The following is a 57,671-nucleotide window of genomic DNA, read 5'->3' as shown; positions in this document are numbered from 1 at the left end:
TTTACCCAATGAATTCGGTCAATATGATGAGTCGCCAGAAGAAATGGCCGAGCAGATAGAAGACTTCCTTTCTAGTAATTTTTTGAACATTGTAGGGGGCTGTTGTGGTACCACGCCAGATCATATTAGGGCCATTGCTGAAGTGGCCGCCAAGTATAAGCCGCGTAGCATTGAAGCTGAAAAGTCAATGGTCGATAGTTAATAGTGAAATGATAAAATCGACTCAAGCTTTAAGAAACTCCCTAAAAATAATCTAGCAAACCATCGACTATTGACTTACAACAATATGAATAAATATAATTCAACACTTGAGCTTTCAGGCCTCGAACCTTTAATTGTTACCCCCGAATCTAATTTCGTGAATGTAGGAGAGCGAACCAATGTGACGGGTTCTAAGCGCTTTGCACGATTAATTTTGGAAGAAAAGTTTGATGAAGCCTTAGAGGTAGCTCGTGACCAAGTGGATGGAGGCGCTCAGATTCTCGATGTCAACATGGACGAAGGAATGCTTGATGGAAAAGAGGCGATGGTCAAGTTTTTGAATCTGATTGCCTCAGAACCCGATATTTCTAGAATTCCCATCATGATTGACTCTTCAAAATGGGAAATCATTGAAGCAGGGTTGAAATGTGTTCAGGGGAAATGTGTAGTGAATTCAATTTCCTTAAAAGAAGGAGAAGAGCAATTTATTGTTCATGCTAAGAAAGTAAAACGTTATGGTGCGGCAGTAATCGTTATGGCTTTTGATGAAGAAGGTCAAGCCGATACCTACGAAAGAAGGATTGAAATCTGTAAACGCTCGTATGATATTTTGGTCGATGTAGTCAAATTCCCTAAAAACGATATCATTTTCGACCCCAATATTTTCCCTGTGGCTACAGGTATTGAAGAACACAATAATAATGCGGTCGATTTTTTCAGGGCTACCAAATGGATCAGAACTAATCTGCCAGGAGCTCATGTGAGTGGCGGTGTAAGTAACGTATCTTTCTCATTCCGAGGGAATAACCCTGTTCGCGAAGCCATGCATTCGGCCTTTCTATATCATGCCATTCAAAACGGAATGGACATGGGAATTGTTAACCCGACCATGCTTGAGATTTATGACGACATTCCAAAAGACTTGTTAGAAAGGGTAGAGGATGTGCTCCTAAACCGAAGACCAGACTCTACTGAGCGTTTGCTGGATTTTGCCGAAACGGTAAAAGGCGAAGGAAAGAAACAAGTAAAAGACGATGCTTGGCGGAAGGAGTCGGTAGAAAAGCGACTTGAGCACGCTTTAGTAAAAGGAATTATCGAGTTTATAGATGAAGACACAGAAGAAGCTCGACAAAAATATATAAGTCCATTGAAGGTCATTGAAGGCCCTTTAATGGATGGAATGAATGTAGTGGGTGACCTTTTTGGCTCGGGTAAAATGTTTTTGCCACAAGTAGTAAAGAGTGCTCGCGTAATGAAAAAGGCGGTGGCTTATCTTTTGCCTTATTTGGAAGAGGAGAAGCGGATTGCCAAAGAAACATCTCCCACTTTGGGGGAGACCGAGAGGGGGCAGGCTCAAGAACGAGAAACTGGTCGAAAAATCCTTTTAGCCACAGTAAAGGGAGATGTTCATGATATTGGGAAGAACATTGTTGGGGTGGTTTTGGCCTGTAATAATTACGACATCATCGATATGGGGGTAATGGTGCCTGCCGATAAAATTCTTGATAAAGCCATTGAGGAAAATGTGGATGTAATTGGTTTAAGTGGTTTGATTACTCCTTCACTTGACGAAATGGTGCACGTAGCCAAAGAAATGGAAAGAAGGAAGATGAAGTTACCGCTTATGGTGGGTGGTGCAACCACTTCCCGAATTCATACCGCAGTAAAGATTGACCCAGTTTATTCCGGACCAGTTGTACATGTTTTGGATGCTTCTAAAAGTGTGCCTGTAGCTGGAGAATTGATAAGCGGAGATCGCAAGGCGGATTACAAAACACAGGTGAAAAGCGAATATGCAAAGCTTCGCGAAGATCACGCAAACCGTAAAGAAATCAAGCATTACATTCCTTATAGCAGAGCTTTGGGGAATAGACTAAAAGTAAATTGGGAAGAAAAAAAATACGTAAAGCCGAGCTTCATAGGTAATAAAGTATTCAAAAACTTCGATCTGAATATTATTAGAGAGTACATCGACTGGACCCCATTTTTCCAGACTTGGATGCTGAAAGGGAAATATCCTAGAATTTTCGAAAACGAAACGATTGGCAAGGAAGCCAAAAAGCTTTTTGACGATGCCAATAAAATGCTCGATGAAGTAATTCAGAAAAACCTGCTTCAAGCCAATGGCGTGGTAGGACTCTATCCCGCCAACAGTGTTGGCGATGACATTGAAGTGTACACAGATGAGACTCGAAATGAAGTGAAAACTGTGTTTCATTGCTTGAGGCAGCAAGGCAAAAAAGGCACTGGCATTCCTAACTTGTCTTTAGCCGACTTTGTCGCCCCAAAGGATTCAGGGAAAATTGACTATGTAGGTGGTTTTGCCGTAACGGGCGGTTTGGGTATTGAGCCTTTAATTGAAAAATACGAGAAAGATCATGACGATTACAATTCTATCATGATTAAGGCCATTGCCGATCGCTTGGCAGAAGCTTTTGCAGAAGCCATGCACGCCAAAGTGCGTAAAGAGCTTTGGGCTTATGCGAAAAACGAAACCTTGGACAATGAATCCTTAATTAAAGAAAGCTATCAGGGAATTAGACCAGCACCGGGCTATCCAGCTTGCCCAGATCACACTGAAAAACCAATTCTTTTTGATTTACTCAATGCTCAAGAAGAAACGGGAATTACTCTCACAGAGTCGATGGCGATGTACCCAGCCTCTTCTGTAAGTGGCCTTTATTTTATGCACGAAGAAGCTAAGTACTTCGGTTTAGGCAAAATTGAAAAAGACCAAGTGCAAGATTACGCCAAACGTAAAGGAATGACTTTAGAAGAAACTGAGAAGTGGTTAAGCCCTAATTTAGCATACGATATTTAAATCTGATTCCCTGATTTTCTGATAACTGATCACTGAAACATGAAAGTAACCCAACATATAAAAAGAGCCAAAGGCAAAACACTCTTCAGCTTTGAAATTCTTCCCCCAAGAAAAGGCGAAAACGTAAATGGTATTTTCGATGCGATTGACCCTTTAATGGAATTTAACCCTCCGTTTATTGATGTCACCTATCATCGCGAAGAGTACATTTATAAGCAACACGACAACGGTTTGCTCGAAAAAGTAACTACCCGTAAACGGCCAGGAACGGTGGGGATTTGTGCGGCCATTATGAATAAATACGGAGTAGATGCTGTGCCTCATATTATTTGTGGTGGTTTTAATAAGGAAGAAACGGAGAATGCACTGATCGACCTTGATTTCTTGGGAATTGATAATGTGTTGGTATTGCGTGGAGATGCTATTAAATCGGAGGGAAGGTTCGTTCCAGATCCAGATGGGCATTCGTATGCTACAGAATTGATGCAACAGGTTTTGGATTTAAATCAGGGTAAATATTTACACGAAGAAGTGGAAATGGCCAAAACCAACTTTTCTATAGGAGTGGCGGGTTATCCAGAAAAACACTTTGAGGCTCCTAGTCTAAAAAGTGACATGAAATACCTAAAACAAAAAGTAGATATGGGTGCAGAGTACATCGTTACCCAAATGTTTTTCGATAATCAAAAGTACTTCGACTTTGTTGAAAAGTGCCGAAAGGCGGATATCCATGTGCCTATTATTCCAGGGCTGAAACCATTAACAACGCTTAATCATAGCACCATTCTACCTAGTATTTTCCATGTGGATTTACCAGATGACTTGGTTGATGAATTAGATAAATGTAAAGACAATAAAGCTGCGAGAGAAGTGGGTATTGAATGGTGTATTCAGCAGTCGAAAGAATTGATGGAGGCAAAAGTGCCATGCTTGCATTATTACACTATGAGCAAATCAAGTGTAATTAAGCAAATTGCTGAAAAGCTGTTTTAGAAGTTTTACGGTTGTTCAATTTGTAAACATTCATAAACCTGACCAATGCCTTCTTGAGTATCGGAAAGCACTACAAGCGTGTCTTCTGCAAGAATTTCAGTAGCTCCATTGGGTGTAATGAATTTATTGTCTCGATTTATCATTGCGATCAGCGCGGTTTTAGGGAAGTTGAGTTCCACAATTTTTTTGTTTACCGCTACACCGTTTTCGGGCATTTTTATTTCAACCATTATCGCCTTGGCAGTTTCTGAAAGCAATTCATCTAAAGGTGATTTTGGTTTAGAATCTTCTGGCAACGCCACATTAAGCCATTTTGCTATTACAGACAGGGTTGTTCCTTGAATTAGTACCGAAGACAGCGAAATAAAGAACACAATATTGAAGATCATACTGGCTTTTTCGATTCCAGCAATTAAGGGGTAGGTAGCAAAAACAATCGGTACTGCCCCTCTAAGCCCAACCCATGAAATATAGAACCGCCTTCTCATTTTCATTTTAAAAGGCGTTAGGCTTAAAAAAACACTGATTGGCCGGGCTACAAATATTTGAAAAAGTGAAATGAGTAAACCAATGCCTAAAATTGGAAGTATTTCTGAAGGATAAACCAATAAGCCTAGGGTAAGGAAAAGCACAATTTGCATGAGCCATGCCAAACCATCAAACATTTTAAGAATGGTTTTTTTATGGATTAAGTCTTGGTTGCCAAGGTAAACAGCACATAAATAAACGGCCAAGAAACCATTTCCGCCTAACGCATCGGTACCAGAAAAGGTGATAAACATAAGTGAAATCACCAAAACAGGATATAATCCTTCAAACCCAAGCTTGATTCTGTTGATAACATATTTGCTGGCCATTCCGAAAAGCAACCCAGCCACTCCGCCAATAATCATCTGTTTCAGGAACAATGGAATAATAGAGAGCAAACTCTGATCTGGATTCATCACTAGGGCTAAGAAAGCGATGGTCAATACATAAGCCATTGGGTCATTACTTCCACTTTCTAGCTCTAGGGTAGGCCTAAGGTTATTTCTAAGTGCTAAATTTTTTCCTCTTAAAATAGAAAAAACAGCTGCCGCATCGGTAGATGATATAATTGCACCAAGCAGAAGACCTTCATAAATAGTAAAGTCGGTAATGGCCCAAACGAAGGTGCCCATAGTTACTGCTGTGAGTAAAACTCCAAGGGTAGAAAGTGAGATGCCTTGCCATAAAACCGGTTTAATAGACTGCCAATTGGTGTCGAGCCCGCCAGAAAAGAGGATGAAGTTAAGCGAAACCACACCGATAAATTGAGCCGCTGAAGGATTATCGAAATAAATGCCTCCAATGCCATCTGAGCCCGCTAACATTCCAATCGCCAAGAATAATACTAAAGTGGGAACTCCAAAACGGTAGGAGGTTTTACCCGCTATAATACTCACAAAGAGCAGTAGCGAACCAATTAGCATTATGTTCTCTATAGTTAAGCTCAACTAATTTTGTTTGAAGGAAATAATAGTATCGAAGCTGCAAAGATAACTTTTGGACATTCTTTTCAGCTATTACTATCAAATTCATTTTTAAACATGAAGGTCTGGTAGGTATAAATTTACCAGACCCCCAATGATAAAACATTAAGTTATGCTTGAAGCACTTCGTTAATTTGCTTTTCCCATTTAGCAAGCAAAGGCAACTCGGTGGTTACTGAGCTGCTTTCATCTGCATTGTAAAACTCTATGCTTTGAACTTTACTTTGAGCATTCGAAGGACTTAAACTCAAGTGTAAGCGCTCAATTACTGTAACTGGTCCATCGTTTGTTTTCACTGTTCTGCCTACTTTATTCACCGTACATTTCTTGAATGGCTTTAGGTCTATCAATTGTATTTCGGGCGTTTCACCTTTCTTTTTAAAATGTATTAGTTGTTTTGTTTGAACATCTAAACCCAAACAATACACATAATTCCATACCTCACTGTGGGTGAGTTTTAAGCCCTTCTCTTGTGTTAACTGAAGAAATTCAGCGTATAATTTCTTTTCCTTTTTCTTCTGCATTCCTTGTAAATAAACAATAGGGAGCACAAATGCTGCCATGGCAGCTATACCAAATAGTGTTGTAGATAATTCCATTTTCTTTTAGATTAAATAATATTGGTGGCCACAGAACCCTATAATGAATTCTGAAACCAAAAAAAATACATGGCCAACGAGTGTTAGCTTAGAGATAAATGGGGAATACTTACGAGAAGGTATGGAATGGGAAAATGATGTCTTTCACCGAAAGACTGAGTTCAATCTGCCTAGACCGCTCTAATTCTTTGCGCCAAACGGCTTGTTTTGTGTTATCAGAACCTGATTTTTTAACGACTGCCCAGTGTGGGAGATAGTTTGTCTCAGACTCCTGAAAACTAGTTGATGTTTCTGTGACCAACTCATTAAAGACTGGTAAATGAAACAAACTTGAATAAGAGGGAGCAAATGCATCTGTAACCTGATTGGCTTGAGCGTGCTCAATTTGGCTTTTAAGTAAAGCCTGATGTAGCAAACTGTCCACACTTATTCCGTACACCAATAAGGTGAGCGATATTAGTAGGGATTTAAACAGGCTTTTCATTCGTGCAATATTAGAATATCAACTGCTATTTTTAATCGGCAAACGTGAATATTTTTTTTAATTATAGATTACTCAAAGGCAGTGAATTTGATATTTGGGCTGCCGATGAACGGATTATTTGCAACCATAAATATAAAAATGAGGTTGAAGTCAATTATTAAGCTCATTTTTAGGCTCAGAAATTAACTTTTCCCTATTATTAGGTCATGAATGTATACAACCTTATCATAGCGCTGTCATGTGTGATCATTTTTTCGCACCTATTTAATATACTTTCTAAGCGTACAAATATTCCAAGTGTTATCCTTCTAATCCTTTTGGGTATAGGAATAAAGTTTGGGCTCGATGCCTACGGAATCAATCAAGACAAGCTGATTTTTAGCACTCTAGAGCTACTAGGGGTGGTTGGTCTTATTATGATTGTTTTAGAAGCAGCGCTAGACCTTGAATTGACAAAGGAAAAATGGCCTACCATATGGAAATCCTTTCTTGTGGCTTTAATTTCGTTAGGTGGCTGTGCATTTCTTATTTCTGTCATCATTAATCACTTCTATCAAGAAACCCCACTTATTTCTTTAGTATATGCCATTCCGCTTTCTGTTGTCAGTAGTGCTATTGTTATTCCGAGCGTTACAGGGCTTATGAAAGACAAAAAGGAGTTTATGATTTATGAGAGTACCTTTTCTGATATTCTAGGAATCATGTTTTTCTATTTTTTAACAGGAAATGCCGAAACGGAACAAGCAGGAGAAGTAGTTTATGGGATTATAGGTAATATCATAATTACTATTGTTATTTCATTTGTTTTCAGTTATGGTTTGGTGTTGTTGTTTCAGAGGATCGAAGGTGAAGTAAAACTCTTTTTATTGATTGCCATGTTGATTTTGATTTATGCAATTGGCAAGCAAATGCACCTTTCATCTTTGGTAATCATCTTAACATTTGGCTTGGTAATTAATAACAGCAAACTCTTTTTTGTTGGTAAGCTACAAAAGTGGGTCAAACATGATGTAATAGATAAAATTCTGGATGAGCTCCACCTAGTCACCCGAGAAACAGCATTTGTAGTGCGAACATTCTTTTTTGTGGTGTTCGGAACCACGATTAACCTTTCAGCGCTAGTCAATTTAGAGGTATTGGGAATAAGCTTAATGATTGTAGCTTCATTTTTTGTGGTTCGATTTATTGTACTCAAGGCTTTCTTTTGGAAGAAATCAATTCTACCAGAATTGATGATTACTCCAAGAGGCTTAATTACAGTACTATTGTTCTTCTCCATTCCAGTTGAGCTTCAATCTGAATTGTTTAATGGAGACATTATTTTGATCACCATTCTATCTACCAGCATTATTATGACTTGGGGTTTGGTAAGCTTTAGTAAAAACACTGATAAATTGCCAGAAGGCATTAAAGGAGCTCGAAAAATTTCATATTTCATTGAGCGAATGGAACCGGATTTAAGACCAGTTGTGCCTATAAAAACTCAAGCCAGTTCATCCATTGTTCCAAAAAAAGTAGAGCCGAAAGTTGAACCTAAAGTGGAAGAAAAACCCGAAACAAAAGACCAATCACTAGATAATAGTGAAGAATTTGAAGGGGAGTAAATAAGCGATTTGATTCTTAATAAGGGTCAACATCAGTGATAAATTCTACTTGTGTGAAGTCCTTTTTACGAAGGGCTTCTAAGTAAGCGGCCTTTATCTTTTCTTTCACTGAGTTGATATTGTATTTGCGTTCAATTTTGAGGTAAATTTCCATTAAGTACTTGTCTCGTATTTTATTAATCGTGGGTTCATGTGGCCCTAAAACACGGTATGTACCTAGTTCTTCTATCAGAATATTCCCTAAAAATTCAGCGGCTTTTTTAGAGAGTTCTTTATCCTTACTTCTTACCAGTATTTTTACCATTCTAGAAAAAGGAGGGTAGTTGAACTTCTCTCTTTCTCTCATTTCTAGGTCGAAGAATGTGCTATAGTTTTGTTGCGAAATCAGCTTTAAAATGGGCTGCTCAGGGTTTCCTGTTTGAATAATTACTTTACCTGCAATGTCTTTTCTACCTGCTCTTCCGCTTACCTGGGTAGTCAATTGGTAGGTGCGTTCCATGGATCTGAAATCCGGAAAATGAATCATTCGGTCAATGTCGAAAACACTTACTAAACTTACACGATCAAAATCGAGGCCTTTGCTTACCATTTGCGTACCTACCAGAATGTCTATTTTCCCATCCTCAAAATCTTTAATAATGTTATGGTAGGCGTATTTCACACGAGTGGTTTCTAAATCCATGCGCTGGATTTTAGCATCTGGGAAAATCAGTTTTAAATCTTCCTCAATCTTCTCGGTTCCAAAACCTACCGTTCTAATGCGCTGGCTGCCGCAAGCAGGGCAGCTTACAGGAACAGGCTCTTTATGTCCGCAATAATGACAGTTGAGCTGGTTTTTATACTGGTGATAGGTAAGGCTTACTGCACACCTTGGGCATTCGGGAGTATAACCGCAGTCATCGCAGGTAATAAAGTTTGAATAGCCTCTGCGGTTCTGAAACACAATGGCTTGCTCTTTCTTCTCCAGTATTTCACCTAGGGCTTGAATTAGTACAGAAGAGAAATTGCCTGTGGCGGTTTTACGTTTCTTTTCTGTTCGAATATCTGCAAAAACCATTTGAGGTAATTGCGCATCTCCATAACGGTTACTGATGGTTACCAATCCATATTTACCTATTTTGGCATTGTAGAAGGACTCAACGGAAGGCGTTGCAGAACCTAAAATGGTTTTACCTCCGTGTTTATGGGCGAGGAAAAGGGCAACATCGCGGGCATGATAACGAGGAGCGGGCTCATACTGCTTGTAAGAGTTTTCATGCTCTTCGTCTACAACGATTAAACCTAAACCGGTAAAGGGTAAGAAAATGGCACTTCTTACACCTACAATGAAATCGAAACGGCCATCCAATAAACCCATCCAAACTTCTACACGCTCATTGTCAGAGAATTTGGAATGGTAAACCCCCATTCTGTCACCAAAAACCACTTTTAGTCGGTTTACAATTTGAGCGGTTAATGCAATTTCTGGAAGTAGATAAAGTACCTGCAAGCCATTGTCCAAGGCCTCCTGTATGAGTGAAATGTAAATTTCCGTTTTTCCGCTACCCGTGATCCCATGGAGTAAGGCAGTTGATTTCTCTTCAAAAATATCGAGAATTTCCTGCTTGGCTTTTTCTTGAATCTCGGAAAGGGGAGAAGCTTCAAAAACTTCCGTGTTCTCTTCAAAACGAGAAACAATTTCTTCGAACTCCTCAAATATTTTGTTCTTGATGAGTGTGTTTAGTGAGGAAACTGAGAGTCCAGCTTCGTTAATAGTACTTTTAGGAATGCCAACTTCATTTCTTTCCGGCTTGTGATAGACAGGCACCATTTGAAGGTACTTGAGCAGAATATCGCTTTGCTTTGGCCTTTTCTCAAGTTCAGCAAAAAGTGATTGAAGCGTTTTTTCATCTGTAGCATAACTTGCCGCCAGGCGTATTTTCTTGACAATTTTTGGTTTATACTTCTCCCTTACTTCCTCATAAATAATGATGACATCTTTCTGAATGAGGGATTTAATAAACTTCAGTGCGCTTTTTTGATCAATTACTTCAGCCGCTTCTTTGTAGGTAAGTGAGTCTTTGTTTTCTAGTGCCTTCAAGATCAGCAATTCTCGATCATCGAAAGGGTATTCACTATCGTTCCAATCGTTGTGTGGGTGTAATTGAATGCGCGATTCACTGCTTAGCTTAAGGCCAGAAGGTAAAGCGGCATTAATTACTTCACCAAAGGTGCACATGTAATAATCCGACATCCATTTCATTACCTCCATTTGCATGCGGGTAATGATGGGCTCGGTATCCAATACTTCTAAAATGGGCTTGGCAGCATAAATTTCAGGTCGATTCCCGTGCACCTTTTCTACAATGCCTGTAACGATTCTCTTTTTCCCGAACTGAACAATAACCCTCGTCCGCTCCTTTATATTTCCACGGTACTCCGCAGGAATGCTATAAGTGTAAAGCATGGGCACGGGTACTGGTAAAGCCACATCGGCAAACAGCACCTGCTCATTTGCATCGTCAATATTGAGTTGTTCTATCGTCAAATCGTTAGGGAAATACTTTGGTTTGGAACCTTTGGCAAGGTTAGAAATATTCCTCGTCTGCCAAAACTATTTTCTATCCTGAATAAGATTTATTGCATCACTTGCTGAATTTACCGGCAGCTGACAGGCTTTATTGAAGCAAACATAAAATGTGGTTTGATCATTAAGCCTGCCTCGGTTGGCCAATAGTTCTAGTTTACTTGTGCCTTCGTTTTCCGCTCCAACCAACACCTTATTCGGCATAAATTGATCAAAGAAACTAAAGGCCTGTGTTTGAATATCATCACCCACCATAACGATTTCGGCAGTAGGTGTTACCATTTGGGTAGCCAAACAAGCCCAATTGGTCAAATATTGAGGTTCTACCATCACCATTTTCTTGGCCCGACCGAGCATTTCGATTGCCATGTTAGTGTAGATTTGGTTGCTGGTGATGGTACCCAAAGCATATAGATTTTGAGCCATCAGTGAATTTGACCCCGGAATAACGTTGTCGAAAATCTCTTTTTTTCTGGCAATCAGCTTTTCAGATTCATCATTGGTGAAGAAGAAAAAGCGCTCTTTTTCATCGTAAAAATGTGCAATGGTATATTCTGTCAATTGCACGGCTTCGTTCAGCCACTTTTCATTATAGGTGACTTGATAAAGTGCGCTAAAGGCTGAAATTACCGCAGCGTAATCTTCTAAATAGGCATTAATGCTGGCTTTCCCTGCTTTATAATTTCGAAATAGCCCTTTTCCGTTTTTCATTTTGGCACAAATAAACTCCGCATTTTTAATTGCCATTTGAAGAAACTCTGGTGCTTGAAAGCTGGCGTAGGCATCTACCAAACCTTTGAGCATAAGTCCATTCCAGCCAGAAAGTATTTTATCGTCTAGGTCAGGGCGCACTTTGGTTTCTCTTTGCTTGTGTAGTTTTAGGTTAGCAGCTTTAACCAAGTCTTGTAGTTCTTCTAAAGAAAGATCATGAGCCTTTGCAAACTCTGAGTCGGAGTGGGTTCTATGCGGAATGTTTTTTTGAGGCTCCCAGTTTCCTTTTTCAGTGAGGTTATAATAGGCGATCATCAGTTCGGCATCGGGGCCTAGTACCTCACGAAACTCTGCCGCTTGCCAACAGTAGAATTTACCTTCTTCCCCTTCACTATCTGCATCTAAGGCTGAATAGAATCCGCCTTCTTCGGTGGTCATTTCTCTTTGTAGCCATTCAATAGTTTGAAAAACGATTTCTTTGTAAAGCGGGTCTTTTGTGGCTTGAAAGGCTTCTGAATAGAGGCTTACGAGCTGCCCATTGTCGTAAAGCATTTTTTCAAAATGAGGGGCAAACCAATCGGCATCGGTAGAGTATCGGGTAAAACCACCCCCAATTTGATCGTAAAGACCACCGAAAGCCATTTTATTGAGTGTGAGCTTTACATGTGCCAAAGCGGCTTCGTTTTGATTCGCTTCAAATTCGCGAAGCAAAAAGGAATAAATAACAGGCATTGGAAATTTGGGTGCTTTGTTCATGCCTCCTTTTTCCTTGTCAAAATTCTGACTCAAGATATTGAACATTTGGCTCAAATCTGCTTTACTGAAATCCGCCCCGATGGAGTTCAAACCGTACTTTTGAATATCGCTCACACTGAGCGAGTTCATAAATCCTTCAGCCGATTTTTCTAATTCGGCACGTTGCTCTTTAAATACTTTGGCGATTTGAAGCAATAGATTTCCCCAACCTTGTGCTGGAAAGTAAGTGCCTCCATAAAATGGGCGCTGATCGGGTAGGAGAATGGCATTCAATGGCCATCCACCTTGCAAACCCATGGCATGCACGGCATCCATATACACTTGATCCACATCTGGGCGCTCTTCTCTGTCCACTTTGATGCACACGAAATGCGTGTTCATTATTTCAGCAATCTTCTCGTTCTCAAAGCTTTCTCGTTCCATTACATGACACCAATGGCAAGCTGAATAGCCAATACTCACAATAATCGGCTTGTCTTCTTTCATGGCCTTTTCTAAAGCTTCTTCGCCCCAAGGAAACCAGTCTACAGGATTATAGGCATGCTGTAAAAGGTAAGGGGAGGAAGAATGGATCAGTCGATTGGCTTGATGAGGCATAAGTATTCGGTTTTTGATGTTGGAAGAACGAACCTTGAGCCGTTCTGCTTACGAAGATCGCATAGAATTTAGAGCCTAAAAAGTTTTCAGGACTTCTATTCGAAATGAATTTGGATGAAGTAAAATGAAATGGTTAGATTCTTCTGCAAATTTCCTTTAGCAAAACGACCTTCTTTTTTCAAAATTCCTCGTTCCGAACACTAAACACTAAACACTAAACACTAAACACTAAACACTAAATCCCCTTTGCCATTAGTTCCTTCAGCTTTTTCTCAATTACTTCTCGATTTTTGGCAGAAAGCATCCATTTAGGTAATCTACTTTCCAAGCTTCGGTTACTCCAGCCATGCTCATTGGGCTGACGTTCTCTCGTTTTGTTCGAAATGAAATTGAGTAAGTAGTCGAGGTGTTCTAGATTGTAGCCAAAAAGTACTTCTCCTTTAACTTCGGTTGTATACCATAATGGGTACTTGAAGTAACAATCAACCGGATGTCCCATGAGAATTCCTCCCGAATTGAATAAGCTGCTTCCTGTTTGAAAAACATTTCCTTTACCCATCCAATTTTTTGTAGAACCACAACTTACACAAGTAAACCTTGTCTCTGCTCGGTTTTCTGGATTTGAAGTTACAACTGCTTTGGCTTTGCAACTGGGGCATTCTACATCAATTCGATTGATGAACTGCTCTATATAGGTGAATTCTGGTTTCATTTTTTAAAGAACATATTACCGCCATTACTATATACAGGGAAATTGGGAGGAACCACCATAATGTTATTATAGCGCATGTGGCGGAATTCTTCGTAAGGGTTATCAAGCTGGCTCATGATTTCATTGGCTAAATGGGGCAGAGAAAAGAAAACAAACTCCCCAATGCCAAGAATAACCCAATCGTCAATTTCATGACGCATTCTTTGGCAGGGCAAAGTATCCGATTTAGACATCTCAGCAAACTCTTTATGTGTCTCTTCTGTCCATTCGTAATATGTCAGCAGTTCACTAGAAGTCTTTTTTAAATAGGGTGCGATAATGGTTTCCCAATGCCTTAATTTCCTGATGTTGGGAATTTCCTCTTTCAAGAATAAAGCAACAGCATGCGCCAAACTCTCAATCACCAAAGCAGGGTGCTCACCACTTCCGCCACCAATAACCAACTGATTGGTAGTACAAATAAAATCTCCGTCAATATCTTCTAAAGGATGATAAACAGAGATTATCCCTAAGTACCCTACTAGTTCGTGTTTGAAAGAATCAATATGGCCCATGCTAAAAGTTTGACTTGAAAGTGCTTAAAACTTCCCAGATAACAAAAAGGATTACTACCTTCTAAATACTAATTTCTAAGCCCTTGTTAAAAAATGTTATTCAGCATCTACAGCAGGGTAGTTTAAAGCTTAACCCTTATCTTCGAAGCTAAATATTTTCTATTTCATACGTTGAAAGAAAAGGAAACGCGATAATAGCTTTGAAAACGACTTTGTATACCATTCTTCTTGTTCTTTTTTGCAATCAGGTAATGCTGTTGGGGCAATCCCAAAGCCATATTAAAATGGATAGTATTAACTCCAGTTTTGATGAACAAAACCCTGTGCTTACTCCCGATGGAAAACGTATGTATTTTGTTCGCTCTGGTCATCCTCGCAACGAGGGTGGTGTGATTGATCGAGGTGATATTTGGTATTCAGACAAAACAGAAACTGGTTGGTCTGTAGCCAAACATGGTGGTAGCACTATTAATCACACGGGTTTGAATGGCATTGTCGGTTTTTCAGCCGATGGTGAAAGGATTTACTTATTGAATTATAAAGACGCTTTAGGGAATTTACAGAAAGGAATTGCCATGGCAGAATGGGTGAAAGACCATTGGTCGGTGCCACAACCAGTAGATATTCGCTACTTCGAAAATTTTTCAGGGTATATCAGCGGCTCTATTTCACCAGATGAAAAAGTAATGATTCTGTCCTATAAAAGTTACGATACTTATGGGAACGAAGACCTCTATGTTACCTTTAAAGAAAGTAATGGCAGTTGGACTCCACCAGAAAACATGGGTGTGGACTTGAACACTTTGGGGGAAGAATGGGCACCTTATTTGGCACCCGATTTAAAAACCTTGTACTTCTCCTCAAATGGTTTTGGAGGACAAGGTGGCCGCGATATTTTTGTAAGTCAACGCAAAGACGGTACCTGGAAAGACTGGACAGATCCTGTAAATCTTGGTTCTGAAGTAAATACAGCTGGAATGGAGTTAGGCTATAACATTCCTAAATTGGGTGAATTGGCTTATTTTTCTTCTACCCAAAACAGCGAGGGTTTTGGCGATATTTTCGGTTTCCCATTAAATAAAACAGAAAAGGTGTTGCAGGAAATTGTATCCAAAACAGAAGCGCCAATTTCTCAAGTAACCACTCCAAAGACACCAGATAAACCAGTAGTAGTGATGACCATGCAGGTGTTGGATATCCGCAACGACAAACCCGTAAGCGGTTTGGTGAAACTAAACTTTGGAGAAAAGGAAGTTGAAGTGAATACTGCCGATTTAGATTCCCCAGACAAGAAATTTTTAGTGACCATTGAGGAAGGCCTTGAAGTGAATGTAGAGATTGAAGCCGATGGTTTTCTCAAGTACAAAGAAACCTTTGTGGCTTCTGCTAAGCCATTACAAGGTGATATTGAGGCCAAAGCTGTTGAAGGTTTTAGGCTTACACCAAGAGAGGTAGGTACTAAAATTCAAATTCCGAATGTGCTTTTTAATGAAGGTACTTCCTCTTTTGCCGATGCAAAAACTACCGCAACTCAACTAGAAATTTTGATTGAGTTGATGAAAAACAACCCAGACTTGGAAATTCGTTTGGAAGGCCATACCGATAATAGGGGTAATCCTAAGTTGCTCAAAGAGCTTTCATTAGATCGCGTAAATGCAGTTAAGGATTATCTGGTAGAAAAAGGAATCTCCGGAAAACGCATAGAAACCGTAGGTTTTGGGGGCGAAAAGCCCGTAGGCCAAAACTCAACCGATTCTGGCCGAGAAAAAAACCGCAGGGTTGAGTTTATCATTATTAAGTAAAAACGTCATTGCGAGGAATGAAACCTGTGAGAACAGGGTTTCATGACGCGGCAATCCGTCAGAGTAACCCTCATTTTTATAAAATCACAAAAGCCTAAAACGCGGAAAAAGATCTATATGGTTGTCAAAACCTTATAGGTCTGGAAACAGCATACCGCTCCGATTAAGCCCTTTTTAGACCGTCATCCTGAGCCTGTCTCAGAATCCGCCTGCTACTTTTAATTGAGAGCAGAAGCATGTAAATCCATCCCTCGATTAACTTCAGTGCAAAGGCTTAAACCGTTGAAACGGTTTGTGGTGGTTGCGTGTATATAGCCCACGGTTTAAACCGTGGGCTATATGTGTAAATGTTTCTGGGGAATGGTTTTAACCATTTCTGCGGACAGAGTCCTTGATTAATAAATCGTCACAGGTTCGGAGAACCTGCGACAATGTTCAGAATAATAGAGATGAAATATTTTCTATCCAATTTTACGAAAGGATCGACTGATCCTTTAACTTTATTGGTAAGCATTTTTTTCCAAAAAGGAAAGAAGACGAAGAAAGGGTAAATGGAAAGAGCTAGTGGAATTGATTTTCATGACACTATTTTGGCTATTCATTGAATCGGTACCAATAAAAAGCAACAATTCCCTTTGATATAGAACGTGCAATGATGGGGCAGATACCAACAAGTGCTATTTTAGGAAAGATATATGGGAGTATTAGAAAATTTAACAGAGGATCTGAAGAGGTATCAAACGGAGCTTGCAAAGCTGCTTAATGCGATTCCAAAAGAGAAAATCACAGAACTCATTGAGAACATACCCTCAGATCTATCAATGGGTAGCATGATCTTGTGTTCTTGCCAAGATGGTTTTTTGGTTTTCATTAAAAATCAATTCAATCATAAATATAGCATTGAATATCAAGATGAAATGCAAAAAATGATGACTGAAGTTTTCGATGAACGCAGTAAGGAGATATTTACATTTTATGATCCGTTGACATTGTTTGTTTCATTTGGCCATAAAGTGCAATTCGGTACTCAACCAAAGGATCAGTTCAAAGATAATGTATTCGTTCTTCTAGTTGAAGATATACCTGGAAGCCGTCTTTATCCAGAATACAGTAAAATACTTCTTATTGGGTCCTGTTTTTATGAAAATGGCGATTTCAATCCACTCGAAATGGCTGAAAGGGACTTTCAAAATGCTTTATCAAAGAAAAATTTAAAGTCTAAAAATCGTGCACTGGATGTCCTCTCAAAGTTCGAAGTGCTTATTGATAATGCTCAGAATGAAGAGGATATTCAGAAATTCTTAAATGACCATCCTTATATAATTCAACCTAACTATGAATCAGTTTTAATCAAACCTAAGATATCGAACAAATACGTGGCTGACTATGCATTTTCTATTAGAAAGCATGGAACACTAGATTGGACTTTCGTTGAAATTGAGGCCTCCTCAAAAAAAATATTTACAGCAAAGAGTCTTTTTAGGACAGAATTTACTCAGGCGAAGGGGCAGCTTCTGGAATGGGATGACTACATAGCGCAAAACATAAAATTCCTTAAAGATGATTACCCTAGTCTACACAAACCAAATTACACTCTTGTCTTTGGTAGAAACTCAGAGATTGATGACTATCGAAGAGGAATCCTAAGGTCTGAATTTGGAAATTCGAGCAATAGGAATTTCTCAACGTATGATGACCTTATTGAGAATTTTAAGGCTCTAATAGAAAGGTTAAACTTCTAATTAAAAAATTCTCCTTGAACCTAAGAACAGATGACGAGTTTTTCACTCACCTTCAAGTCATTCCTAGGTCTCGTTCGCTAAAAACTCTGAGAAGGTAATATCTAAAAGCACGGAAACCATTGAAATGGTTGATGGAGGTTGTGTATTGTATAGCCCACGGTTTAAACCGTGGGCTATACGCATAAATGTTTTTGGGGAATGGTTTTAACCATTTTTATAGGAAAGTCAACTTCAAAATCTCCCAATCTCTTGGTTGAATATTAAGAGAATAACGATCTTGCCATTGAATGAATGAACAATGCGCGAAACCACACAAACCTACTTCCCGAGCTTAGAAAACATTAAGGCAGCCCAAACTATCCTCAAAGGAATTGTTACGCATACTCCCTTAATGCCCAACTTTACCTATTCAGATAAATTTGGGGCGAAGATCACTTTCAAACGTGAAGACCTTCAGGTGGTGCGTTCTTACAAAATCCGTGGGGCTTATAATAAAATTAGCGGGCTTTCTATTGAAGAAAAGGGCAGTGGTGTGGTGTGCGCCAGCGCTGGAAATCATGCCCAAGGCGTAGCGCATTCCTGTTATTTATTGAAGGTGAAAGCTACCATCTTTATGCCAGCGCCTACACCAAGGCAAAAGGTGGAGCAAGTCCGCTTTTTCGGAAAGGAGTTCGTAGAAATTGTGCTTGTTGGCGATACCTTTGACGATGCCCAAAAAGAGGCCATTTCATTCTGTAATAAGCACTCAAGCATTTTTATTCCTCCTTTTGATGATCAAAAAGTCATTGAAGGACAAGGAACTGTCGGCTTAGAGATTCTGGAAGATTGTGGCAATCCTATTGACTATCTTTTCTTACCTATTGGTGGAGGCGGTTTGGCCTCTGGTGTTGCTTCTGTGTTTAAAACCCTAAGTCCGCAAACGAAGATTATCGGGGTAGAACCTGCCGGTGCGCCAGCCATGAAGAATTCCATTGCTTTAGGCAAAAACACCAAGCTCGACAGTATCGATAAGTTTGTCGATGGTGCAGCAGTACAGCAAGTAGGCGATTTGACTTTCGAGATTTGCCGGAAGCGTTTAGATGCAGTAGTTACGGTTCCTGAAGGACTGATTTGTAGCACGATGCTCGAACTTTATAACCGCGATGCCATTGTGGTGGAGCCAGCGGGTGCATTGTCTGTGGCCGCTTTGGGCCAATTTGCTGAAGAAATTAAAGGCAAAAATACAGTATGTGTTCTCTCTGGTTCGAATAACGATATTTCTCGTACCGAAGAAATCCGTGAGCGCTCTTTGCTCTACGAGGGTTTGAAGCACTATTTCATTGTACGTTTTCCGCAAAGAGCAGGAGCATTGAAGGAGTTTTTGGTGGAAGTGCTTGGCCCAACTGACGATATCGTTCATTTTGAATACACCAAGAAGACCGCACGCGAAAAAGGACCTGCCTTAATTGGGATTGAGCATCAGCAAAAAGCCGATTTTGACGGGCTAATGCAACGAATGAAAGAGAAGGACTTGAATTTTGAGTACCTGAATGAAAAGCCTGATTTATTCGGTTTTATCGTTTAGTGAACTCATTTCTCTAACACAGCAACAGCATAATTTCGGTTGATTAGTTCATTGGCTGTGCCTATTACATTTTCAGTTTTGTTATGAATACTGATAAGCTTAAAGCTCGATTTACTTACTAAATCTGAAAGGTCTTGATTGTTGTAGAGCTGGAATTTCTCTTTAACAAAGGGAAGATCTTTCATGAAATCCTTTTGCGCAAAAGCGATTACAAACGTACCATTGGGTTTCATTACCCTATGAATTTCTGCTAAGAACTGAAGTGGTTTTTTCCAGAAGTAAATGGTGTTCGCTGTCATAACCTTATCGAAGGAATTTTCTGGAAAAGGAATACTGATGCCATCATAGCGTGTAAATTCAACACTTTGTTGCTTTAGATGTTCCTTGTTCTTAAGCTCAGCTTCGGTTTTCATGGTTTCCGAAATTTCAAGGCCATAGAACTGAATGTTTTCGGCTTGTTCTAAAATTATGGGTAGGTGATGGCAGTTTCCATGTCCAATTTCAAGAACCTTGTTACCACTGGCAATAGCCAAAGCATTGATAGATGAAGTGATCATCCCCAGATTCGTGGAATACATATTTTGCCCTATATCTATTCCAAATTGCCCGTTTGGACAACTTAATTGATTTTCTATTTCGATGAGCTGTTCTGGGCTAAGATTTTCCAATGTGTGCAATGTTACCGTAAATGTGCTATAATCGTTACGGAGTACGGAATGGATGGTTTTGTTTTAATTATTCATTAATTATAGAGGCATTTACCTTATCATTGAAATAGAATGACGAATTTTTCAGCCATAGTCTTAGCTGCAGGGCTTTCTTCGAGAATGGAAGGGGGTCCTAAACTTCTAATGTCTATTGAAGGAGAAACCATTTTTGAACGAAGTTTAAAGTCCATTATAGAAGCAGATTTTTCAGAAATCATTGTGGTTTTAGGAAAGGAAGCAGATAGGATAGAAATTTTGATTCCAAAAGATGATAGGCTTAGAATCGTAAAGAATACCATTTTTGAGCAAGGAATGACTTCTTCCATCCAAACTGGAATTGCTGAAGCAGCAGGCGATGTATATGTCATTTGTCTAGCCGATATGCCCTTTTTAACCGCGGCAGATCATAATCAGTTGATGCATCGTTTTAGGGAAGAGAATGGGAAGAATATCCTTGTTCCCCTGTGCCATGGTCAGAAGGGGAACCCCGTATTTTTTGCCAGTGACTATCAACGGGAAATTTTAGCGCATACCGATCCAAACGGTTGCAGCCAGCTCGTAAAACGAAATACAGAAAAGGTAGACTTCTTTGAAACCAACAACCTTCGTTTTACCTTAGATATTGATACCCAAACCGATTTAGATAAGTTTACGAATGCTGAATAAAGAAGAGCTCATACGCTATAACAGGCAAATAATTCTGCCCGACTTCGGTATTGAAGGACAAGAGAAACTTAAGTCCTCCAGTGTCTTGGTGATTGGTGCAGGTGGTTTGGGCATTCCTAACCTTAGCTATTTGGCTGCAGCAGGAGTGGGGCGAATTGGATTGGTGGAATTTGATGAAATTAGTCTTTCCAACTTGCAGCGTCAGGTGATGTACAAGACTAACCAAGCAGGCGAATCGAAAGGCAAATCTGCTGTTAAGATGATTCAAGAATTGAACCCCAACGTGTCAGTTGATTATTTCGAAACGCGATTGGATGCCGAAAATGCACTAGAGGTCATTGGAGATTTTGACTTGGTGGTAGACGGTAGCGACAACCTGCCTACACGATATTTGGTCAACGATGCCTGTGTGCTGTTAGGTAAACCCTTGGTGTATGCCGCAGTTTTTCGGTACGAAGGTCAAGTGAGTGTATTCAATGCCCAAAGAAAAGACGGTAGCCGTGGGCCAAATTACCGAGACCTTTTCCCTACACCGCCACCGCCCGAGATGGTGCCCAGCTGTAATGAAGGGGGTGTATTTGGAGCGCTCACTGGCATAATAGGTGCCATGCAGGCCAATGAAGCCATTAAGCTTCTAGCAGGGCTTGGAATTCGATTAGATGGAAGGTTATTTCTTTTTGATAGCCAGTATTTTACTGCACGGTTTTTAAATATTAAGTCTAATTCAGAAAACCCTGTTTCAGGTGACCATCCTACAATTACTGAATTGATAGACTATGAAGCCTTTTGCGGCCTGAGTGAAGTTGAAAATGAAGCCGATGATATCACAGTTCAGGAGTTACATCAGATGATTAAATCGGGAAATGCTCCTTTTATTCTGGATGTGCGTGAACCTTATGAATATGCTATTTCCAACTTGAATGGGCTTAATATTCCACTTTCCAACCTCGAAAATGAGATTGGGCAGTTGTCTCAAAATGAAATAACAGTCATTCACTGCAAAAGCGGTCAACGCAGCCTAAAAGCCCTTGAATTTCTTAAAAAAGAGGGTTTTTCAAAAATCAAAAACTTGAAAGGCGGAATATTGGCTTGGCAAAAAGAGATTGATCATAGCATTGAAATCTATTGATTCATGGACTACGAATTGATTTTCTTCTTTTTCGCAATTGCCTTTCTGTATTCCTCTGTAGGCTTTGGTGGTGGCTCGAGTTACTTGGCCATTCTATCGCTTTATAGCTTTGAGTATCGATTGCTACGCACTATTGCGCTGGTTTGTAATCTTATCGTGGTAAGTGGCGGCACCTACCTCTTCGCGAAGCAAGGTCATATTAAGTGGAAGAAGACTTTACCGCTGGTTTTGGTAAGTGTTCCCTTAGCATTTCTTGGGGCTAGAATTCCCTTTAAAGAAAATGTCTTCTTCATTATATTGGGTTCAACCTTGGCCGTTGCTGGCATCATCATGCTGTTGGAAGATTACTTGAGGAAGGCGAGTATAGAGAAAGCATCAAAAGAAAAGAAGGACATGCCAATCGTGAATGGAGCCATTGGTGGTGGCATTGGTTTGTTGGCAGGTTCCGTTGGGATTGGAGGCGGAATTTTTCTTTCGCCTTTACTGCACATTATTCATTGGGACAAGGCTAAAACCATTGCCGGTACTGCTAGCTTTTTCATTCTGATTAATTCCGCATCGGGTTTGGCGGGGCAACTTAGCCAGGACAATTTGGCGTTCGACTTTGAAATGATTTTGTACTTGGGGCTTAGTGTTTTGTTAGGAGGTCAATTGGGCTCCAGGCTTTCTGTTTTTAAGCTTTCGCAGAAAAAGGTGAAAATGCTCACTGCATTATTGGTATTATTTGCTGGCGGCCGCTTATTATTGAAGTACCTTGGTTAAAAAGAGATAAGATGAAAATTGAAGTGATTGCTTTTGGCATAGCAAAGGATATTCTGAATAGTAATCAAGTGACGTTAGAAATGGAGGAACAGAGTTCTGTGGCCGATGTGCGCCAAGCTTTGGTCGATCTCTATCCGGCATTCCAAGGGCTTGCTTCTCTGCAATTGGCCGTAAATGCCGATTATGTGAGCGATGATTATTTGATTAAAGAAAATGACGAGGTGGTGCTAATTCCACCTGTAAGTGGCGGATGAAAACATTGATTCATATTACTTCTGAAAAACTCGATCCTCAAGCTTGCTTAGAGACTATTTCTTATCCTGAATGTGGGGGGATTGTCAGTTTTGTAGGTACGGTGCGCAATCAAACCAAAGGTAAACCAGTGCTTAAATTAGAATTTGAAGCCTATGAGAAAATGGCTTTGAAGGAAATGCAGAAGATTGCCGATCAAGCCAAAATTAAGTTTCAGGTAGAAGAGGTTCTCATTCATCACCGCACAGGATTGGTGAAAGTTGGAGAGGAAGCCGTGGTGATTGTAGTGGCAGCTCCGCATCGAAAAGCCGCTTTTCAGGCCTGTGAGTATTGTATTGATACCCTAAAAGAAATGGTACCCATCTGGAAAAAGGAGTTTTTTGAAGATGGCGAAGTGTGGGTTTCTGCACATCCCTAATTTCAACTTAGAGAGTTCTAATTAATTTTCTCTTTTAAGAACCTACGCAAATCTTTATTTGCCCCATACAAAACTAAAATATCGTCTTTCTCTAAAACTAAGCTGGCTGAAGCTACCCCTTGTACTCTTTGTTCTATTTTGCTTTTGCCTAGCACACTCTTCACCTTTGTTGGTTTAATGGTTGTAAGCACCAGTAAATCGAAATTTTCTCTAAAACGCACTTCTTGAATTGTTTGACCGATGTGTTCTTCAGGCACATTGGCTTCAATAATACTATAGTCTTCGCCTAATTCGTATGAGTCTACCACATTATTCATACAGAGCTTTTTGGCCCAACGTTCTGCGGTTTCTTGTTCTGGGTGAACAATTTCATCTACACCTAAGGCTTTGAGTACCTTCTCGTGCAATGGATTAATGGCACGGCTAATCAATCGTTTTACTTCTAAATTCTTAAACAAGGCAGTAACCATCACGTTTGAGCCTTGGTCTTCACCAATCGCAATAATTACAATATCTGTGTCTTTAAGCGGTAACCCCGATACCGTAAATTCATCGGTAGCATCCATACAAATGGTATGGGAAATCTTCTCTTTGAACGAATCAACCTTAGACATGGAAGTATCAATCCCAATGACTTCATTTCCTTGAGCGGTTAGCTTTTCAGCCAACGAAGCCCCAAAATTTCCTAATCCAACTATGATGTATTTCATGGTTTCAGATTTTAATTGATTGTAATTTCTTCGGTAGGATACCTGTAACTCTTGTGTTTCACTTTATCTAAAATGGCGATCATAATGGATAACATGCTTACTCTACCTACAAACATGATAATAATGAGCATGATTTTGCTCATACTACTTAAATCGCCAGTAATGCCCAAGCTTAAGCCTACGGTACTGTAAGCTGAAAAACACTCAAAAGCAATTTGCATTAAGCTTTTGTCATTATCGAATATGGAAATAACCATTACGCCAACACCAATCACCAAAAGGGAAAGTGATATAATCGCATAAGATCTTCTGACTGATATATCAGCTATTTCTCTTCTAAACACTTCAATTTTTGTTTTTCCTCTGGCAATACTTAGAATGTTAAGGGTGGCAATGGCAAAAGTGCTAGTTTTAATTCCCCCACCGGTTGAAGAAGGTGACGCTCCAATCCACATTAAAAGTAATGTTATTACTAAAGTTGGGAAGCTCAAGGCTGCCATATCTACAGTGTTAAAACCAGCAGTTCTTGGTGTGGCAGCCCCAAATAGGGCCGTAACTATTTTTCCGAAGAACCCATGCTCGGCCATTGTGTTGTTATACTCTAGAATAAAGAATATTACAAAACCAAAGGCAGTCAATGAAATGGTGGTGATTAGGTTGATTCTGCTGTTTAGGTTGAGTACCCATGGCTTATAATTCTTTAGCCGACTTGAAAAGGTAAACACCTGTGATAAACGATATTTCAAATAATTTAGAATGTTGACTACAATAGGAAAGCCTAAACCGCCAAATACAAAAGTGAAAATCAGTACAATCTGTAGAAAGTAATTGAATTTAAAGCCGACATCATATATACCATTGCTGAGGGTGGAAAAGCCCGCGTTACAGAATGCCGAAATGGAATGAAATACAGCAAAAAATATTTGATCGTATTGAGACTCAAAAGTGCTGGCATCTAAACTAAAGTATATCATTGTGGCTGACATCATTTCAATACCAAAGGTGATTATGAGCACATACTTTAAGGTAGAGAATACTTCGCTAAGCTTTTTTGAATTACTCATGTCGCCCAATGCCAATTGGTTTTCATAAGTAGCACCGTCTTTAAAGAAATAGCTGAAGTAGCTGGCAAAAGTCAAAATCCCCAAGCCGCCAATCTGAATTAGGCATATGATTATAATTTGCCCGAATTCTGTAAAATAACTTCCTGTATCTACTACAATTAACCCTGTAACACAAACCGCACTGGTAGAAGTAAAGAAGGCGTCAATAAACGAAATTCCGTCATAGGTAGCTCGTGGAAGCATTAGAAGCACCGTGCCCAGTAGAATGATGACTAAAAAACTGATGATAAAAAGTTGAGCGGGGTTCAGTATTGTACGTTTGTAAATAAGCCTCAGCTCTGAAAATTCCCTAATAAAGGTCAAGATTACGGCAGACTTTATTAGGTTGTCGTTGAATAGTATCGGATGAAGTTTGTGGTTTGCTCCATTTATTAAATGAAGGTAAAGAACAGTTATAGTGATGAGAACACTAAGGATATCAAAAACGAGTACTTTAGTTTTTTTTGGTTTTTTCTTCCCTATATACCGAAAAAAGGTAGATGTGAGCCCAATTCCCAGAACAACAAAATAATAACCATTGATGATGCTTTGAGAAAGGTCTGATTGAGTGTAGCCAAAGTCGGCAATAAAAACCACTATTCCTGAAAGGCTAATCCAGAAAGCGAGGTGGTCAAGCCGCTTTAAATTGAAATTCATTATAAAAACATTTTCTGCAAACCAGCCCAAAGGGCTTTTTTCAAAGCTACAGTGTTTTCTATTTTTCCAAGGTCATCTGCCTTTAAAAACAACTTCTTACGGTCTTCTTTGACTTCGTAAACAGGGCTGTTATTATAACTGTCTAGTTTTTCAGAATTAAAAACTAAGACATGACGGTGGTTAAACTCATTCAGTACTGCTGCAATCTGCTCTGCGGAAGCTTCTTTTACATTCACCAAAAGCACATCGTCTAAACTTCGTTTTACCGAAGCCATAACTTTAAGAAGAAAGGCCTTTTTCTCAACTTCCAATTGAGGTTGATCAGCTTCGAAAAAGATAATACAATGCTTGAGGTTGTTACCTTCAGTAGGGAGGGGCTTAATATAAACCGGTTTATCGTCTTCCAAAACTGGCTGTTTTGGAGGGGAAGGGCTAACCGGTTCGGTACTAGTTTCCGTTACGCTTTCAACCAATAGCTCTTGGGTTGAGGTTGCCACAAGGTCATCCTTGATGAGATAAATTTCTTCAGTAATAAAATGAGAAAGAAATGAGTTATCCTCAGCCATAGCACCAATTGGTTGTTTTGCTAAATCTAACAATTGTAATGTAAAATACAGACTACGATTCGAAGAAAAGACTCTTTAATTCCGTAGCCTCATCTGGTTTCATTCTTTTTGCTAAAACCAATCGTAACTGTCTTCTTCTCAAAGCTCCATCGTACTGTTCTTGTTCTTCAGGAGTTTCAGGTACTAGTTCTGGAACATCAATAGGTCTTCCGCTTTGGTCTACCGCCACAAAGGTGAAATAGGCACTATTACTTTTGAATTTTCGACCAGAAGGAATGTTTTCAGCCCATACTTCGCAATACACTTCCATAGAAGAGTTGAATGAACGCGTTACATTGGCGGTAAGCGTTACTACATCGCCTAAAGCAATAGGTTTGCCGAATGAAATGTTATCGGCAGAAGCAGTTACCACTATACGGTTTGAATGTTTTTGTGCTGCAATAGCGGTATTAATGTCCATCCAATGCATCAGTTTACCTCCCATAAGGTTGTTAAGCGTGTTGGTGTCGTTAGGGAGAACTAGCTCCGTCATCGTTACACGTGAGTCTTTAGTGGTTTTTTTCTTTACTGGCATAACTGTCTTTTGTGTTGCAAAGCTAATGCGGTTCGTTGAAAGAACGGAAGGGAATTTGAATTTTATAAAATAATAAAATTACATATTTATGTATGTAAAAATATGTAAATTAATATATGTTGATAATTACATATCTATTTTTTCCAACCATCATCGCCCAGTAGGGGTACAAACTTGAAATCGTGGAAAACTTCTTTTCGAAGCTTATTACCTTCAAGCCTGGTAAGTCTGAGCATTTGTTGGGTTTTGGTATTACCTACAGGAATTACCAAACAACCGTTTACTTTGAGTTGATCTATAAGTGCATCGGGAACAGTAGGAGCGCCAGCAGTAACGATTATTTTATCGTAAGGAGCAAACCTTGGCAAACCTAATGATCCATCTCCAAAGAAGAAATTTGCCTTGTAGCCCATTTCGGGTAGGGCAAATCGGGTACGTTCGTAAAGTTCTTTTTGATATTCTATAGTATATACTTCGGCACCCAGCTCTAAAAGTACTATCGACTGATAACCCGAGCCTGTTCCTATTTCTAAAATCTTATCTCCTGGTTTTACATTGAGTAATTCTGTTTGAAAGGCTACGGTGTAAGGTTGAGAAATAGTTTGGCCAGCGCCAATGGGAAAAGCTTTATCCTGATAAGCATGTTCTACCAAGGCATTCTCAAAGAAAAAATGGCGCGGAATTTTACCAATAGCGTCTAAAACGCGTTCGTCTTTAATGCCTTTAGAGCGAACCACTTTTACAAGTTGTCTTCGCATTCCCTTATGTCTGTAACTATCTTCCATATTGAAGAAACTGCTTTGCAGTTTGAGATGCTGTATTGAATTGATCTGCGTAAAATGAGAGAAAGCGCTAAAAAAATCAATTTCTTAACGCTTTCTTTTTGAATGATTTAGCTCAATTTACCCTATTCGGTAATTGAAATCAAGTAATAATTTTTTCTCCCTTTCTGAACCAAAAAGTACTTATCCTGAAGAAGTCGAATAGCAGGTTTTGCATTCATGTCTTCAATTTTAACCTTGTTAATGCTCACACCGCCATTTTGCAGCATTCTGCGGGCTTCACCTTTAGATTTGAAGATTACCTCTTGGGTAACCACAGAAAGTAGATCAATTGAATTTTCAGCTTGATCTAATTCCGTTTTTGAAATTTGTACTTGAGGAACGCCTTCAAATACTGAAAGTAAAGTGTCTTCATCTAAAGACTCTAGATCTTCAGTGGTAGACTTTCCGAAAAGAATGTTTGACGCTTTAATAGCGGTTTTTAAGTCTTCTTCAGAGTGTACTCTCACGGTAATATCCTCTGCTAAAGCTTTTTGTAAGATTCTCAAATGAGGTGCCTCATTGTGTTCAGCTTCTAAAGCTTCAATTTTTTCTTTCGGAAGAAGGGTGAACACACGAATGAAGTTTGATGCATCTTCATCTGATGTATTTAACCAAAACTGGTAGAACTTGTAAGGAGAAGTTTTCTTTGGGTCTAACCAAACGTTTCCGCCTTCTGATTTGCCAAATTTAGATCCGTCTGCTTTTCTAATCAGCGGAGCTGTCATGGCAAAAGCCTCGCCTTGTATTTTTCTTCTGATTAATTCCGTACCCGTAACAATGTTTCCCCACTGATCGGAACCACCCATTTGCAATTTGCAATCGTAGTTTTGATTCAAGTGAAGGAAATCATAGCCCTGAACGAGCTGGTAAGTAAATTCAGTAAATGACATGCCACTTTCCAGCCTGTTTTTCACAGAATCTTTGGCCATCATGTAATTCACAGTGATGTGCTTGCCCACTTCTCTGATAAAATCAAGGAAGCTGAAATTTTTGAACCAATCGTAATTATTTACGATTTGCGCTGAGTTTTCACCACAATCAAAATCTAAGAATTTACGAAGTTGCTTTTTCTGAGATTCTAGGTTATGGTTTAAAAGTTCTTCCGAAAGCATTGGTCTTTCAGACGATTTCCCCGATGGATCGCCCACCATACCAGTAGCGCCACCCACTAAAGCAATAGGCTTGTGACCGGCCTTTTGAAGGTGAACCAAAAGCATTACAGGTACCAAGTTGCCAATGTGTAGGGAATCGGCAGTAGGATCGAAGCCAACATAACCTGTGGTTTGCTCTTTATCTAGTTGTTCTTCTGTTCCAGGCATGATATCGTGGATCATGCCTCTCCATTGTAGTTCTTTGATGAGTTCGCTCATAGGTATATTTTGAATTCGGAGCGCAAATATAGAGTTTGAAAGGCGAGGGTGAAAGGCAAGAAACAAAAAAAGCCTTAGATTTCTCTAAGGCTTTTTGCGGAACGGACGGGACTCGAACCCGCGACCTCCTGCGTGACAGGCAGGCATTCTAACCAGCTGAACTACCGCTCCAATATCTTTGTTTTGTAATCCCTTTCGTTTAAGGTGATGCAAAAGTAGTATACTGTTCTTGATTTACAAACATCAGGAGCTAAAAAAACGAACTAATTTTTCGAAAAATCTTCAACTGTTTGGCCGTGAGTGAAATAAATATTTATGTAATGCGAATTTATTTTTGAGTAAGAATTAATCTGTCTTACTAGTACCTCATAAATCAGACATATTTACTTGCCAGCAGTGTTTTTGAACTAGGTAAAATACGTATAAAATTTTTTTCAGTATTTCACGGAGTGTATTTAACCTCAAAACTAGCTCCTTTGTGTTGGAAGGTAATTGAAGAGGCTCAGTTATTTTCCATTCCCTCAACCTAAAAGAATAGAACCCATGTAACGTATTTGCATGGGTTTATTTTTGTGTTTATCTGAAACGACATTTATGATTTGTCTCACTGTTCACTAACTTGGTAGAACAAACTTAATGTGGAATCATGGATACAGTTATACAAGAGCACGAAACGGATAATAAAGGTAGCTTTTATGTAGAAAGGGAAGGAGAACGTTTGGCAGAAATGACTTTCTCAAAAGCGGGTTCCGACAAAATAATTATTGACCACACAGAAGTAAGTGATGCGCTTAGAGGTACGGGCATGGGGGCAAAGCTGGTTGAATGTGCTGTGGAATATGCACGTAAGAATAAAGTCAAAATAATACCACTTTGTCCTTTTGCAAAGGCTACATTAAAGCGTCATCAAGAATGGAATGATGTGCTTTGATTGTACTTAAGCACTCAGTTTTGCTATCGATGGTGCAGCTTTAAGTTGATTGAACTCTTCAATCACTTTATTTACCGAAGATATATCTAACTCGCTTTCAAAGTTTTTGTGACATGTTTCTATCAAGGCTTTGAAATAACGGATGATGCTATGGTAATGACTTTTGTTTTTGTCTGCTTTAAAAATATTCATTAGCCCCTGAAGCAAAGCAAGCATCACTAAAGTATCTGCTTTACCATAAATTCTGACTTGAGTAATGTGGTCGTCATAGAGCTGTTCAAAAACAATTTGTTTAAAATATACCCTATTTACATTCTTGCTATCTTTAACAATATACTTTTCCTTCATCTGTATTTTTTTGATGTATAATAGCGTGAGCAGATGTATTGATTTGATGGCGGTTCCAGGGTCGTTGATTCCAGGGCTAAGGGCTTTCACGGCTATCTCTGAAATTTGCTTGAAACCAAAAACGTAATGGTCGCTTACCCATTCTTGAGGGTATAAAATGAAGCAATTTTCGATTTCCTCTTTTAGTTCATCGTCTATTTCCTTGTCGATGCATAGTAATGGGGAGTTTTCGACAAAGAAAAAACCCACCGGCTGGAGCATTTGAATTTTGATTTGATGGTGTTCGCAAAGTTTAACCAGTTCGTTCACCTTAACTTTTTTAAAATAACCCGCTTTTGAAGTATTTAAAGAATACCATTGTTCTGTATTCTGTTCTTGCTGTACTTCAGAATTCTCTAAAGTCAATCTTTCCATTTCATTTTTTGTTCTGGAGAAAATACTGTTTAGAATGTTGTCTACCTGAATACTTTGGCTAATGGTGTGGATGAAGTACATAAAAAAGGCCAAGCAGGTGATGCCGAAAATCATTGATAAGAGTATGCCGAAATCAGGGGTGTTTATGGTTTCATCGGACTGTACGTTTACAATGAGAATGAGGCTGTAGATAATGCTACCTAAATAAAAGCCAAGAACCACTTGGTTAGATTTATCTGTAATTAAACCAGGAATAACCCGCGGAGATAGGGTAGAGGAAGCCCTATTAAGTACGATCATTACCATAGAAAAACTGAACACCATTAGTGAAATAATGCTACCTACTAAGGTGCCTAGTACTAATCTGGCATCTTCTTTACTCTTTACAAGAACAAATGATAGATCCTTTTTTAAGTCCATCATAAATGGATCATACTCAATAAGCATGATAATGATTGAGAATAGGAGAAAGCCCACAGCTATTAGTGTAGGGTAAAAAGCAATACTTCCTATAATTGACCTGTAGGTTTTATAGAGTAAGTTTTTGGTTAGTTTCATTTGTTATGGATCATAGAGAGTGCTAATAACTCGTTTTTTCTTAGTTCTTTTTGATACTTAACCTTTGGTGGTTTCTTCTGTTCATATTGTGCTAGTTCTCCTTGAGTTAAAATTTTTAAAACTTTAGGGTGAATATAATATTCACGACATGTGGCAATGGTATTGCCAAGTACTTTGGCTACCTTTTTTACTATTGTGGTCTCAAGGTTAAGTCTTGTATTTTCTTCAACTGCTTTCAAGGCAGCCGGATAAGAATCAATGGCGACTACTGTGCCACCCCATGTTCTGAAATCCTTTGCTGTAAAATGGCTTTCTGTAATGTTATAAAGGTATTCATTGACATCGCTCGAGTCTAGCTTCTGGCTTTTCCCATGTTCATCAATGTATCTAAACACTTCATATCCGGGTAACTCAGAACTCTTGCGAATTAGATTGGCTAGTTTTTGATTTTTGATAGTGATGTTTCGGTATTTACCACTCTTAGCTTTATAGCTTAATTTCAGTTTCGACCCTTCATCTTCAAGGTGCTTTCTTCTTAGGGTGGTTAGTCCATATGTTTCGTTTTCTTTTCTATATACTTGATTGCCAATTCTAATGTAGTGTTGATCTAACAGCGATACCAAAACCGCCAAAATTTTCTTTTTTGGCCAACCCTTTAGTTGAATATCCTGCATGGCTTGTCTTCGGATTACAGGTAATATTTGACCAAATTTGAAAAGCTTAGCGTATTTCTGTTTTTGTCTAAAATCAATCCAAAGCGGATGATAAATGTATTGCTTTCGAAGTTTTTGATCATAGCCAGTGGCTTGTAAATGGCCAAATTCGTGCTCACAAATCCATACTTCTGTCCACATAGGAGGAATTACTAGGCTTTCGAATCTCTTCAATAAAGATTTCTTCTTTACCAACTTGCCATTTTTTGTTTTGTAAATGAACGTGTCACCTTTCGGTATGCGCTTAAAGCCATTACATTCATCAGATATGTATTGAATATTGTGAGGGCAGTTTTCCAAAGGACTCATAAGTTGATGGCTTTGTGTAAGTATTGACAAACACTTTTCAATTGCACCTATTCAACTTTTAAACCAAAATCATAAATACACTCAATCTTTTGATTCTGTAACGGAATGCTGTTTTTGAATATTTAGAGGAGCTTAGTAAACTCAATAGTGTGTATTTTTTTCACACTTGCTTGGGGAAGGTAGTATTGAATTGGACATAAAAAAAGCAGCGAGTTGGTGCTGCTTTCTTATTGGCTGACTCTATTGTTACCATGACGAAGTTTTTAAATCTCTTGTAGCTTGTAGTATGTCTCTTCTACTTACTTGCCCTTTTAACCTTCCGTTTACATCTACTACAGGAAACCTTCTGTAGTGAGTTCTCAGAAACTTTTGAGCGCAATCAAGTACGTCCATATCTACAGAAATTGTGGCAACATTGTTACTCATGTACTCCGCTACGGTTATTTTTCCATGATGAAGGTTGTGATATGCTTCATCTACCATAATTCTCATACAATCAATTTCTGAAAGTATTCCAATAATTTTCCCTTTCTCATTAATAACAGGAGCGCCTGATATCTGTTTTTCTAAGAAAACATCCATAGCATCTGCAATACTTTGATCTGGGGTGAACGAAATAACCTCATGGGTCATGTAATCTGTAACCGGGCGATACTGCTGAACGCCTTTAGGTACTTCTGGTGCTTTTACTCCTTGAAAATTCATATAGTTTCGATTTGTAGATTTTGAATATCCGTCAATTTAAGGTATAATATACTGTAAATCAATTGAATATCAAAACTATAAATAACTATATGTTGTTTAAGGCCGTCATATGTTCTGAGTCGATAACCTTGTTTTTTGACCTTAGTAGCACAAAAAAAGGAGCTTATCGTCAGATAAGCTCCTTTTAAATACTGAGTCAAAACTCAATTATCTTTTATCGATTGGCGCGTAAGCTCTTTCCTTATAACCAGTATATACTTGTCTTGGTCTTCCGATTGGCTCTTTGTTTTCACGCATTTCTTTCCACTGTGCAATCCAACCGGGAAGTCTACCCATGGCAAACATTACGGTAAACATATCGGTAGGAATACCCAAAGCACGATAAATAATACCTGAATAGAAATCCACATTCGGATAAAGCTTTCTCTCCACAAAGTAAGAGTCGTTCAAAGCTTCTTCTTCTAGGCCTTTGGCAATTTCTAAAATAGGATCGTTTACGCCTAATTTGGCCAAAACATCATCAGCTGCTTTTTTAATAATTCTGGCCCTTGGGTCGAAGTTCTTGTACACTCTGTGACCGAAGCCCATTAAACGGAATGGATCGTTTTTGTCTTTGGCTTTTGCCATCCACTTTTTGGTATCACCGCCATCTTTTTTGATGTTCTCAAGCATTTCGATTACCGCTTGGTTAGCACCACCATGTAACGGTCCCCAAAGTGCATTGATTCCACCTGAAATTGAAGCGTATAAGCTTGCGTGCGATGAACCTACCATTCTTACTGTTGAAGTAGAACAGTTTTGCTCATGGTCGGCATGTAAGATCAATAATTTATCTAATGCATTGGCTACAACCGGATCAACCTCATAAGCTTCGGCTGGGGTAGCGAACATCATTTTAAGGAAGTTGCTACAATAGTCTAGGCTATTGTCTGGGTAGTTAACTGGATGACCAATTTGGTTTTTGAAAGACCACGCTGCAAATGTTGGCATTTTAGCAAGCAAACGAATAATGCTCATATCTACTTCTGGAGCGGCTCTGTTAGGGTCTAACGAAGCAGGGTAGAAGGCTGTTTGAGCACAAACCAAAGAAGAAAGTACACCCATTGGATGCGCAGTTGAAGGAAATCCTTCAAGAATCTTCTTGATATCTTCGTGTACCAATGTATGATTGGTGATGGTCTTAGTAAACTCTTGGTATTGAGCAGGAGTAGGAAGTTCTCCGTAAATTAAAAGGTATGAAACTTCAAGGAAGGTAGACTTTTCGGCTAGCTCTTCAATTGAATAACCTCTATAACGTAAGATTCCTTTCTCACCATCCAAGAAGGTGATGGCACTTTGGGTTGAACCTGTGTTTTTAAATCCTGGGTCGATAGTGATTACGCCACTGTCTCCTCTAAGAGAAGAAATATCGATGGCTTTTTCATTTTCGGTGCCCTCAATTAATGGTAGTTCTAATGTTTTACCGTCAACTTTAATCTCAGCAGTACTTGACATTCTATAAAGTGGTTTACTAGTTTGGGGTGCTTTATTAGGCGAGCGAATTTAATGTATAAAACACTTAAATGAAACTCTTGTTCACGACTTTGGGAATTTTTAATTACTTCCGCCTAAAATAAGTGGTAAGCCGTCCTTTCCCTGGCCTATAACCACTACTTTCGTGTTAGGAGATTCGGCTAATTTCAAGGTTGCTTCAATACCTCGCATCTTTAATAGGCTTGGTGTTAAGCTATTGTTAATAATTTTATTCGCGGCCGATTCACCTTCTGCGGCTATTCTTTTTCTTTCCGCTTCACTCTTTTCTTTGTCTAAACGAAACTGATAAGCCAAAGCTTCTTGTTCTTGTTGTAATTTGCTTTCAATGGCTTGCTTAATTTTATCGGGTAAATTGATTGAACGAATCAAAAGCGCTCTCATTTCTATATTATTCGACTCACTGCCCAATACTTCGGCTGTTTCTGTTCTAATTGCAGCTTCTACTTCTGGTCTTTTAGTAGAATAGATTTCTTCTGCTGTGTACCTACCCATTACCTGACGAACAGTAGACCTTACTTCTGGGGTAACCAAAGTTGACACATAGCTTTTTCTAAAGCTTTCATAAATATACCCCACACGGTCAAACTTTGGGTAAAAACGAACGGATACATCCACTTTAATGCTCAAACCGTTTTTGTCTAACACATCCATGGTTTCCTCTACTTGGGTTTCTGCTACATCGAAAACGATTAGTTCGTTCCAAGGTGCTTTAACATGGAATCCTTGTGTAATAACATTGTCTTTATCTAAACCTCCTGAGAATTTTTTGAAGAGAACAGCCCTTTCGTTGGCTTGAATAGTGTAAAAAACGCTGCTTGATATTGCAAATAGAATGATCACCGCAATAACGGTAATGACTATTGCGGGTAAATACTTTCTGTTGTCCATAATAATAGTTGTTTATGTTTAAGAGCCAATCTGTTTTAAGTTGGCTTCAATTATGTCTAGAATCTGTTGGGCTACTTTTAAGGCTTTGTACCCATCTTCTATAGTTACTATAGGTTCTGTATTATTGGTAATGGCCTGATTAAAAGTGAAGAGCTCTTCGCGAATAGCGTTGGTTGGGTGAATTTTAGGGTTCTCAAAAATGATTTCTTTTTTGCTTTTGCCTTCACCCAAATCCAAAATCATAGAAAAGGGTCCTTCTTCTCCTGTAGCCTCTTGCATTCTTACGATCTCAGATTTCTTTTCAAGGAAATCTACCGATACATAAGCGTCTTTTTGGAAGAAACGTGATTTGCGCATGTTTTTTACCGCTATACGGCTAGTAGTAAGGTTGGCTACGCAACCGTTTTCAAACTCTAAGCGCACATTAGCAATGTCTGGTGTGTCGCTTACCACCGCAACACCACTGGCCGAGATATGTTTCACTGGAGAGCCCACGGCATGAAGAATCACATCAATATCGTGAATCATTAAATCGAGTACCACAGGAACGTCTAAACCTCTTGGGTTGAATTGCGCCAAGCGGTGGGTTTCGATAAACATAGGTTGCTTAAGGTAGTGTTGAGCGGCTACGTATGCTGGATTGAACCTTTCCACATGACCGACCTGAATTTTAAGACCTTTTGCTCTAGAAAGCGAAATAAGCTCCTCGGCTTCGGCAATCGTATTGGTGACTGGCTTTTCAATAAAAACGTGCTTGCCAGCATTTAGGGCTTGTTTGGCACAATCGAAGTGTGATAGCGTAGGGGTTACGATATCTATTACATCAACTACCTCAAGTAATTCAGCTATAGTAGAATATCCTTTGATGCCATGTTCTAACGCAACAGCCTTTGCGTTTTCTTCTGATGCATCATAGAAACCTACGAGTTCGTATTCAGGAATGTTTTTGATGCATTTAATATGAATTTTACCAAGGTGGCCAGCACCCAGAACGCCAATTTTAAGCATGGATATGGTTTTTTTGAACTGGGGCAAAAGTAGCCATAAAAACATCAGGCTCTAAGGAATGAAGCTGTTTTTGGATGGCTTGTACCGAATCTGTCTTTAGCACTTATGGCCAGCCGACCCGATAAGTTCTTTTAATACTTTTTAAAACGATGAATGCTCTAGTGTTGGGCTGTAATACTGGAATAACTATTATTCCTTTAGAACATAACATCAATTACTCCCCAGGCAATCGCTAATGCAATGGCCAATTTTAAGGATGGCATAAAGCCTTTGGTGTCAAAGTCTTTTCTGGATTGATCTATGATTTCAATAATAATGGCGTTGGCAATGGTTCTGGTGATTATTCCCAAGCCAACAATCCACAAAATACCAAGCGTAGCCACGTTCAAGAATAAAGTGATGAGCCAGCCAATTAAGAAGCTTACTATCATAATCGATATAGAAGTGAGCACTGCCGATTTAAAGTTCTTGATATATACTCCATCTATGACTTTGCTAGCGAGCATTAAGACAATCGGAGTGATGATGAGTTGTAATATGAGTTCCATGTAACTCCCTTCTACAAACGATACTCCATATTAATAAAGCGTGCAATTAGCATGCTTGCTACTCATTCTGTTGGAAAATATGGGCACACTGCTACATTTCGATGTGTATGATTCACCACATTTTAAATACTTGTGTAATTACTGGTAGAACATAAGGTAACAGCGAATTTGTGGCTAAGCGTGTTGAAATGGTGTTTTGGGCAATAAAAGTAGATGTTGAGCTTGATAAAACTGATATGAGTTTAGGCTAGGAATAGTTTTGGTATTGAATGGCTGAAACAGAGTAACCGAAGGTGTTCTATAAATTATTGCTGACTCAAAAATAACCTATCAAATGACCAAAGTTAACGCTATACATAACAGCATTCTTGAAACTATAGGCGATACTCCAATCGTCAAACTAAATAGACTGTTCAACTCTCACAAAAATGTATTTGCCAAGATGGAAGGACACAATCCTGGTGGAAGCATTAAAGACCGCACGGCAATACAATTACTTGAACATGCCTTTTGTACTGGAGAATTAAAAGAAGGGGACCATGTCATAGAATCGAGCTCTGGTAATATGGCCATTGGGCTAGCGCAGGCTTGTTTGTATTATGGTTTATCGCTTACCGTAGTTGTTGATACAATGGCGAATAAGCATACGCTTAAAATTCTGAAAGCTTACGGAGCTAATATTGATATGGTAAAAGAACCTGCTCCATTGGGGGGCTTTCTTACTGCAAGGTTAAACCGAGTTCAGGCTTTGGTTGATAAAACTCACAATAGCTTTTGGCCAAACCAATATGGTAATCCGCAAAACCCATTGGCCCACAAGCAAACTATGAAAGAGATTTTAGATGCTCTTGATGGAAAACTTGATTATATGTTTGCTGCAACTAGTACTTGTGGTACGCTAATGGGCTGTGCCAACTATATTTCAGATAATAATTTAGATACGAAAATAATTGCTGTTGATGCCGTAGGAAGTGTAATATTTGGAGATACTCCGCAAGAGCGGAAAATACCTGGGCATGGCGCTGGCCGACCTTCTACATTTTTATGTAAGTCGATTGTAGATGACGTAATACATGTAAGCGATGCCGATTGTGTTGATGGTTGTCGAAACTTATTGAATAAAGAAGCCATCTTATGTGGCGGTTCTTCGGGAGCCGTGGTAAGTGCTGTTGGACGCTACTTAACCCAAATTCCAACCGAAGCCAATTGCACTATGATTCTTTGCGATCGAGGTGAACGTTATCTGGATACCATTTACAATGATGATTGGGTTAATGATAATATTTTCAATCCACAAATGATTGCTGTTTAAGTTGTATAGAATGGAAAATCATAAATCAGTCGATGCTCAATCAATTAATCCTGAAACGCCATATCGAGTAGCAATAATAGGTGCTGGGCCAAAAGGTTTGTATGGTTTAGAAAGGCTTTTGGCCAACCTTTCAGAAGTTACCCTTGACGAGGAGGTTGAGATTCATATGTTTAATAGATGCTCATTTTTTGGTGCAGGAGATATCTACAGGCATGACCAGCCTAAATATCTATTGATGAACTATGCCAATGGATTTATTAATGCATGGCCAAATCAAGCTCCAAAACCCATTGTTGATCATCCACTAAGTTTTGTTGAATGGCTGAAGAAACAAGAGAGGAACGTGTCTGGAAATGAATTTTCATCAAGGTCAAGGGTAGGAGAATACCTTTGTTCTGCTTTTGAAGAATTAAAGAAAAATTTACCCAGAAATGTGCGCTTGCTCCAGCATACACAGGAAGTATGTGATATTGAAAAGAAAGGCGGGGCGTTTTGGATAAAAACAGAAAACGAAGCGTATGTTGATATTCAACATATATTATTGGCTACAGGTCATTCAACACCACAAAAAGAAGCTTTCAGTGATCAAAATACTTTTGTAGAGTTTGTTTATCCGGTACAAGAAAAACTTTCTCATGTTACTCCTAATAGCAAGGTAGCCATCAAAGGAATTGGCTTAACCTTTATTGATACTGTATTGGCACTCACTGAAGGCAGGGGCGGTAGATTTAATCAAACAGAAGCAGGTTTTAAATATGTGAAATCTGGAAATGAACCCCTTGTACTTTATCCCTTTTCGAAGTCTGGACTACCCATGATGCCACGTAGCGGAACCTTCGGATTGCCCAGTCAGCCTTTGTATTACTTCACTCCAGAAAATTTGTGTATTAACAAAGGTGATAAAGATAAATATGATTTCGAAAAGGACATTCTGCCCCTGATAAAAGCAGAGATAAAATATGCTTACTACAGAATGTTGTTCCAGCAGTACAATCAATACTTACACCCTTTTAAAGATATTCAGAAAATTGAAAGTGAGATTGATGCTTTTCATGAAAGGCATCCTATTGAAAAACCATTTAGCTTCAATACCTTATTTAATCCATTGAACGATTGGAAAGCTGATCGACATGAGCAAATCCTCAACTATGTTCGATTGTCGATAAAAGAAGGTGAAAAAGGTGAGGAGGGAAGTCCGTTAGCGCATGCAGCTGGAACTTGGCGAAGAATCAGTAACGATTTCAATGAACTTTATTCATTTGGTGGTTTATCTCCTAAATCGCACCGTGTTTTTCTGAGCGATTTTATGGGGCAATTTAATAGAGTTGCCTATGGTCCACCCATCGAAAACATGAAGAAAATAATGGCTTTGGCTGAGGCGGGGCTGATTGATTTTAGCTTTGCTCATCAGCCTAATGTTAATGCGTATAACAGTTTTTATGTGCTCACATTAGAAGATGGTTCAGAACTGAAGGTTGATTATTTGATTGACGCAAGAATACCCAAAACCGATATGGTGTCAAACCCGCCTAAATTATATCAGAAGTTAATTGATAATGGGCTAGCTACAATTTACAATAACGGAAGTGACGGTTGCGATTCTTTTAGTCCCGGATGTATACACATTTCGCGTGAAGGTCATCCGATTAATGCTTTAGGAGAAGAAATCAAGCAGATTACTTTAACAGGCACACCAACCGAGGGAATCACATTCGATAACGATACTCTTTCCCGAAATCGAAACGACTTTGTATCTCTTTGGGGTGCACAAGTCGCCAACGATATTCAAGTATTTACCCAATCAAAAATCTTAGAGAAATCATAATATGAAAGCCAAAAACCAACTTCCACCTTTAACACCTCTTACTTCACCATGGATGCACAAAGTGATGCAATCACCCACAACTATTTATCAGTTGATGGAAGAGTATGGCTCTCCATTAAATATTCATCACACAGCTCCCTTTTTCGATAATTATACCGAATACAAAACGGTTTTTGAATCCTATGATTTGAAACATTTGGTTCTTTTTGCCCGAAAGGCAAATAAATGCCAAAGCTTTGTAGAGGCTACAAAATCCTCAGGTATGGGGGTGGATACTGCAAGTTATCAAGAGTTAAAACAATGTATTGAACTTGGAATACAACCAGAAAAGCTAGTGGTAACTGCGGCCATCAAAAGCAGAAAATTGATTGAGCTCGCGGTTAAGAATAGCATAGTCATTATTCTCGATAATAACGATGAATGTGAACTGGTGCAGTCGGTAGCAGAACAACTAAATATGGATGCAAAAGTGGGAGTCCGAGTAAGCGGATTTTCCTTTAAAGGAAGTAAACTATACAGTCGGTTTGGCTTTGATATAGAGGGAGTTGCCGACTTAGTATTGAATCACTTTGGTAAAGCTAAGTCTCTTAATCGACTTGTTTATTGCGGAATTCACTTTCACCTTAATGGCTATTCAATTGATCAAAGAGGTGAGGCTTTGCATCAATCTTTAGATTTAGCGCTTCGATTAGGTTTAAGTGGCTATAAAACTCATTTTATTGACATGGGGGGAGGGCTATTAATAAACTACCTAAAGGAAAAAAGTCAATGGACCCATTTTATTCAAACACTCCAGTTGGCTGTTCAGGGTAAACACCGCGAAATCACCTTTCAGAATCAAGGGCTAGGCTTTAGTATGATTGAAGAAAAATTACAAGGTGAGTTAAACACTTACCCTTACTTTAATGACAAAGCAAAGGCAGTTTTCTTAAACGGAATTCTATCGTATTCAAACAGGGCGGGGCAAAGTTGTGCCGATCGGATTAAAGCGCAAGGAATAGAAATAAGAATGGAGCCAGGTAGGTCGCTTTTGGATCAAACAGGAATGACAATTGCCAAAGTCATTTTTAGAAAGAAGGACGCCCTAGGTAACTGGTTGGTTGGTTTAGAAATGAACATGACTCAAATGCATAGCTCAAGCGCAGATTTTTTACTTGATCCATTTATTATCAACCAAAATCAAAAAGATAACGAAGAAACTACAGAGGTCTTTTTTACAGGAGCTTATTGTTTAGAGCGTGACATTTTGCTCAAACGCAAAATAGCTTTAAACCAACTGCCAGCAATAGGAGACTTAGTCGTATTTGTAAATACTGCGGGTTACATGATGCACTTTTTTGAAACGGAAGCGCATCTTTTCGACCTAGCTACAAATTTGTTTTTCAAACCGAACAACGAGACTATCGAGCTTTCTGATTTTCAAATTGACTAGGTCTCAGAGGTGTTAAAATATTAGTTGAACCGAACCCAACGGCATCCTTCGATAGTGTTGGATCGGGAAATAATTTAGTTTGAAATTAAATTTTGGGATATGGAAATATTTAAAAATCCTTCGTGGTTATATAGTAGCTCATCATCCATATTAATTACGGTTCTATCTACTGTAGGAATATATTTAGCTGTTCTGATTATTACTAGACTGAATGGGCTTAGGACTTTCGCTAAAATGTCCAGTTTCGATTTTGCTATTACAATAGCCATTGGTAGTGTTATCGCTTCAACATTAATTTCACAGCAGAACAGCTTGGTTAAAGGTATAGTGGCACTCACAGTACTAGTTGTGCTGCAAGCCGCTGTTGCCAAGTTAAGAAAGAAGAGCAATGTATTTGAAAATGCAGTTACCAATACACCTGTATTGCTCATGTCAGGTTCAGAGATTTTATGGCATAATTTAAAAGCGAATAGAGTTACCGAAGCAGACCTCTATGCTAAACTGAGAGAAGCGAATGTATACGAAATGCGTCAAGTGTTGGCTGTGGTGCTAGAAACAACAGGTGATATTTCAGTATTACATTCTGAAGATCAAGATATGCAACTAGATTCCGATTTATTAAAGAATGTTAGACGATGAACTTTGCGAGTTATGTCCAGAATAAAAAGCCAGAAGCTAATTATGGATTAGTAAAATTAGCGAGGGTTAGAAGTTCTTGTTACTAGGCTGTCAAGTCAATTGCTTAACTCGAAATTAAGCCCTTAAAATAAGTAAAAAGCTCGATTTAGAGCTTTTTACTTATTGTTTTTAGGGTCTTGCTGATACTTCTTTTTGTTATAGGGTTCAACATATCCTTCTTTTGGTCTTACATCCTTATCTGTATCATCTCCCTTCGGAGTTCGATTTGGATCTTCTGATACGTGCTTATTTCCATAGGGTATTCCCGAGTTATCTTTCTTGTTTTTATCACTCATAATTCTATTTGTTTGATTTATAACATTAACAACTCAGATATTTTATTGTTTATGAATAGTTCTTTTCAAACCCTGGTTATTTCTGTTCTGAAAGTAAAATCGGAGAGAGGACTTATGGGGTAAAAATGTATTTTATGTTGGGAAAGATAGGATCATCGGAACAAGAAAAATAAAGGGTTTGTCACCCATTCCGTCACCCACTTAAAAAAAATAGCCCCATACGTGATGTATGAGGCTATTAGTGGGCCCACCTGGGCTCGAACCAGGGACTTTCTGATTATGAGTCAGATACTCTAACCAGCTGAGTTATAGGCCCAATATCTTATTTAAAGCGGCTGGTTTTCTGATGAACTTGTTCTAAAAATCGAACAAGATACATTGTGCTTTAAACCCTTTGATTTTGGGAGTGCAATGTTACATATTTGCGATTAATTAAACAACAAAACATGGCGCCAGATTTAAGTAATATAGATTCAATTATTTTCGACCTAGGTGGGGTAATCATCAACTTGGATGAAGCAGCAACCATAAAAGCTTTTGCTGAAATTTCTGGGCGTACTGAAAATGAAGTACTTGAGTTGTCGAAAACAGCAGAATTCTTTAAACTGTATGAAACGGGCCAGATTGACGACCCTACTTTTAGGGCGCATTTAAGAGAATCTTTAAATGTGTTTTCTGACGATAATATTCTAGATGGTGCTTGGAATGCTATGCTAGGTCAAATTCCTGTTCATCGACTGAAAAAATTGGAGGTGCTTTCTCAAAAATATAAGCTCTTTGTAATGAGCAATACCAACGATATTCATATCAGGTTTTTCCTCAAACTTATCGACTTAATTTCTCCGCATAAACAATTTCATGAATACTTTACTCAAGTTTATTTTTCGCAGGAAGTAGGGGAGCGTAAGCCTAATTTTGGTGCTTGGCAGCCTATTCTCAACGATCATCAATTGGATGCTTCACGTACTTTATTTATAGATGATAAACTGGAGAACATTCAAGCAGCTATGAATATGGGTATGAATGGTTTCCATAATATTACTCCAGATGATTGGGTGAATATTATTGAGTAGCTTTTGTCGAAATAAATTCTCGTTACAAGCGAGAATTCGTAAGGAGCCCTACAAGTTACCGTCACTCTGAGGTTGACGTTTGAAAAACGAAACCGTGAGAGTCCGTATGTTCTGAGAGGATGCTTATAGCATATCTTAGCTTTTAAGCTTGAGCAAATGATATGACTTGATTAACTAACATTGCTTTCAATCATCCCCGTAGGAATCTTTTTAGGAATTACAGAGGTTGAACCCTCGATAAACGAGGATTACTTGGGGTTTCATGTTGAATAAACGGTAATTTTAGCTTTGTATTAATCTTGATCGGCTCTGAAAGCCTCAATACCACCAATAAGGTTTCTTACGTTGTTGAAGCCTCTAGAAATAAGGTATTTCTGAGCTCTACCAGCTCTAGCCCCAGACTTGCAGTGAATAATAAGCTCGGCATCTTTTAGGTCTTCAATTTCAGGAACTCTATGCGGGATATCGCCAAGTGGAATTAATTTGGCGCCTAGGTTATCTTCGTCATATTCCCACTCTTCTCTTACATCAATGAAGTGCTTAACTTCACCATTCAGCATTCTTTCCTTCAATTCTTCTACAGTAATATCAGCCATGGTTAGTGGTTTAGAATCAACCTTTTTGTTATAGTTTTGCCTTCTTTTTTAACGTGTAGCAAATATATGCCTTTTTGATTTTTTCCGAAAAGAACTTTTAGACCAGTTTCCGTTTCTTCTACCGAAAACTGTGCTTCCTTTCCCCAGCTATCGAAAAGCCGGATATGCTCAACTTGGCCTTTAATGTTAAACTCACCTTCACTAGGGTTTGGGTATACCTCTAAGCGAACCTCTGGGGCTACTTTACCGGGCACAAAAGTTGAGGCAACGGATTTGTCAAACCTAGGACGCATAAGGAAGCTGCCTTTTACATTTTCGTTTTTTCTCCACGTGCCGTCAACATTGTAGTACATTTTGTCTCCTGAATCTTGATTTTTATCAAGCCCCACAGCTAGAAACTCATTTGTAGCTTGCTGAAAACCAATGAAAAAAGTGTCTTGAACAAAAACGGGCGTGTCCAATTCATAGGTGGTCATTGCGCCAATACTAGAAGGACGTAAAACACTGTAGGAATCTTGAAACAGTATTTCTTCCGACCTGCCTTCTGCTTCAATATTCGTCCAAACAAATAATTCAATAGGCTCTCCTGCCTGTTGGGTAAAGGGGAAGTTGATGTCTATATGCGTAAGTAGGGCTCGTTCTTCTGCAAAAAACTGATAAGCTAGTTTACCTCCATTTTGATTAATTCCAGCAGCGAAATCTGCATCGTTATCATCATAGGCAAAGAAGTCGTTAATTTTGGTCACTACCCTTACCGTATCATTTACCCTATAATCTAGGTTAGTATTGAAAGTCGTGTCATTTGTAGATGAAATATTTTCGATATAGAAGTTATCTCCAGATTTAATATAATAAGTAGTTTCTAGCCAAAGAGAATCAGCGTCAACATCAATATTAGCAACAGAAAGAGTAGGAGAAGTGAACGTTCTTCGAGCATAAGGCCCTGGTGGAGGGTTGGCTACACTTTCATTGTTTAATACCTCCAATTGGTTTCCTGTGCCAAGGTCTTTTACAGTTGTAGTGAATTGAATGGGTTGAAAGAAGTCGTTGAGATTGTAGAATTCCGTATTGGTCTCAGATAAGTATTTTGTTGGGTTAGCAAAGAACTGCTCGGTAGGCATTGCAGAATATGGGGCAATCAAAAACGATGGTTTTCTTGTGAGTGCACGGTCTACATGAGCCACATCGCCTTCATATCTACTATCGTTCAGGTAAATATAATCTACCAACCAAGTATCGTATGCCCCTGCTAAACGAGTAAATGATTTGAAACGAAATTGGAAGCCATCATAGAAAAACTCGGCATCAACTTTTAAAACTACTTGGTTAAATTCTTCTGATTGATTGTCAATACCTCCAATCTGTCGCCATGCACTTTGCCAGCTGCCATTGGGCTTTCTGAATTGAAGCACCAGTGAGTCTTGCCTATCAGGTAATTCTCCGTTTCCTGTGGCCTGCCAAAAGAAACTGATGTAAACCGAATCGGCTTGATTTACGGGTAAAGTACTTAAGTCAATGGGCTGAGAGACCAGACTGTCTGTTGCACCATTTAGCAAACTGGTCGCGTTGTATGGTCTTCCTGTGGCATCAACACCATCGAATATGGCAACATTTAAAGTAGGTGCAGATTTACCAATTGAACTGCTTATTCGAACATTCTCTCCTGACTTCCATAAGGCAGGGTTAGGAGAAGTATTCGCTTGTGAAAAATCGTCCCAAAAAGGAAGAGTTAAACTGGCTTGGGCTAGGTTAAGTCCTGCCGCTGCTGAAACAAGGCTATTGCTGCTTTTGGGCTTAGCATTAATAGGTAGAGGTAGCTCGGTAATCTGAGCCATGGTTTGAATGGCAAAAAAAATGAACGATATGAGCAGCAGTTTCTTCACTAACTATTATTGCATTTTAACGTCTCCCTCTGGTGAATCTTCTGGCTCCTCACCATTAGTTTCCTTGCTGTTCACCCATATTTCGACCAAACTTCCTGACCTGATCATGCTTCCGGCCGGAGGCAATTGTTTATAAATAGAGTTTTCAGCCACGCTGTCTACCTGAATAAAGTTGATTACATCGAGTTTAAGTTTTGATGCATTAATCTGAAACTTTACGTCTTCTAAAGTTTTTCCAATAAAGTTGGGAGCAAGAAAACGCTGCACGCCTTCGCCATCGCCAATTACTAAATCAATAGAAGAACCTTTGAAAATAGAGGTTCCTGCTTCTATAGGTTCTCCATCAAGTGTTTGTGCCAATACTGCGTTATTTGCAAGGTTCGGTTCGTAGGTTAATGAACCTAGTTTTAAACCGTTGGTATTTAAAATGTCTTCAGCGTTTTGAACATCGGTATTAATAAGGTTTGGCATTTTTACTTTTGGCGGAACCTTAGCGTTCAGTGCAATATATATTTTGCGGTTCATTTTTACTTTTGAACCAGGCTTTGGGTTTTGGCTAAGTATAGAAAGCGGTGCGGCCGATTCTGAATAACCTGAGTCTTCAACAATTTCATACCTCAAGTCTCTTTTGATTACAAACTCGTCTAAATCGTCATAGGTCAAGCCAATCAGTTCAGGCACAGTAATAGTTTCGTTGTGATTGGTAGAAGAAGGAAGGTAGATATAGAAAAAGAACAGCACGAAAACGATTCCGATACCGGCCATAATCAATACATTCTTCAAAAATCTGCTAAACGTAAAAGATTTGTCACTCATAAGGTTTGATATTGGGTGAAGTAGGTTAAAAATGCAATGGTTCCTAGGTTACTTCGTCCGCAAAGATAATCAATTAAGAAAACGGTCAAATGTTTAATAATAGCATGAATACAACAAGTTATTTTTTATTGGGCTTTACCATTTGCCAAAAATTAAAAAAGGCATAATGCTTTTACACTATGCCCATTTATTAGGTGTTGGTTGAGAAAACTATACCGTTGCTGCATTTATAGCAACTACGCCCCTTATTTCTGGGATATCTCTTTTTATTGCTTCTTCAATTCCAGCTTTCATCGTCATGTGCGACATTGGGCAACTTTCGCAAGCCCCAAGTAATTCAAGCTTTACAATCATGTCGTCTGTGATCTCAAGCACTTTCACATCACCTCCATCAGCCAAAAGAAATGGCCTGATCTTCTCTAAAGCTGCTTCAACTCTTTGTTTCATAGGTATAAATGTACGTTAAACTTTTAATTCTACCCGTTTTGTTTCAGCTAATTGCGCATTTCTTATGGCAACCTGTTGGGCAACTTGTTGTGAAAGTGATTTAAAGGCATTGGCAGTAACGGAATCCTGCATTACCGCTGGGTAACCAATATCTCCAGCTTCGCGAATACTTTGTACCAAAGGAATTTGACCTAGGTAAGGTACTTTATGTTTTTCTGCTAAGTTCCTTCCTCCATCTTTTCCGAAAATATAATACTTATTGTCAGGTAATTCTTCTGGAGTGAAATAAGCCATGTTCTCAACAATACCCAATATAGGTACATTGATTTGTGGTTGCATAAACATGGTTAATCCTTTCTGAGCATCGGCTAAGGCTACTTTTTGCGGTGTAGTTACCAATACCACTCCTGTAACCGGTACGGTTTGCACCAAAGTCAAGTGAATGTCGCCTGTGCCAGGAGGAAGATCGATTAATAAATAATCAAGCTCGCCCCAATCTGTATCGCCAATAAACTGTTTTAGGGCGCTACTGGCCATTGGGCCTCTCCAAACTACAGCGTTTTCGGCAGGGGTTAAGAAACCAATTGAGATTAATTTCACTCCATACTGCTCAATTGGAATAATCAAATTTCTTTCACCTTCTTTTCTAATGCTAGGCTGCTCATGTTCGCAATTAAACATAGTTGGGATAGACGGACCGTAGATATCGGCATCGATCAAGCCCACTTTGGCACCACTTCTGGCCAAAGCAACGGCAAGGTTGGCAGTAACGGTAGATTTACCTACTCCGCCTTTTCCCGAAGCAATGGCGATAATATTCTTTACCTGAGGTAGAAGAGGAGCATTATCTCTTGTGCTGGTTACATGTGAACTCATATTTACGCTCACTTCGATATCAGCGCCCACATGCTCTTCAATGGCTTTTAAGCAATCGTTTTTGATTACTTCTTTCAATGGGCAAGCAGGAGTGGTTAACATTACGGTGAAAGAGAGTTTATTTCCTTCAATTTCAATGTCTTGAATCATGTTTAGCGTAACCAGATCCTTTTTAATATCTGGGTCATCAACATGTCGAAGTGCTTTGATTACATTTTCTTTAGTAAGTGCTGCCATAGTTCTTTTATTCCGCTGCAAATTAACGGCTTTTTGTCTAGTCTGAATAACAGCTTTAAATGAAATTCGTTCCGTGCTTTTTCAAGCCTTAGCAATGCCCTATATTTGAGGCCAGAAGGGATGGCAATCAGCGACAGCACAATACAGGAAATCAAGAACCGCATCGACATAGTTGAGGTGATCAGTGATTTTGTGTCGCTCAAAAAAGTAGGATCAAATTATAGGGCACTCAGCCCTTTCACGAACGAAAAGAGTCCTTCCTTTTACGTTTCTCCTTCCAAAGATATTTTTAAATGTTTTAGCTCTGGAAAAGGGGGCGATGCCATTTCTTTTGTAATGGAAGTAGAAGGCATCAATTACATTGAAGCACTGAAGTACCTTGCAAATAAGTATGGTATTGAGGTTCAGGAAGAAGAACAAACTGACGAGCAAATAACTGCTCAGAATGAACGAGATAGTCTTTTTATTGCTCTAAAATTTGCAGGCGAATTTTTCCAAGATGTATTGTGGAATCATAGCGAAGGCAAAAGTATTGGGCTTAGCTATTTTAAAGAAAGAGGTTTTTCTGAAGCCACAATTAAGAAATTTGATCTAGGCTATAGCCTCGATGCTTGGGATGGCCTAATGAAGCCTGCACTGGAAAAAGGCTACTCTGAAGAAATCTTAGAAAAGGCGGGTTTAATTCTTAATTCTGAAAACAAAACTTACGATAGGTTTAGGGGACGAGTAATGTTCCCAATCCATAATGTGGGTGGAAAAGTAATTGCCTTTGGTGCCCGAACACTTCGTAAAGATAAAAAGCAGCCTAAGTACATCAATTCGCCCGAAACTGTGGTGTACCATAAAAGTGATATCGTTTATGGTATCCACCAAGCCAGACAAGCCATTCGGAACGAAGACCTTTGTTATTTGGTAGAAGGTTACACAGATGTGATTTCTATGCATCAATCAGGTGTTCAAAACGTGGTTTCTTCTTCGGGAACATCCTTAACTAAGGAGCAAATACGCTTGATTGGTCGCTATACAAAGAACATTACAGTACTTTACGATGGAGATGCAGCAGGAATAAAGGCTTCATTTAGAGGTATTGATTTAATTCTTGAGCATGACCTAGATGTACACGCAGTAGTTTTTCCTGAGGGGGAAGATCCCGATAGTTTTTCGCGTAGTATGAGCTCAGAGGCCTTTCAGCAATTTCTGAAAGACAATGCCCAAGATTTCATCACCTTTAAAACGAACATCCTTACCGAAGGCGGTAAAAACATCGATCCGGTTAAAAAAGTAGCCGTTATACGCGATGTGGTAGAAAGTATTTCACTAATTCCTGATGGAATTAAGCGATCTGTTTATATAAAGTCTTGTGCCGATTTGCTCGAAATTGATGAGCAAGTTTTGATTTCGGAACTGAATAAAATTCTGATTAAAAACCGAAAAAAAGACAAACAACATGATGAACGCGAGTCAGCAGTGGATGAACAGTTGGCTAACTCGCTTCAGGCCAAACAAGAAGAACAGCCCGGTTATACTCCATTTTATGTAGAACGAGAATGCTTGAGAATGGTCATTAATTATGCTAATGAACCTTTTGATGAACATCAGAAAATAGGGGAGTTTATTTTGAATGAAACGGTTGATTTGAAATTTGATGATCCATTAATTAATGAAACTATTTCTAAGGCTTCTGAATTTATAAGGGCAGGTAAAAAGGTAGAACCCGATATGTTTATTGGGCCAGATCATCCAAAAATGAGTCAGTTGGTGATTGACCTTTTGGACATGAAGTATTTCATAAGCGATGGATGGGAAGAACTTCATAAAATTAGTACCAGCCATGAAAAGGAAGATTTACCAAAGGCCACTTATAAAGTCATTCTGAGATTGAAACGAAAGAAAATCGAAGAAATGATTCACCATAATGAAGAACTTTTGAAGAAGTCGTCTATCGCAAACGAGCAGGACGAACTTCTTTTAATGATAAAGCACTTAAAGACACTTTTCGATCAGGTGACCACCGAATTAGGAATTGTAGTGTCAAAATAAAAGAATTTATATACGCTTAATATAAAGAGCATGACAGAAGCAAATACAATGGAAACCACAACAGATAAAATTCAATTAAATACAATTGAAGAAGCCATTGAAGCTATAAAAAATGGCGAAGTAGTTATTGTGGTTGATGATGAAGACCGTGAGAATGAAGGTGATTTCATTTGCGCTGCAGAGAAAATAACACCTGAAGTTATCAATTTTATGGCTACACATGGTCGTGGGTTAATCTGTGCAGCAGTGATTGAAGACCGTTGTGATGAGCTTGGCCTTGAAATGATGGTGGGCTCTAATACTGCAGCCTACGAAACTCCATTTACGGTTTCTATTGATTTAATCGGTCACGGATGTACTACTGGAATTTCTGCCAGCGACCGTTCCAAGACGATTCAAGCTTTGGTGAATCCAAATACAAAACCCGAAGAGTTAGGTAAACCAGGCCATATCTTTCCTTTGCGAGCAAAAAGAGGGGGAGTATTAAGAAGAACAGGCCATACTGAAGCGGCCATTGATTTGGCACGTTTAGCGGGCTTTCAAGCTTGTGGTGTATTGGTAGAAATACTGAATGAGGACGGAACAATGGCTCGCCTTCCTAACCTCAAGAAAGTAGCCGAAAAGTTTAATTTAAAGCTAGTTTCTATAGAAGACTTAATCTCTTATCGCTTAGAAAAGGAAAGTCTTATTGAACGCGTAGAATCTGTGGATTTGCCTACAGATTATGGTGATTTCCATCTTCAAGCCTTTAAACAAACCAATACGGAAGAAGTGCATTTGGCTGTTGTAAAAGGCGAATGGAAAGAAGATGAACCAGTTTTGGTTCGTGTGCATTCTTCTAGCACTTTAGGCGATGTATTCGGCTTTAATCGAGATACAGGTAATCCAATAAAGCATGCGCTCCGTATGTTAGAAGATGAAGGTAAAGGAGTTGTACTTTATATGAACCAAGGTGCTAGAGGCGCTCGTTTATTGGATGAGCTTAAAGCCATCAAGGCTGCAGGTCAAAAAGAAGGTAAGTTCGGGGTAAAGATGGATCAGAAAGATTTTGGAATTGGAGCTCAAATTTTGCGTGACCTCGGTGTTTCTAAAATCCGCTTGATTACGAATCATCCTACAAAGCGTGTTGGGCTTATAGGTTATGGTCTCGAAATCGTTGAACATGTTACCTTAAAGAAAAAATAAACATTAAGGTTTACAGCGAGTTCAACACAAAACAAAAATGCTGTGCGATATGAAATTGTACATTTATTTTCTCGTGTTATTTAGTTTTGTGGCATTTGGGGTTAATGCACAAACTTTTCCGTCTGAATTATGGCATGATGGACAAATCAAGCTGACTGACGGAAGTATAAAAAATGGGAATATTAAATACGACTTGGATAGACAGGCGATTCAATTACAAATTGGAGATCGTACCGAAGCATATGATGCGAGTCAAATAATTTCATTCTCTTTTTTGCAAGAATCTACCAAAACGCGAAGAACTTTTTATTCCCTTCCTTATGCCATTCAAAATAACTATAAACGCCCTGTATTTTTCGAGGTGATTGTTGCTGGTAAAATGACACTTTTGGCTAGAGAGTATGTAGTAATTAGAAATTCACCCACTACTTCAAGCTTAAATAATAGATACAGGTATTCTGACTACCCAAACTTTAGAGAAAGTAGAAGTTATTTGGCTCATAAAATGTTTTTTGCAAAAGAAGATGGGGTAATTAGAGAATCCTCGGGGAAAACAAATGATGTGCTTAATCAATTTGGTAATGCTCGTGCAGAACTTAAGAAGTACGTTAAAAAAGAGAGATTAAAGCTTGATCGCTTACAGGATGTTGCGAAATTGGTGCATCATTTTAACCAAGAAGTAAACTAAATGTCCAAACCCCTTATTCTTGTTTCAAACGATGACGGTATCACCTCAAAAGGTATTCGCGTGCTCATCGAAGCCATGTGTCAAATTGGTGAAGTAATTGTTGTTGCCCCCGATAGTCCGCAATCAGGAATGGGGCATGCCATTACAATTGGTAATACTTTACGACTTATAGAAACCGATATCTTTAATGATTTAGGTGTAATTGCCTATAAATGTTCAGGTACACCTGCCGACTGTGTTAAATTGGCCAAACATTACGTGTTGAAAGATAGAGTGCCGGACCTGGTAGTAAGTGGTGTGAATCACGGAAGCAATTTAGCCATTAGTGTACTTTATTCAGGTACCATGTCGGCAGCCATTGAAGGCGCCATAGAGGGCTTTCCATCCATTGGTTATTCCTTAGCCGATTTTTCTTTAAAAGCTGATTTTTCTCACGCCATTGATCATATTGTTCATATTGCCAAAGAGGTTTTAGAAAAGGGACTTGCCAAAAACGTAGCCCTTAATGTCAATATTCCACCCAAGCAAAATCAGAAAATTAGAGGAATTAAAGTTTGTAGACAGGCCAAAGCACATTGGCAGGAAGAATTTGATCAGCGAAAAGATCCTTATGGAAGACCTTACTTTTGGTTAGCCGGTAATTTTGTGAATAACGATAAAGGTGAAGATACTGACGTTTGGGCGGTAGACCATAATTATGTTTCAGTAGTGCCTTGTCAGTACGACATGACAGCCTATCACAGCATTGCCCAAATCAATGATGATTGGGATTTCATGACCAATGTTTAAAGCCATTCATTAATTGAAATTAATTTAAGTGAGGCTGTTGTTTTGCTGTAGCTTTTAATGATTTAGAAGAGAAAATAAGCGCTTGAATAACAAGGCCAATGATAATTAGAATGGCCATTTCTAATTGAGAAATAGAAATGTTTCCTAAAATAATTTTCTCCGATTCTTCACGAATATTTTGGGCTTCACTAGTTTGAATGGCAGAAAGGGCAGATAGGCTATCGAAGGCCTGAGAAGCTACTTCGTTGTTATCACTTACAAAACTACTTAACTGATCTTCAGTACTTTGATCTTGAGTCAGGCCACTTTCAATGCTATTTATGCGCTGAACAATTTCTTTTAATTTTTCAAACTCAATTTCTTCTTCTGGGGTAAGGTAAGTGGTTGAATATTTTTGAATCAATAATTCTCTTTCACTTTTGGAATTTAAAAACGCTGTTTTTAAGTGATCGAACCCTTTTTGATTATCAGAAGCCAGAATCAAAGCTTGACGTTGGTGAAGGTTTTCATAAAGTTTGAAAATATAACTTTCTACTAACATTCGGTCTTCATACATCGATGCAAAAGATGCATCTAGTTGCTTAAAATGACTTCTTTCGACTAAGTTGTTGGCTAGCGTTACAATGAGTACTGCCGCAAGGAGTACTGCCGCAGTTATTTTGTTTTTTATGCTGTACGTCCATTTCATAATTCCGAGCTTTTATTAGAAAACGTCTTATGATACAAAATATGTTTTAAAACTATTGTCAAAATAGGTGTCATCGGTTCAGGTAACTAATTCTCTAAAAACATAACTTCAAATTAATTTTTTCATTTGTCCGTCAATATACTTCGGTATTGGTTATGTCAGTACCCTTCAATATCTTGTAATATCTCAAAATTTTGAACCTATGAAAACTTTATTTCTGTCTATCGCTGCTGTTTTGTTTAGTTTGTTTCCATCAACTGGAAATTCTATTTCGCCAGAGGCCTTAACCGGGGCTTGGGAAACTACTTTCAAAAATGATGATGGAAGGGAAGTACACGCAGTCGCCATAATGAGTGGTGGCTATGTGAGCTCTGCTGCTTATTATACCGATGATAATTCGTTTTTATACACCATGGGTGGCTCTTGGAAGGTTGAGGGAAATAAAATAATTCAGACCTATGAATTCAATACCCAAAATTCTGAGATGGTAGGTAAATCAGAGTCTAATGAATATAAGATTGAGGGAGATAAACTCACTTTTAAAGGTGATAATAGAATTTGGACAAGGGTTGATAATGGTACAGGTGGTGATTTGGCAAATGCCTTTCTAATTACTGGTAGACAACAAAATGGAGAAATTGTAGAACGCCCGATTAGGGCTAGAAAAACCATGAAAATTTTGTCTGGAACCAGATTTCAATGGATAGCCTACAATGTAGATACTGGAGAGTTTTCTGGAACTGGCGGAGGAACTTACACCACCATCAACGGAAAATACATCGAAAATATAGAGTTCTTCTCAAGAGATGTAAACCGAGTAGGGGCTTCTTTAGAATTTGATTATAAAGTAGTTGATAAAGCTTGGCACCACAGTGGCTTGAGCAGTACTGGAAATCCTATTTACGAAGTTTGGACACCAAGAGAAACCAAGAGAAATTATTGAGAAGAACTAAACTGTTTGAGGGTGTTCCGTACAGGGATTTTAAACTGTAATCTTAATGCTTATGGTCTTTTTTCGGAACAGGGTCATAGCCATGGCCGCCCCAAGGGTGACATTTGCTAAATCGCTTAAGGCCCAACCAAAGCCCTTTAAAAGCTCCCCATTCTTTAATGGCATCCACTGTATATGCCGAACATGTGGGACTAAACCTACAATTAGCACCTAACATTGGTGAAATGGCATATTGGTACACCCGAATTGGAAAAATGAAAATGGCAGCTAAAATCCGTTTCATGTTGCAAGATAGTGGATTGATAGGTTCCACTTAGGGTGCTTTAAGGCCTACTTTCGTTTGTGTGCTTCTTCAAAAATTTCTTTCCTAAGTATTCTCACCTCACCAACCATTAGCAATCGCATGTCTTCAACGATATAGTCGGCCAATGCCTCGTCAGAAATGGAGTCGCCTTCAATATCTAACCGAAAGTCTTCTCCTTTTAAACTTCCTCCATTTGAGAAGTAAATCTCAAAATCAAACTTCACTCTCTTTTCCATGAGTCAATTTTAGAACAATTTTTATTTGATTTCAAATTCCTTTAACATGGAAGTAACTGGAATAGCGGTTACTTTTCCATCATTTAAAAGAAACATTACCTTGGCCGTGTTACCAATTAAAATACCCGTTTTAATTTCATCGTCTGCAAATCGAATCTCAATAGGTGATTGTTCCTTAATTTGATTGCTCACATAACTGCCATATAAATCTGCTGAAAGGAATAGATAAGTTATAAAGAGAAAGCCAAAAGCAAAATAGCGATATCTGTTAAACCAAGGTTTTTTATCCCAACCAAAATTAGATCTCGAATAGGAGACTGGGAATTTCCTTTTCCAAACGATATCCATTTGTAGTAGAAAGGATGAAATTCCAATTGAGGCCAAGGAGAAGAGCAATATCTTGAAATCGGCAAAGGGTGCGATTAGAAAATCAAACACATCGGAATAATCAAATATATTGATGCCAAACTCAGAATAGAGTTGGTAATTGAAAAGCATTCCGATGCCTACGGTTAGAAGATAACAAATGGTAATTACGGTTTGAATTTCCTTTATTATGGCTTCGTAGGCATCTTTAATTAAGCCCTCTTTCATTTATTTACGTTTTCTGAAAATTGCGTAAAACTCACTAATTAACCTATTCTAATCTAATAAATAGAGAAAGGGTGTTTGCTTAATTGAAAGTTGAGTAAGCCTTACTTCTGAATTACATATACCAAGTAAGCAATATAACTCACTAGTAGTATTGCCGCTTCCCAGCGGTCGAGCTTTTTCTTTTTACCAGTAAACATGGCTATGAAAACGAATATGGTTCCTCCAGCTAGAATGTATAAATCTAGGTCGAAAACGGTATCGTAGGCTATTGGTCGAATTACAGCCGAGGTGGCCAAAATGAAAAATAGGTTAAAGATATTTGAGCCAATAATGTTACCTACGGCAATATCACTGTTCTTTTTAAATGCCGCCACTACTGAAGTAGCCAATTCAGGCAATGATGTACCTGCTGCTACAATGGTCAACCCGATCAATTTTTCACTCATTCCAAATGTGGTAGCCATATCTACCGCGGTAGTTACCAACAGTCTACCTCCGATTACCAACCCCGCCAGCCCAAATATGATATAACTGTAGGTCTTGAGGTTTGAATAAGTAACTGCTTTATTTTCAATAGTAACTGGGTCGGATTTCAGTTGTTTGTATACATAGTAGAGAAAAAAACCAAATAGTATTAATAGTATTAAGCCATCTATGCGGGTAAGTATATTTTGGTCGGTGCCAAAAATATGATGGGTGAGTATGTAAGCGAGTGCAATACCTAAAAAGGATATTGGAATTTCCTTCCAAATAGTGCTTGACTGCACTACCATAGGGGCGATCAGGCCCGTAATACCTAAAATAATAAATAGGTTGAAGTTGTTACTGCCAACGACATTGCCAAAAACAATATCTTGATGGTTTTGAAATGAGGCAAAAATACTGACCACCAATTCAGGAGCAGAGGTGCCAAAGGCCACTATGGTAAGCCCAATAGCTAGGTCAGAAACTTTGAATTTCTTGGCTAGGGCAGAGGCGCCATCTACTAAACCGTGAGCTCCGGTAATCAATAATGCCAGGCCTGAAATAAGCAACAAAACTTGAATAATCATCAATTATAGTCAGTAAGGAACTCTGCAAACGTAATTTGCTCAAAACAGTTTCTGATTATCTTAATGTGCGAAAATTAAAGTTTTAGGATGGATATTAAGTAAATTGGGTTTTGATTAAAAACTGTTTTTGTATTCACCGTTTTTGTACTTCAAAGTTTCCGTAGTTGTAACTGTTTTAACACTTTTTTCTGTGCCATCTTCCATTACCGTTGTGGTAATTGTGTCTGTTATTGATAAATCGTAAAATTTTGATAGCGAGTTAATAATTGGACTAATAGTTTTCTCATGCTCTATATATTCTCCACTACTCATTCCATCAGTTTCTCCATTGAGTTGAGAAATTGAGTAATCCTTAAGTACCCTCTCTAATGTAGCTCCGTTTCGAACGAATAAAGAAAGCTCTGTTGACTCATATGGATTTACTCTGCTGCTGCCATAATAATCAATTACAATGCCTACGGTTTCATGATTTTGTGAGATGATATAAGGCTGGTAGAGGACTTCGATCTTATTTAACCTAATAGCGTCACTATACCATGATTCCTTTTCGAAGAAACGAGATTTTATCTCGGCATTTGTGCGGTTGACTATCAAAACATGTGCGTTAATAGAAATATATTCTTCTTTGTTTAAGACTTCAGGAATCAGAATAATGGATTCAGAGTCTGAAATGGGCTTTTCAATGATGAAATCCGTTAGGCATGCTTCTTTTTCTATTTTCAAGATAGTTAAAACCTTATCAACTAGGTTTTGGGGACTTTC

The 57,671-nt window shown here is 38.8% G+C and carries 56 protein-coding genes and 2 tRNA genes (1 of these 58 only partly in view); 23 read left to right on the top strand and 35 right to left on the bottom strand.

Annotation, left to right across the window (positions count from 1 at the left end):
* The 3 genes from AWW67_RS10610 to metF all read left to right on the top strand — a co-directional run.
* On the top strand, positions 1-202 hold the 3' end of the coding sequence (locus AWW67_RS10610) for a homocysteine S-methyltransferase family protein (protein ID WP_089082041.1). Its footprint begins 818 nt before the window's first position; 202 of the gene's 1,020 nt are visible here — the last part of the coding sequence; its start codon lies beyond the left edge, outside the window; the stop codon is at positions 200-202.
* Positions 203-286: 84 nt separating this feature from the next.
* Complete coding sequence (gene metH / locus AWW67_RS10605) at positions 287-3,022, top strand: methionine synthase (RefSeq protein WP_062301685.1); 2,736 nt, start codon at positions 287-289, stop codon at positions 3,020-3,022.
* Between the two features lie 39 nt (positions 3,023-3,061).
* Positions 3,062-4,015, top strand: coding sequence for a methylenetetrahydrofolate reductase [NAD(P)H] (gene metF / locus AWW67_RS10600; RefSeq protein ID WP_053224171.1), 954 nt, complete (start codon positions 3,062-3,064; stop codon positions 4,013-4,015).
* A gap of 5 nt (positions 4,016-4,020) precedes the next feature.
* Here the strand turns inward: metF and AWW67_RS10595 are convergent, their stop codons facing one another.
* From AWW67_RS10595 to AWW67_RS10585, 3 genes are all read right to left on the bottom strand, one after another.
* Entirely contained in the window at positions 4,021-5,490 is a 1,470-nt protein-coding gene (locus AWW67_RS10595; protein ID WP_062301684.1) for a potassium/proton antiporter, read from the bottom strand.
* Positions 5,491-5,636: 146 nt separating this feature from the next.
* Positions 5,637-6,125 carry a hypothetical protein gene (locus AWW67_RS10590; RefSeq protein WP_062301683.1) on the bottom strand — a complete coding sequence of 163 codons (489 nt, stop codon included), beginning with the start codon at positions 6,123-6,125 and terminating at the stop codon, positions 5,637-5,639.
* Positions 6,126-6,234: 109 nt separating this feature from the next.
* Positions 6,235-6,609, bottom strand: a complete 375-nt coding sequence (locus tag AWW67_RS10585) for a hypothetical protein (RefSeq protein WP_062301681.1) — start codon at positions 6,607-6,609, stop codon at positions 6,235-6,237.
* Between the two features lie 206 nt (positions 6,610-6,815).
* Between AWW67_RS10585 and AWW67_RS10580 the strand changes: the two genes are divergently transcribed.
* Positions 6,816-8,213 (top strand): cation:proton antiporter domain-containing protein, encoded by a 1,398-nt coding sequence (locus AWW67_RS10580; RefSeq protein ID WP_062301680.1) that lies wholly within the window; start codon positions 6,816-6,818, stop codon positions 8,211-8,213.
* Between the two features lie 16 nt (positions 8,214-8,229).
* Here the strand turns inward: AWW67_RS10580 and priA are convergent, their stop codons facing one another.
* The 4 genes from priA to AWW67_RS10560 all read right to left on the bottom strand — a co-directional run bounded on the left by priA (position 8,230) and on the right by AWW67_RS10560 (position 14,109).
* Positions 8,230-10,740: a replication restart helicase PriA gene (gene priA / locus AWW67_RS10575; protein WP_062301678.1), complete on the bottom strand. Its 2,511-nt coding sequence runs from the start codon at positions 10,738-10,740 to the stop codon at positions 8,230-8,232.
* A gap of 66 nt (positions 10,741-10,806) precedes the next feature.
* Positions 10,807-12,843: a thioredoxin domain-containing protein gene (locus AWW67_RS10570; RefSeq protein ID WP_062301677.1), complete on the bottom strand. Its 2,037-nt coding sequence runs from the start codon at positions 12,841-12,843 to the stop codon at positions 10,807-10,809.
* Between the two features lie 235 nt (positions 12,844-13,078).
* Entirely contained in the window at positions 13,079-13,555 is a 477-nt protein-coding gene (locus tag AWW67_RS10565; protein WP_062301675.1) for a hypothetical protein, read from the bottom strand.
* Positions 13,552-14,109, bottom strand: coding sequence for a hypothetical protein (locus tag AWW67_RS10560; protein ID WP_062301674.1), 558 nt, complete (start codon positions 14,107-14,109; stop codon positions 13,552-13,554). The genes AWW67_RS10565 and AWW67_RS10560 overlap by 4 nt, the downstream gene beginning before the upstream one ends.
* A gap of 284 nt (positions 14,110-14,393) precedes the next feature.
* Here AWW67_RS10560 and AWW67_RS10555 point away from each other — a divergent pair, with 284 nt between their 5' ends.
* The 3 genes from AWW67_RS10555 (at position 14,394) to ilvA (ending at position 19,217) form a co-directional block, all read left to right on the top strand.
* A complete protein-coding gene (locus AWW67_RS10555) occupies positions 14,394-15,911 on the top strand; it encodes an OmpA family protein (protein ID WP_176700042.1) in 1,518 nt (505 codons plus the stop codon).
* Positions 15,912-16,606: 695 nt separating this feature from the next.
* The gene (locus AWW67_RS10550) at positions 16,607-17,653 is read left to right on the top strand and encodes a Shedu anti-phage system protein SduA domain-containing protein (RefSeq protein ID WP_062301671.1); all 1,047 of its coding nucleotides are present in this window, start codon (positions 16,607-16,609) and stop codon (positions 17,651-17,653) included.
* Between the two features lie 298 nt (positions 17,654-17,951).
* Complete coding sequence (ilvA, locus tag AWW67_RS10545) at positions 17,952-19,217, top strand: threonine ammonia-lyase (protein WP_062301670.1); 1,266 nt, start codon at positions 17,952-17,954, stop codon at positions 19,215-19,217.
* 5 nt (positions 19,218-19,222) lie between these two features.
* Here the strand turns inward: ilvA and AWW67_RS10540 are convergent, their stop codons facing one another.
* Positions 19,223-19,885, bottom strand: a complete 663-nt coding sequence (locus AWW67_RS10540) for a class I SAM-dependent methyltransferase (protein ID WP_071387111.1) — start codon at positions 19,883-19,885, stop codon at positions 19,223-19,225.
* A gap of 111 nt (positions 19,886-19,996) precedes the next feature.
* On the opposite strand from AWW67_RS10540, the gene AWW67_RS10535 reads away from it, so the two are divergent.
* Genes AWW67_RS10535 through AWW67_RS10515 form a run of 5 tightly spaced genes read left to right on the top strand, consistent with a single transcriptional unit; the run spans position 19,997 to position 23,151 of the window.
* The gene (locus tag AWW67_RS10535) at positions 19,997-20,590 is read left to right on the top strand and encodes a nucleotidyltransferase family protein (protein ID WP_062301668.1); all 594 of its coding nucleotides are present in this window, start codon (positions 19,997-19,999) and stop codon (positions 20,588-20,590) included.
* The gene (moeB, locus tag AWW67_RS10530; RefSeq protein WP_062301667.1) at positions 20,580-21,719 is read left to right on the top strand and encodes a molybdopterin-synthase adenylyltransferase MoeB; all 1,140 of its coding nucleotides are present in this window, start codon (positions 20,580-20,582) and stop codon (positions 21,717-21,719) included. Before AWW67_RS10535 ends, moeB begins: the two co-directional genes overlap by 11 nt.
* Positions 21,720-21,722: 3 nt before the next feature.
* Positions 21,723-22,481 carry a sulfite exporter TauE/SafE family protein gene (locus tag AWW67_RS10525; protein ID WP_062301665.1) on the top strand — a complete coding sequence of 253 codons (759 nt, stop codon included), beginning with the start codon at positions 21,723-21,725 and terminating at the stop codon, positions 22,479-22,481.
* Between the two features lie 11 nt (positions 22,482-22,492).
* Positions 22,493-22,735 carry a MoaD/ThiS family protein gene (locus AWW67_RS10520; protein ID WP_053224157.1) on the top strand — a complete coding sequence of 81 codons (243 nt, stop codon included), beginning with the start codon at positions 22,493-22,495 and terminating at the stop codon, positions 22,733-22,735.
* Entirely contained in the window at positions 22,732-23,151 is a 420-nt protein-coding gene (locus AWW67_RS10515; protein ID WP_062301664.1) for a molybdenum cofactor biosynthesis protein MoaE, read from the top strand. The genes AWW67_RS10520 and AWW67_RS10515 overlap by 4 nt, the downstream gene beginning before the upstream one ends.
* 17 nt (positions 23,152-23,168) lie before the next feature.
* On the opposite strand, the gene AWW67_RS10510 is transcribed toward AWW67_RS10515, so the two are convergent.
* From AWW67_RS10510 to AWW67_RS10480, 7 genes are all read right to left on the bottom strand, one after another.
* The gene (locus AWW67_RS10510) at positions 23,169-23,861 is read right to left on the bottom strand and encodes a potassium channel family protein (RefSeq protein WP_062301662.1); all 693 of its coding nucleotides are present in this window, start codon (positions 23,859-23,861) and stop codon (positions 23,169-23,171) included.
* An 11-nt stretch (positions 23,862-23,872) separates the two neighbouring features.
* A complete protein-coding gene (locus AWW67_RS10505) occupies positions 23,873-25,621 on the bottom strand; it encodes a TrkH family potassium uptake protein (protein ID WP_062301661.1) in 1,749 nt (582 codons plus the stop codon).
* A complete protein-coding gene (locus tag AWW67_RS10500) occupies positions 25,621-26,187 on the bottom strand; it encodes a hypothetical protein (protein WP_141655433.1) in 567 nt (188 codons plus the stop codon). The genes AWW67_RS10505 and AWW67_RS10500 overlap by 1 nt, the downstream gene beginning before the upstream one ends.
* A 52-nt stretch (positions 26,188-26,239) precedes the next feature.
* Positions 26,240-26,761 carry an acyl-CoA thioesterase gene (locus tag AWW67_RS10495; protein WP_053224152.1) on the bottom strand — a complete coding sequence of 174 codons (522 nt, stop codon included), beginning with the start codon at positions 26,759-26,761 and terminating at the stop codon, positions 26,240-26,242.
* Positions 26,762-26,895: 134 nt separating this feature from the next.
* Positions 26,896-27,546, bottom strand: coding sequence for a protein-L-isoaspartate(D-aspartate) O-methyltransferase (locus AWW67_RS10490; RefSeq protein WP_053224151.1), 651 nt, complete (start codon positions 27,544-27,546; stop codon positions 26,896-26,898).
* 122 nt (positions 27,547-27,668) lie between these two features.
* Entirely contained in the window at positions 27,669-28,955 is a 1,287-nt protein-coding gene (gene tyrS / locus AWW67_RS10485; RefSeq protein ID WP_062301658.1) for a tyrosine--tRNA ligase, read from the bottom strand.
* A 97-nt stretch (positions 28,956-29,052) separates the two neighbouring features.
* A tRNA-Asp gene (locus AWW67_RS10480) sits at positions 29,053-29,126 on the bottom strand.
* Positions 29,127-29,601: 475 nt separating this feature from the next.
* Between AWW67_RS10480 and AWW67_RS10475 the strand changes: the two genes are divergently transcribed.
* Entirely contained in the window at positions 29,602-29,886 is a 285-nt protein-coding gene (locus AWW67_RS10475) for a GNAT family N-acetyltransferase (protein ID WP_062301656.1), read from the top strand.
* Between the two features lie 6 nt (positions 29,887-29,892).
* Here AWW67_RS10475 and AWW67_RS10470 read toward each other — a convergent pair whose 3' ends face one another.
* The 7 genes from AWW67_RS10470 to AWW67_RS10440 all read right to left on the bottom strand — a co-directional run bounded on the left by AWW67_RS10470 (position 29,893) and on the right by AWW67_RS10440 (position 36,910).
* Positions 29,893-31,206 carry a DUF2254 domain-containing protein gene (locus tag AWW67_RS10470; protein ID WP_062301655.1) on the bottom strand — a complete coding sequence of 438 codons (1,314 nt, stop codon included), beginning with the start codon at positions 31,204-31,206 and terminating at the stop codon, positions 29,893-29,895.
* On the bottom strand, positions 31,203-32,228 hold the full coding sequence (locus tag AWW67_RS10465) for a DNA topoisomerase IB (protein ID WP_062301653.1): 1,026 nt from the start codon (positions 32,226-32,228) through the stop codon (positions 31,203-31,205). The genes AWW67_RS10470 and AWW67_RS10465 overlap by 4 nt, the downstream gene beginning before the upstream one ends.
* A gap of 246 nt (positions 32,229-32,474) precedes the next feature.
* Positions 32,475-32,933, bottom strand: a complete 459-nt coding sequence (locus AWW67_RS10460; protein WP_053224146.1) for a CBS domain-containing protein — start codon at positions 32,931-32,933, stop codon at positions 32,475-32,477.
* A gap of 207 nt (positions 32,934-33,140) precedes the next feature.
* Positions 33,141-34,427, bottom strand: a complete 1,287-nt coding sequence (locus AWW67_RS10455; RefSeq protein ID WP_062301652.1) for a citrate synthase — start codon at positions 34,425-34,427, stop codon at positions 33,141-33,143.
* A gap of 99 nt (positions 34,428-34,526) precedes the next feature.
* Complete coding sequence (locus AWW67_RS10450) at positions 34,527-35,354, bottom strand: prohibitin family protein (RefSeq protein ID WP_053224144.1); 828 nt, start codon at positions 35,352-35,354, stop codon at positions 34,527-34,529.
* 18 nt (positions 35,355-35,372) lie between these two features.
* Entirely contained in the window at positions 35,373-36,362 is a 990-nt protein-coding gene (locus AWW67_RS10445; RefSeq protein ID WP_062301651.1) for a Gfo/Idh/MocA family protein, read from the bottom strand.
* Positions 36,363-36,559: 197 nt separating this feature from the next.
* The gene (locus AWW67_RS10440) at positions 36,560-36,910 is read right to left on the bottom strand and encodes a phage holin family protein (RefSeq protein ID WP_062301649.1); all 351 of its coding nucleotides are present in this window, start codon (positions 36,908-36,910) and stop codon (positions 36,560-36,562) included.
* 334 nt (positions 36,911-37,244) lie between these two features.
* Between AWW67_RS10440 and sbnA the strand changes: the two genes are divergently transcribed.
* The 4 genes from sbnA (at position 37,245) to AWW67_RS10420 (ending at position 42,118) form a co-directional block, all read left to right on the top strand.
* Positions 37,245-38,222 (top strand): 2,3-diaminopropionate biosynthesis protein SbnA, encoded by a 978-nt coding sequence (gene sbnA / locus AWW67_RS10435; RefSeq protein WP_062301648.1) that lies wholly within the window; start codon positions 37,245-37,247, stop codon positions 38,220-38,222.
* Between the two features lie 10 nt (positions 38,223-38,232).
* Positions 38,233-40,047: an FAD/NAD(P)-binding protein gene (locus tag AWW67_RS10430; RefSeq protein ID WP_062301647.1), complete on the top strand. Its 1,815-nt coding sequence runs from the start codon at positions 38,233-38,235 to the stop codon at positions 40,045-40,047.
* Between the two features lies 1 nt (position 40,048).
* Positions 40,049-41,479 (top strand): type III PLP-dependent enzyme domain-containing protein, encoded by a 1,431-nt coding sequence (locus tag AWW67_RS10425; protein ID WP_062301645.1) that lies wholly within the window; start codon positions 40,049-40,051, stop codon positions 41,477-41,479.
* A gap of 99 nt (positions 41,480-41,578) precedes the next feature.
* A complete protein-coding gene (locus AWW67_RS10420; RefSeq protein ID WP_062301644.1) occupies positions 41,579-42,118 on the top strand; it encodes a DUF421 domain-containing protein in 540 nt (179 codons plus the stop codon).
* A gap of 155 nt (positions 42,119-42,273) precedes the next feature.
* Here the strand turns inward: AWW67_RS10420 and AWW67_RS10415 are convergent, their stop codons facing one another.
* Positions 42,274-42,453 carry a hypothetical protein gene (locus AWW67_RS10415; RefSeq protein WP_053224137.1) on the bottom strand — a complete coding sequence of 60 codons (180 nt, stop codon included), beginning with the start codon at positions 42,451-42,453 and terminating at the stop codon, positions 42,274-42,276.
* Between the two features lie 242 nt (positions 42,454-42,695).
* Positions 42,696-42,769 (bottom strand) — tRNA-Ile (locus AWW67_RS10410).
* 130 nt (positions 42,770-42,899) lie between these two features.
* On the opposite strand from AWW67_RS10410, the gene AWW67_RS10405 reads away from it, so the two are divergent.
* On the top strand, positions 42,900-43,526 hold the full coding sequence (locus tag AWW67_RS10405; RefSeq protein ID WP_053224136.1) for an HAD family hydrolase: 627 nt from the start codon (positions 42,900-42,902) through the stop codon (positions 43,524-43,526).
* Positions 43,527-43,819: 293 nt separating this feature from the next.
* On the opposite strand, the gene AWW67_RS10400 is transcribed toward AWW67_RS10405, so the two are convergent.
* The 5 genes from AWW67_RS10400 to AWW67_RS10380 all read right to left on the bottom strand — a co-directional run bounded on the left by AWW67_RS10400 (position 43,820) and on the right by AWW67_RS10380 (position 48,381).
* The gene (locus AWW67_RS10400; protein WP_053224135.1) at positions 43,820-44,122 is read right to left on the bottom strand and encodes a rhodanese-like domain-containing protein; all 303 of its coding nucleotides are present in this window, start codon (positions 44,120-44,122) and stop codon (positions 43,820-43,822) included.
* Positions 44,123-44,124: 2 nt separating this feature from the next.
* Positions 44,125-45,957, bottom strand: coding sequence for a T9SS type A sorting domain-containing protein (locus tag AWW67_RS10395; protein ID WP_141655432.1), 1,833 nt, complete (start codon positions 45,955-45,957; stop codon positions 44,125-44,127).
* Between the two features lie 54 nt (positions 45,958-46,011).
* The gene (locus AWW67_RS10390) at positions 46,012-46,821 is read right to left on the bottom strand and encodes a PASTA domain-containing protein (RefSeq protein ID WP_062301641.1); all 810 of its coding nucleotides are present in this window, start codon (positions 46,819-46,821) and stop codon (positions 46,012-46,014) included.
* A gap of 210 nt (positions 46,822-47,031) precedes the next feature.
* Positions 47,032-47,268 (bottom strand): NifU family protein, encoded by a 237-nt coding sequence (locus AWW67_RS10385; protein ID WP_053224132.1) that lies wholly within the window; start codon positions 47,266-47,268, stop codon positions 47,032-47,034.
* Positions 47,269-47,283: 15 nt separating this feature from the next.
* Positions 47,284-48,381 carry an Mrp/NBP35 family ATP-binding protein gene (locus tag AWW67_RS10380; RefSeq protein ID WP_062301640.1) on the bottom strand — a complete coding sequence of 366 codons (1,098 nt, stop codon included), beginning with the start codon at positions 48,379-48,381 and terminating at the stop codon, positions 47,284-47,286.
* A gap of 120 nt (positions 48,382-48,501) precedes the next feature.
* Here AWW67_RS10380 and dnaG point away from each other — a divergent pair, with 120 nt between their 5' ends.
* The 4 genes from dnaG to surE are packed head-to-tail and all read left to right on the top strand — an operon-like array spanning position 48,502 to position 53,083.
* Positions 48,502-50,421 (top strand): DNA primase, encoded by a 1,920-nt coding sequence (dnaG, locus tag AWW67_RS10375; RefSeq protein ID WP_062301636.1) that lies wholly within the window; start codon positions 48,502-48,504, stop codon positions 50,419-50,421.
* A 30-nt stretch (positions 50,422-50,451) separates the two neighbouring features.
* Positions 50,452-51,606 carry a 3,4-dihydroxy-2-butanone-4-phosphate synthase gene (gene ribB, locus AWW67_RS10370; RefSeq protein ID WP_260311413.1) on the top strand — a complete coding sequence of 385 codons (1,155 nt, stop codon included), beginning with the start codon at positions 50,452-50,454 and terminating at the stop codon, positions 51,604-51,606.
* Positions 51,607-51,655: 49 nt separating this feature from the next.
* Complete coding sequence (locus AWW67_RS10365; RefSeq protein WP_141655431.1) at positions 51,656-52,294, top strand: hypothetical protein; 639 nt, start codon at positions 51,656-51,658, stop codon at positions 52,292-52,294.
* Positions 52,295-53,083: a 5'/3'-nucleotidase SurE gene (surE, locus tag AWW67_RS10360; RefSeq protein WP_062301633.1), complete on the top strand. Its 789-nt coding sequence runs from the start codon at positions 52,295-52,297 to the stop codon at positions 53,081-53,083.
* 19 nt (positions 53,084-53,102) lie between these two features.
* Here surE and AWW67_RS10355 read toward each other — a convergent pair whose 3' ends face one another.
* The gene (locus AWW67_RS10355) at positions 53,103-53,771 is read right to left on the bottom strand and encodes an MCP four helix bundle domain-containing protein (RefSeq protein ID WP_062301632.1); all 669 of its coding nucleotides are present in this window, start codon (positions 53,769-53,771) and stop codon (positions 53,103-53,105) included.
* Between the two features lie 202 nt (positions 53,772-53,973).
* Here AWW67_RS10355 and AWW67_RS10350 point away from each other — a divergent pair, with 202 nt between their 5' ends.
* The gene (locus AWW67_RS10350; RefSeq protein WP_062301630.1) at positions 53,974-54,714 is read left to right on the top strand and encodes a hypothetical protein; all 741 of its coding nucleotides are present in this window, start codon (positions 53,974-53,976) and stop codon (positions 54,712-54,714) included.
* Between the two features lie 52 nt (positions 54,715-54,766).
* Here the strand turns inward: AWW67_RS10350 and yidD are convergent, their stop codons facing one another.
* The 5 genes from yidD to AWW67_RS10325 all read right to left on the bottom strand — a co-directional run bounded on the left by yidD (position 54,767) and on the right by AWW67_RS10325 (position 57,632).
* Positions 54,767-55,006: a membrane protein insertion efficiency factor YidD gene (gene yidD, locus AWW67_RS10345; protein WP_053224124.1), complete on the bottom strand. Its 240-nt coding sequence runs from the start codon at positions 55,004-55,006 to the stop codon at positions 54,767-54,769.
* 47 nt (positions 55,007-55,053) lie between these two features.
* Positions 55,054-55,263 carry a hypothetical protein gene (locus tag AWW67_RS10340; protein ID WP_053224123.1) on the bottom strand — a complete coding sequence of 70 codons (210 nt, stop codon included), beginning with the start codon at positions 55,261-55,263 and terminating at the stop codon, positions 55,054-55,056.
* A gap of 21 nt (positions 55,264-55,284) precedes the next feature.
* Positions 55,285-55,857, bottom strand: coding sequence for a hypothetical protein (locus AWW67_RS19060; RefSeq protein ID WP_071387110.1), 573 nt, complete (start codon positions 55,855-55,857; stop codon positions 55,285-55,287).
* A 101-nt stretch (positions 55,858-55,958) separates the two neighbouring features.
* Complete coding sequence (locus tag AWW67_RS10330) at positions 55,959-56,909, bottom strand: calcium/sodium antiporter (RefSeq protein ID WP_062301629.1); 951 nt, start codon at positions 56,907-56,909, stop codon at positions 55,959-55,961.
* Between the two features lie 114 nt (positions 56,910-57,023).
* Entirely contained in the window at positions 57,024-57,632 is a 609-nt protein-coding gene (locus AWW67_RS10325; protein ID WP_141655430.1) for a PA3715 family protein, read from the bottom strand.
* Positions 57,633-57,671 lie beyond the last annotated feature (39 nt).

This window comes from Roseivirga seohaensis, assembly GCF_001592945.1.
GTDB classification, from domain to species: Bacteria; Bacteroidota; Bacteroidia; order Cytophagales; family Cyclobacteriaceae; genus Roseivirga; species Roseivirga seohaensis.
The sequence above is the reverse complement of the archived record's forward strand: the minus strand, read 5'-3'. Positions and strand labels throughout refer to the sequence as shown.

Bases quoted from the DNA above. Each gene is read 5' to 3' on its own strand.
- metH (WP_062301685.1), top strand. From the start codon at position 287: ATGAATAAATATAATTCAACACTTGAGCTTTCAGGCCTCGAACCTTTA.
- metF (WP_053224171.1), top strand. From the start codon at position 3,062: ATGAAAGTAACCCAACATATAAAAAGAGCCAAAGGCAAAACACTCTTC.
- AWW67_RS10590 (WP_062301683.1), bottom strand. From the start codon at position 6,125: ATGGAATTATCTACAACACTATTTGGTATAGCTGCCATGGCAGCATTT.
- AWW67_RS10585 (WP_062301681.1), bottom strand. From the start codon at position 6,609: ATGAAAAGCCTGTTTAAATCCCTACTAATATCGCTCACCTTATTGGTG.
- AWW67_RS10580 (WP_062301680.1), top strand. From the start codon at position 6,816: ATGAATGTATACAACCTTATCATAGCGCTGTCATGTGTGATCATTTTT.
- AWW67_RS10570 (WP_062301677.1), bottom strand. From the start codon at position 12,843: ATGCCTCATCAAGCCAATCGACTGATCCATTCTTCCTCCCCTTACCTT.
- AWW67_RS10565 (WP_062301675.1), bottom strand. From the start codon at position 13,555: ATGAAACCAGAATTCACCTATATAGAGCAGTTCATCAATCGAATTGAT.
- AWW67_RS10560 (WP_062301674.1), bottom strand. From the start codon at position 14,109: ATGGGCCATATTGATTCTTTCAAACACGAACTAGTAGGGTACTTAGGG.
- AWW67_RS10555 (WP_176700042.1), top strand. From the start codon at position 14,394: ATGGATAGTATTAACTCCAGTTTTGATGAACAAAACCCTGTGCTTACT.
- AWW67_RS10550 (WP_062301671.1), top strand. From the start codon at position 16,607: ATGGGAGTATTAGAAAATTTAACAGAGGATCTGAAGAGGTATCAAACG.
- ilvA (WP_062301670.1), top strand. From the start codon at position 17,952: ATGCGCGAAACCACACAAACCTACTTCCCGAGCTTAGAAAACATTAAG.
- AWW67_RS10535 (WP_062301668.1), top strand. From the start codon at position 19,997: ATGACGAATTTTTCAGCCATAGTCTTAGCTGCAGGGCTTTCTTCGAGA.
- moeB (WP_062301667.1), top strand. From the start codon at position 20,580: ATGCTGAATAAAGAAGAGCTCATACGCTATAACAGGCAAATAATTCTG.
- AWW67_RS10525 (WP_062301665.1), top strand. From the start codon at position 21,723: ATGGACTACGAATTGATTTTCTTCTTTTTCGCAATTGCCTTTCTGTAT.
- AWW67_RS10520 (WP_053224157.1), top strand. From the start codon at position 22,493: ATGAAAATTGAAGTGATTGCTTTTGGCATAGCAAAGGATATTCTGAAT.
- AWW67_RS10515 (WP_062301664.1), top strand. From the start codon at position 22,732: ATGAAAACATTGATTCATATTACTTCTGAAAAACTCGATCCTCAAGCT.
- AWW67_RS10510 (WP_062301662.1), bottom strand. From the start codon at position 23,861: ATGAAATACATCATAGTTGGATTAGGAAATTTTGGGGCTTCGTTGGCT.
- AWW67_RS10505 (WP_062301661.1), bottom strand. From the start codon at position 25,621: ATGAATTTCAATTTAAAGCGGCTTGACCACCTCGCTTTCTGGATTAGC.
- AWW67_RS10500 (WP_141655433.1), bottom strand. From the start codon at position 26,187: ATGGCTGAGGATAACTCATTTCTTTCTCATTTTATTACTGAAGAAATT.
- AWW67_RS10495 (WP_053224152.1), bottom strand. From the start codon at position 26,761: ATGCCAGTAAAGAAAAAAACCACTAAAGACTCACGTGTAACGATGACG.
- AWW67_RS10490 (WP_053224151.1), bottom strand. From the start codon at position 27,546: ATGGAAGATAGTTACAGACATAAGGGAATGCGAAGACAACTTGTAAAA.
- tyrS (WP_062301658.1), bottom strand. From the start codon at position 28,955: ATGAGCGAACTCATCAAAGAACTACAATGGAGAGGCATGATCCACGAT.
- AWW67_RS10475 (WP_062301656.1), top strand. From the start codon at position 29,602: ATGGATACAGTTATACAAGAGCACGAAACGGATAATAAAGGTAGCTTT.
- AWW67_RS10470 (WP_062301655.1), bottom strand. From the start codon at position 31,206: ATGAAACTAACCAAAAACTTACTCTATAAAACCTACAGGTCAATTATA.
- AWW67_RS10465 (WP_062301653.1), bottom strand. From the start codon at position 32,228: ATGAGTCCTTTGGAAAACTGCCCTCACAATATTCAATACATATCTGAT.
- AWW67_RS10460 (WP_053224146.1), bottom strand. From the start codon at position 32,933: ATGAATTTTCAAGGAGTAAAAGCACCAGAAGTACCTAAAGGCGTTCAG.
- AWW67_RS10455 (WP_062301652.1), bottom strand. From the start codon at position 34,427: ATGTCAAGTACTGCTGAGATTAAAGTTGACGGTAAAACATTAGAACTA.
- AWW67_RS10450 (WP_053224144.1), bottom strand. From the start codon at position 35,354: ATGGACAACAGAAAGTATTTACCCGCAATAGTCATTACCGTTATTGCG.
- AWW67_RS10445 (WP_062301651.1), bottom strand. From the start codon at position 36,362: ATGCTTAAAATTGGCGTTCTGGGTGCTGGCCACCTTGGTAAAATTCAT.
- AWW67_RS10440 (WP_062301649.1), bottom strand. From the start codon at position 36,910: ATGGAACTCATATTACAACTCATCATCACTCCGATTGTCTTAATGCTC.
- sbnA (WP_062301648.1), top strand. From the start codon at position 37,245: ATGACCAAAGTTAACGCTATACATAACAGCATTCTTGAAACTATAGGC.
- AWW67_RS10430 (WP_062301647.1), top strand. From the start codon at position 38,233: ATGGAAAATCATAAATCAGTCGATGCTCAATCAATTAATCCTGAAACG.
- AWW67_RS10425 (WP_062301645.1), top strand. From the start codon at position 40,049: ATGAAAGCCAAAAACCAACTTCCACCTTTAACACCTCTTACTTCACCA.
- AWW67_RS10420 (WP_062301644.1), top strand. From the start codon at position 41,579: ATGGAAATATTTAAAAATCCTTCGTGGTTATATAGTAGCTCATCATCC.
- AWW67_RS10415 (WP_053224137.1), bottom strand. From the start codon at position 42,453: ATGAGTGATAAAAACAAGAAAGATAACTCGGGAATACCCTATGGAAAT.
- AWW67_RS10405 (WP_053224136.1), top strand. From the start codon at position 42,900: ATGGCGCCAGATTTAAGTAATATAGATTCAATTATTTTCGACCTAGGT.
- AWW67_RS10400 (WP_053224135.1), bottom strand. From the start codon at position 44,122: ATGGCTGATATTACTGTAGAAGAATTGAAGGAAAGAATGCTGAATGGT.
- AWW67_RS10395 (WP_141655432.1), bottom strand. From the start codon at position 45,957: ATGGCTCAGATTACCGAGCTACCTCTACCTATTAATGCTAAGCCCAAA.
- AWW67_RS10390 (WP_062301641.1), bottom strand. From the start codon at position 46,821: ATGAGTGACAAATCTTTTACGTTTAGCAGATTTTTGAAGAATGTATTG.
- AWW67_RS10385 (WP_053224132.1), bottom strand. From the start codon at position 47,268: ATGAAACAAAGAGTTGAAGCAGCTTTAGAGAAGATCAGGCCATTTCTT.
- AWW67_RS10380 (WP_062301640.1), bottom strand. From the start codon at position 48,381: ATGGCAGCACTTACTAAAGAAAATGTAATCAAAGCACTTCGACATGTT.
- dnaG (WP_062301636.1), top strand. From the start codon at position 48,502: ATGGCAATCAGCGACAGCACAATACAGGAAATCAAGAACCGCATCGAC.
- ribB (WP_260311413.1), top strand. From the start codon at position 50,452: ATGACAGAAGCAAATACAATGGAAACCACAACAGATAAAATTCAATTA.
- AWW67_RS10365 (WP_141655431.1), top strand. From the start codon at position 51,656: ATGAAATTGTACATTTATTTTCTCGTGTTATTTAGTTTTGTGGCATTT.
- surE (WP_062301633.1), top strand. From the start codon at position 52,295: ATGTCCAAACCCCTTATTCTTGTTTCAAACGATGACGGTATCACCTCA.
- AWW67_RS10355 (WP_062301632.1), bottom strand. From the start codon at position 53,771: ATGAAATGGACGTACAGCATAAAAAACAAAATAACTGCGGCAGTACTC.
- AWW67_RS10350 (WP_062301630.1), top strand. From the start codon at position 53,974: ATGAAAACTTTATTTCTGTCTATCGCTGCTGTTTTGTTTAGTTTGTTT.
- yidD (WP_053224124.1), bottom strand. From the start codon at position 55,006: ATGAAACGGATTTTAGCTGCCATTTTCATTTTTCCAATTCGGGTGTAC.
- AWW67_RS10340 (WP_053224123.1), bottom strand. From the start codon at position 55,263: ATGGAAAAGAGAGTGAAGTTTGATTTTGAGATTTACTTCTCAAATGGA.
- AWW67_RS19060 (WP_071387110.1), bottom strand. From the start codon at position 55,857: ATGAAAGAGGGCTTAATTAAAGATGCCTACGAAGCCATAATAAAGGAA.
- AWW67_RS10330 (WP_062301629.1), bottom strand. From the start codon at position 56,909: ATGATTATTCAAGTTTTGTTGCTTATTTCAGGCCTGGCATTATTGATT.